52 protein-coding genes and 1 pseudogene (2 of these 53 cut by a window edge) are annotated in these 57,671 nt (G+C 68.0%); 29 read left to right on the forward strand and 24 right to left on the reverse strand.

Annotation, left to right across the window (positions count from 1 at the left end; all coding sequences use genetic code 11):
- Window positions 1-890, reverse strand: partial view of an alpha/beta hydrolase gene (locus DP939_RS09240; RefSeq protein ID WP_113980694.1) — the 5' portion only. 667 nt of this gene lie to the left of the window's left edge; 890 of the gene's 1,557 nt are visible here — the first part of the coding sequence; its start codon is at window positions 888-890; the stop codon falls past the left edge of the window.
- A 189-nt stretch (window positions 891-1,079) separates the two neighbouring features.
- Between DP939_RS09240 and DP939_RS09245 the strand changes: the two genes are divergently transcribed.
- Window positions 1,080-2,255, forward strand: coding sequence for a sensor histidine kinase (locus DP939_RS09245; RefSeq protein ID WP_113980214.1), 1,176 nt, complete (start codon window positions 1,080-1,082; stop codon window positions 2,253-2,255).
- Complete coding sequence (locus DP939_RS09250) at window positions 2,252-2,923, forward strand: response regulator (protein ID WP_113980215.1); 672 nt, start codon at window positions 2,252-2,254, stop codon at window positions 2,921-2,923. Before DP939_RS09245 ends, DP939_RS09250 begins: the two co-directional genes overlap by 4 nt.
- 110 nt (window positions 2,924-3,033) lie before the next feature.
- On the opposite strand, the gene DP939_RS09255 is transcribed toward DP939_RS09250, so the two are convergent.
- The 3 genes from DP939_RS09255 to DP939_RS09265 form a co-directional block, all read right to left on the reverse strand.
- Window positions 3,034-3,405, reverse strand: a complete 372-nt coding sequence (locus DP939_RS09255) for a hypothetical protein (protein WP_113980216.1) — start codon at window positions 3,403-3,405, stop codon at window positions 3,034-3,036.
- Between the two features lie 30 nt (window positions 3,406-3,435).
- Window positions 3,436-6,879 carry a CHAT domain-containing protein gene (locus tag DP939_RS09260; protein ID WP_113980217.1) on the reverse strand — a complete coding sequence of 1,148 codons (3,444 nt, stop codon included), beginning with the start codon at window positions 6,877-6,879 and terminating at the stop codon, window positions 3,436-3,438.
- Between the two features lie 282 nt (window positions 6,880-7,161).
- The gene (locus tag DP939_RS09265; protein ID WP_113980218.1) at window positions 7,162-7,704 is read right to left on the reverse strand and encodes an AAA family ATPase; all 543 of its coding nucleotides are present in this window, start codon (window positions 7,702-7,704) and stop codon (window positions 7,162-7,164) included.
- 259 nt (window positions 7,705-7,963) lie between these two features.
- Here DP939_RS09265 and DP939_RS09270 point away from each other — a divergent pair, with 259 nt between their 5' ends.
- Entirely contained in the window at window positions 7,964-9,019 is a 1,056-nt protein-coding gene (locus tag DP939_RS09270) for an amidohydrolase family protein (RefSeq protein WP_199565058.1), read from the forward strand.
- Between the two features lie 18 nt (window positions 9,020-9,037).
- Here the strand turns inward: DP939_RS09270 and DP939_RS09275 are convergent, their stop codons facing one another.
- A complete protein-coding gene (locus DP939_RS09275; RefSeq protein ID WP_113980219.1) occupies window positions 9,038-9,970 on the reverse strand; it encodes a GlxA family transcriptional regulator in 933 nt (310 codons plus the stop codon).
- A 53-nt stretch (window positions 9,971-10,023) separates the two neighbouring features.
- Between DP939_RS09275 and DP939_RS09280 the strand changes: the two genes are divergently transcribed.
- The 3 genes from DP939_RS09280 to DP939_RS09290 all read left to right on the forward strand — a co-directional run bounded on the left by DP939_RS09280 (window position 10,024) and on the right by DP939_RS09290 (window position 13,762).
- Window positions 10,024-11,241, forward strand: a complete 1,218-nt coding sequence (locus tag DP939_RS09280; protein ID WP_225878125.1) for an MFS transporter — start codon at window positions 10,024-10,026, stop codon at window positions 11,239-11,241.
- Complete coding sequence (locus DP939_RS09285) at window positions 11,238-12,821, forward strand: amidase (RefSeq protein WP_113980220.1); 1,584 nt, start codon at window positions 11,238-11,240, stop codon at window positions 12,819-12,821. Before DP939_RS09280 ends, DP939_RS09285 begins: the two co-directional genes overlap by 4 nt.
- Window positions 12,822-12,931: 110 nt before the next feature.
- Window positions 12,932-13,762 (forward strand): metallophosphoesterase family protein, encoded by an 831-nt coding sequence (locus tag DP939_RS09290; protein ID WP_113980221.1) that lies wholly within the window; start codon window positions 12,932-12,934, stop codon window positions 13,760-13,762.
- Window positions 13,763-13,957: 195 nt separating this feature from the next.
- Here the strand turns inward: DP939_RS09290 and DP939_RS45370 are convergent, their stop codons facing one another.
- On the reverse strand, window positions 13,958-14,677 hold the full coding sequence (locus DP939_RS45370) for a hypothetical protein (protein ID WP_147267932.1): 720 nt from the start codon (window positions 14,675-14,677) through the stop codon (window positions 13,958-13,960).
- Between the two features lie 107 nt (window positions 14,678-14,784).
- Between DP939_RS45370 and DP939_RS09295 the strand changes: the two genes are divergently transcribed.
- Entirely contained in the window at window positions 14,785-20,289 is a 5,505-nt protein-coding gene (locus DP939_RS09295; protein WP_113980222.1) for an RHS repeat-associated core domain-containing protein, read from the forward strand.
- Window positions 20,283-20,855, forward strand: coding sequence for a hypothetical protein (locus DP939_RS09300; protein WP_147267933.1), 573 nt, complete (start codon window positions 20,283-20,285; stop codon window positions 20,853-20,855). The genes DP939_RS09295 and DP939_RS09300 overlap by 7 nt, the downstream gene beginning before the upstream one ends.
- A 150-nt stretch (window positions 20,856-21,005) precedes the next feature.
- Here DP939_RS09300 and DP939_RS09305 read toward each other — a convergent pair whose 3' ends face one another.
- Window positions 21,006-21,701: a hypothetical protein gene (locus DP939_RS09305; RefSeq protein ID WP_113980224.1), complete on the reverse strand. Its 696-nt coding sequence runs from the start codon at window positions 21,699-21,701 to the stop codon at window positions 21,006-21,008.
- Between the two features lie 105 nt (window positions 21,702-21,806).
- Here DP939_RS09305 and DP939_RS09310 point away from each other — a divergent pair, with 105 nt between their 5' ends.
- The 20 genes from DP939_RS09310 to DP939_RS09400 all read left to right on the forward strand — a co-directional run bounded on the left by DP939_RS09310 (window position 21,807) and on the right by DP939_RS09400 (window position 37,155).
- On the forward strand, window positions 21,807-22,379 hold the full coding sequence (locus DP939_RS09310) for a polymorphic toxin-type HINT domain-containing protein (RefSeq protein ID WP_199565059.1): 573 nt from the start codon (window positions 21,807-21,809) through the stop codon (window positions 22,377-22,379).
- Window positions 22,380-23,287: 908 nt separating this feature from the next.
- Complete coding sequence (locus DP939_RS49270; RefSeq protein WP_113980226.1) at window positions 23,288-23,614, forward strand: AHH domain-containing protein; 327 nt, start codon at window positions 23,288-23,290, stop codon at window positions 23,612-23,614.
- Between the two features lie 80 nt (window positions 23,615-23,694).
- The gene (locus DP939_RS09320; protein ID WP_113980227.1) at window positions 23,695-24,156 is read left to right on the forward strand and encodes a hypothetical protein; all 462 of its coding nucleotides are present in this window, start codon (window positions 23,695-23,697) and stop codon (window positions 24,154-24,156) included.
- A gap of 487 nt (window positions 24,157-24,643) precedes the next feature.
- Window positions 24,644-25,204 (forward strand): hypothetical protein, encoded by a 561-nt coding sequence (locus DP939_RS09325; RefSeq protein ID WP_113980228.1) that lies wholly within the window; start codon window positions 24,644-24,646, stop codon window positions 25,202-25,204.
- A 534-nt stretch (window positions 25,205-25,738) separates the two neighbouring features.
- Complete coding sequence (locus DP939_RS09330) at window positions 25,739-26,356, forward strand: Hint domain-containing protein (RefSeq protein ID WP_147267934.1); 618 nt, start codon at window positions 25,739-25,741, stop codon at window positions 26,354-26,356.
- Between the two features lie 150 nt (window positions 26,357-26,506).
- Complete coding sequence (locus DP939_RS49275) at window positions 26,507-26,851, forward strand: DddA-like double-stranded DNA deaminase toxin (protein ID WP_404828582.1); 345 nt, start codon at window positions 26,507-26,509, stop codon at window positions 26,849-26,851.
- Window positions 26,852-26,951: 100 nt separating this feature from the next.
- Window positions 26,952-27,428, forward strand: coding sequence for an Imm1 family immunity protein (locus tag DP939_RS49280; RefSeq protein WP_158578520.1), 477 nt, complete (start codon window positions 26,952-26,954; stop codon window positions 27,426-27,428).
- A gap of 562 nt (window positions 27,429-27,990) precedes the next feature.
- Window positions 27,991-28,419 carry a hypothetical protein gene (locus DP939_RS09350; protein ID WP_113980233.1) on the forward strand — a complete coding sequence of 143 codons (429 nt, stop codon included), beginning with the start codon at window positions 27,991-27,993 and terminating at the stop codon, window positions 28,417-28,419.
- 89 nt (window positions 28,420-28,508) lie between these two features.
- Window positions 28,509-28,769 (forward strand): hypothetical protein, encoded by a 261-nt coding sequence (locus DP939_RS09355; RefSeq protein WP_113980234.1) that lies wholly within the window; start codon window positions 28,509-28,511, stop codon window positions 28,767-28,769.
- A 584-nt stretch (window positions 28,770-29,353) separates the two neighbouring features.
- Window positions 29,354-30,208, forward strand: a complete 855-nt coding sequence (locus DP939_RS09360; RefSeq protein ID WP_113980235.1) for a transposase family protein — start codon at window positions 29,354-29,356, stop codon at window positions 30,206-30,208.
- A 30-nt stretch (window positions 30,209-30,238) separates the two neighbouring features.
- Window positions 30,239-30,715: an SUKH-4 family immunity protein gene (locus DP939_RS09365; RefSeq protein WP_113980236.1), complete on the forward strand. Its 477-nt coding sequence runs from the start codon at window positions 30,239-30,241 to the stop codon at window positions 30,713-30,715.
- Window positions 30,716-31,391: 676 nt separating this feature from the next.
- Window positions 31,392-31,643, forward strand: coding sequence for a hypothetical protein (locus DP939_RS09370; RefSeq protein WP_199565060.1), 252 nt, complete (start codon window positions 31,392-31,394; stop codon window positions 31,641-31,643).
- Between the two features lie 153 nt (window positions 31,644-31,796).
- Window positions 31,797-32,081: a hypothetical protein gene (locus DP939_RS09375; RefSeq protein WP_113980238.1), complete on the forward strand. Its 285-nt coding sequence runs from the start codon at window positions 31,797-31,799 to the stop codon at window positions 32,079-32,081.
- A 500-nt stretch (window positions 32,082-32,581) separates the two neighbouring features.
- Entirely contained in the window at window positions 32,582-32,803 is a 222-nt protein-coding gene (locus DP939_RS09380; protein WP_113980239.1) for a hypothetical protein, read from the forward strand.
- 531 nt (window positions 32,804-33,334) lie between these two features.
- On the forward strand, window positions 33,335-33,742 hold the full coding sequence (locus tag DP939_RS09385; RefSeq protein ID WP_199565061.1) for a hypothetical protein: 408 nt from the start codon (window positions 33,335-33,337) through the stop codon (window positions 33,740-33,742).
- 864 nt (window positions 33,743-34,606) lie between these two features.
- Window positions 34,607-34,849 (forward strand): hypothetical protein, encoded by a 243-nt coding sequence (locus DP939_RS45375; RefSeq protein ID WP_147267935.1) that lies wholly within the window; start codon window positions 34,607-34,609, stop codon window positions 34,847-34,849.
- A 166-nt stretch (window positions 34,850-35,015) separates the two neighbouring features.
- Entirely contained in the window at window positions 35,016-35,588 is a 573-nt protein-coding gene (locus DP939_RS09390) for a suppressor of fused domain protein (RefSeq protein ID WP_113980240.1), read from the forward strand.
- A 69-nt stretch (window positions 35,589-35,657) separates the two neighbouring features.
- Window positions 35,658-35,927, forward strand: a complete 270-nt coding sequence (locus DP939_RS45380) for a hypothetical protein (protein WP_147267936.1) — start codon at window positions 35,658-35,660, stop codon at window positions 35,925-35,927.
- A gap of 6 nt (window positions 35,928-35,933) precedes the next feature.
- Window positions 35,934-36,692, forward strand: a complete 759-nt coding sequence (locus tag DP939_RS09395) for a hypothetical protein (RefSeq protein ID WP_113980241.1) — start codon at window positions 35,934-35,936, stop codon at window positions 36,690-36,692.
- The gene (locus tag DP939_RS09400; RefSeq protein WP_147267937.1) at window positions 36,673-37,155 is read left to right on the forward strand and encodes a hypothetical protein; all 483 of its coding nucleotides are present in this window, start codon (window positions 36,673-36,675) and stop codon (window positions 37,153-37,155) included. The genes DP939_RS09395 and DP939_RS09400 overlap by 20 nt, the downstream gene beginning before the upstream one ends.
- Before the next feature lie 18 nt (window positions 37,156-37,173).
- Here DP939_RS09400 and DP939_RS09405 read toward each other — a convergent pair whose 3' ends face one another.
- The 6 genes from DP939_RS09405 to DP939_RS46895 all read right to left on the reverse strand — a co-directional run bounded on the left by DP939_RS09405 (window position 37,174) and on the right by DP939_RS46895 (window position 40,030).
- Window positions 37,174-37,509: a helix-turn-helix domain-containing protein gene (locus DP939_RS09405; protein ID WP_113980243.1), complete on the reverse strand. Its 336-nt coding sequence runs from the start codon at window positions 37,507-37,509 to the stop codon at window positions 37,174-37,176.
- A gap of 205 nt (window positions 37,510-37,714) precedes the next feature.
- The gene (locus DP939_RS09410) at window positions 37,715-38,278 is read right to left on the reverse strand and encodes an EF-hand domain-containing protein (protein WP_113980244.1); all 564 of its coding nucleotides are present in this window, start codon (window positions 38,276-38,278) and stop codon (window positions 37,715-37,717) included.
- A 142-nt stretch (window positions 38,279-38,420) separates the two neighbouring features.
- The gene (locus DP939_RS09415; protein WP_113980245.1) at window positions 38,421-38,639 is read right to left on the reverse strand and encodes a DUF397 domain-containing protein; all 219 of its coding nucleotides are present in this window, start codon (window positions 38,637-38,639) and stop codon (window positions 38,421-38,423) included.
- 27 nt (window positions 38,640-38,666) lie between these two features.
- Window positions 38,667-38,885 (reverse strand): DUF397 domain-containing protein, encoded by a 219-nt coding sequence (locus tag DP939_RS09420; RefSeq protein WP_225878126.1) that lies wholly within the window; start codon window positions 38,883-38,885, stop codon window positions 38,667-38,669.
- On the reverse strand, window positions 38,876-39,697 hold the full coding sequence (locus DP939_RS09425) for a helix-turn-helix domain-containing protein (RefSeq protein WP_113980246.1): 822 nt from the start codon (window positions 39,695-39,697) through the stop codon (window positions 38,876-38,878). Before DP939_RS09425 ends, DP939_RS09420 begins: the two co-directional genes overlap by 10 nt.
- A gap of 120 nt (window positions 39,698-39,817) precedes the next feature.
- Entirely contained in the window at window positions 39,818-40,030 is a 213-nt protein-coding gene (locus DP939_RS46895) for a hypothetical protein (protein WP_199565110.1), read from the reverse strand.
- On the opposite strand from DP939_RS46895, the pseudogene DP939_RS49285 reads away from it, so the two are divergent.
- Window positions 40,022-40,186: pseudogene (locus DP939_RS49285) on the forward strand (hypothetical protein); the annotation flags it as partial. The gene DP939_RS46895 and the pseudogene DP939_RS49285 overlap by 9 nt on opposite strands.
- Window positions 40,187-40,318: 132 nt before the next feature.
- On the opposite strand, the gene DP939_RS09435 reads toward DP939_RS49285, so the two are convergent.
- The 11 genes from DP939_RS09435 to DP939_RS09485 all read right to left on the reverse strand — a co-directional run.
- Window positions 40,319-41,551 (reverse strand): TIGR02679 family protein, encoded by a 1,233-nt coding sequence (locus tag DP939_RS09435; RefSeq protein ID WP_113980248.1) that lies wholly within the window; start codon window positions 41,549-41,551, stop codon window positions 40,319-40,321.
- Window positions 41,552-41,798: 247 nt separating this feature from the next.
- A complete protein-coding gene (locus tag DP939_RS09440) occupies window positions 41,799-45,884 on the reverse strand; it encodes a TIGR02680 family protein (protein ID WP_113980249.1) in 4,086 nt (1,361 codons plus the stop codon).
- Window positions 45,884-47,035: a TIGR02678 family protein gene (locus tag DP939_RS09445; RefSeq protein WP_113980250.1), complete on the reverse strand. Its 1,152-nt coding sequence runs from the start codon at window positions 47,033-47,035 to the stop codon at window positions 45,884-45,886. Before DP939_RS09445 ends, DP939_RS09440 begins: the two co-directional genes overlap by 1 nt.
- Window positions 47,032-48,564: a TIGR02677 family protein gene (locus DP939_RS09450; RefSeq protein ID WP_113980251.1), complete on the reverse strand. Its 1,533-nt coding sequence runs from the start codon at window positions 48,562-48,564 to the stop codon at window positions 47,032-47,034. The genes DP939_RS09445 and DP939_RS09450 overlap by 4 nt, the downstream gene beginning before the upstream one ends.
- Window positions 48,565-48,648: 84 nt before the next feature.
- Window positions 48,649-49,485, reverse strand: a complete 837-nt coding sequence (locus tag DP939_RS09455; protein WP_199565062.1) for an NAD-dependent epimerase/dehydratase family protein — start codon at window positions 49,483-49,485, stop codon at window positions 48,649-48,651.
- Between the two features lie 5 nt (window positions 49,486-49,490).
- Window positions 49,491-51,710, reverse strand: a complete 2,220-nt coding sequence (locus DP939_RS09460) for an FAD-dependent oxidoreductase (protein WP_113980252.1) — start codon at window positions 51,708-51,710, stop codon at window positions 49,491-49,493.
- Window positions 51,707-53,947, reverse strand: coding sequence for a hypothetical protein (locus DP939_RS09465; RefSeq protein ID WP_113980253.1), 2,241 nt, complete (start codon window positions 53,945-53,947; stop codon window positions 51,707-51,709). Before DP939_RS09465 ends, DP939_RS09460 begins: the two co-directional genes overlap by 4 nt.
- A gap of 31 nt (window positions 53,948-53,978) precedes the next feature.
- Window positions 53,979-54,830 (reverse strand): carbohydrate ABC transporter permease, encoded by an 852-nt coding sequence (locus DP939_RS09470; RefSeq protein WP_199565063.1) that lies wholly within the window; start codon window positions 54,828-54,830, stop codon window positions 53,979-53,981.
- Window positions 54,827-55,759 (reverse strand): carbohydrate ABC transporter permease, encoded by a 933-nt coding sequence (locus DP939_RS09475; RefSeq protein WP_113980254.1) that lies wholly within the window; start codon window positions 55,757-55,759, stop codon window positions 54,827-54,829. The genes DP939_RS09470 and DP939_RS09475 overlap by 4 nt, the downstream gene beginning before the upstream one ends.
- Window positions 55,756-57,117, reverse strand: a complete 1,362-nt coding sequence (locus DP939_RS09480) for an ABC transporter substrate-binding protein (protein ID WP_113980255.1) — start codon at window positions 57,115-57,117, stop codon at window positions 55,756-55,758. Before DP939_RS09480 ends, DP939_RS09475 begins: the two co-directional genes overlap by 4 nt.
- Window positions 57,118-57,206: 89 nt before the next feature.
- A protein-coding gene (locus tag DP939_RS09485; RefSeq protein ID WP_113980256.1) for a LacI family DNA-binding transcriptional regulator crosses the window boundary here: on the reverse strand, window positions 57,207-57,671 show its end. It continues 507 nt past the right edge of the window; the window shows 465 of its 972 coding nt (coding positions 508-972); its start codon lies off the right edge, out of view; it ends in the stop codon at window positions 57,207-57,209.

The raw sequence follows: 57,671 nt of genomic DNA on the forward strand, positions 1-57,671 counted from the left end.
AGCGCGACGAAGGCGTCGGTGACCTCGCCGGCGGTGTCGCCCAGCCCGAGTTCGGCATGGTTCGCCGCGGCCACGCGGGCGGCGTCCGGGAACCGGTCCTTCATGCCCTGGTTCCAGGTGTTCAGCATCTTCGCCCACACCTTGGCCGGGTCGACGTTGCCTTCCAGCACCATCCGGTCGGTGTTGCGGGGGAACAGCGAGGCGTAGACCGCGCCGAGGTAGGTGCCGAAGGACTGGCCCCAGTAGGAGATCTTCGGTGCCCCGAGCGCCTGGCGGATGCGATCCATGTCGCGCGCCGTGTTCGCGCTGTTGAAGAAGCGGAGCCTGTCACCGATCTTGGCGCACTGCCGGGCGACGGCGCGCGCGTTGGAGACGTTGCCCTTGATCGAGCCGCCGCTGCCGGGGTAGGGGAAGATGGCGAGAAGGCCGTTACCGGACAGACCGCAGCTCATCGGGGTGCTGTGGCCGACGCCGCGCGCGTCGAACCCGATCAGGTCGTAGGAGTCCAGCACCCCCTTCGGGAGCGTGCGTGCCATCTGGCCGGGCATGTCCAGGCCCTGCAGGCCCGGCCCCCCCGGGTTGAACAGCAGGACGCCGCGCTTCCTGCCGTGCTTGGCGGTGGCGATCCTGGAGACCGCGACGGTGATGGTCTCTCCGTTGGGGCGGCGGTAGTCCAGAGGCACCTTGACCGTGCCGCAGGCTTGCCTGGGGTCCCGTTGGGCGCCCGGCGCGAGTTCCGGGCACTTGTCCCACTTGATCGAAGTCTGGACGTGACCGGCGCTCGCCACGGCCCTGGCGTCGGCCGGCTGCCCGCCGATCACCGCCCCCGCCGCCGCGACCGCGGTCAGGGCGACGGCGACGACGACGCGTGCGCGGATGGTGCTTCCCATGGTGCTGTCCTCCGAATAGACGATGTGCCGCGATCCGGCTTCGCGGTTGACCGTGGTCGTCGACCGCTGATGAGAAAGGTAGAAGTGGAGGGCCCTGTCCCGAATCACTGCGTTGCGGACATTCCGTGTAGCTCATGTGAGGGACAAGCGCGGCAACATCGGGCATCAGGGATCGCTAGGCTCTCAGCCATGTCGGGGACCTGGGCCAGCGATCGCTTGCGGGGGTTGTGGGAGGTGGGGCGCGTCCACGACGCCACGGTGTGGGACCGGTGGCTGGCCGTCGTGACCACCGGCCTGGCGTTCGTGTCGGCGCTGTCGATCATGAGCGTCCAGTTCGGCGAACTTTCAGGACGCCCGGCCGACGCGTTTCAGATCGTCCTGATCCTGGCCCAGACGCTGCCTCTGGCCGTGCGTACCCGATGGCCCGCCGCGTGTCTGGCGATCAACGGCACGGCTTTCGTGATCTACGAGACGCTCGGCTACCCGATGCAGTTCGGCACCGTGACGGTGTACATCGCGCTGTACTCGGTGGGCGCGCACCAGGAGCGGTTCCGGCGCGTCATCGCCGTCGTGGCATCGGCCGCGTACGTCGTGCTGTGCGTGGCCATGATCCTGCTCGGCTCATCGGTTCTGCAGAGCGAGTTCCTGGTGTTCTACATGCTTTTCGCCGCGTGCTGGCTGTGCGGCGCCTTCGTACGCGGGCAGCGGCTCCAGGAGGCCGAGCGACGGCGGCTCGCCACCGAGGCCGCGGCCGCCGCGGAGCGGGCGCGCATCGCGCGAGAACTGCACGACGTGGTGACCCACCACGTCACCGCCATCGTCGTGCAGGCCGACGCCACGCAGTTCGTGGCCACGTCGCCGGAGCGCGTGGTCACGGCACTGTCCACGATCGGCGGCTCCGGCCGCCGGGCCCTGGCCGAACTGCGGTATCTGCTGGACGTGCTGGAGGCGACCGGAGAGTCGGCCACGCCCGTCGTGGGCAGCGTGCGAGACCTGGTCGAACAGACCCGAAGCGGCGGCCAGCCGATCGAACTGCTGGAGGACGGCGACCGGCCCTCGCTCCCGGCCGGCGTGGGGCTGGCCGTGTACCGGGTGGTCCAGGAGGGCCTGACGAACGCCGTCAAGTACGCCGAGGGCCGCCCCACCACCGTTCGCATCGGCTACCGGGACGACCGCGTCGAGGTCGAGGTGACGAACGCCGCCGCCGCGGTCCCCGTCGGCGCGAGAAGCGGCCTCTCCGGCGGCCGAGGCCTGGCCGGACTGCGCGACCGGATAGGCGCGCTGGGCGGCGAGCTGGCCGCGGGCGAGCGGCCGGACGGCGGGTTCCGAGTCTCCGCGTCGATCCCCGTAGGCGGTGCCGAATGACCATCCGTGTCGTGATCTGCGAGGACCAGGAGATCGTCCGTACCGGCTACATGACGGCGTTCGACGCGCAGCCGGACATGGAGGTGGTCGGCGTGGCCGCCGACGGCCCGGCCGCGGTCGAGGCGGTCACCGGCCTGAAGCCCGACGTGGTGGTCATGGACATCCACATGCCGCTGATGGACGGCATCGAGGTGACGAGGCGCATCGCCGGCCCCGGCGTCGTGGCGCCGCCGAAGGTGCTGGTGGTGACCACGTTCAACGTGGACAAGTACGTCTACGAAGCGCTGCGTGCCGGAGCCAGCGGCTTCCTTCTGAAGGACGCCCCTCTGCTGGAGCTGGTGAACGGCATCCGCACCGTCGCCCGCGGAGAGTCCCTGCTGTCCCCAAGCGTGACCCGTACCCTGATAGGTCGCTTCGCCGACCGCCTCCGCCCGGCCGACCCCACCCCCGGCGAGGATCCGCTGGCCGTCCTGGCTCCCCGCGAACGCGAGGTACTGCGGCTGATCGCCCGTGGCCTCTCCAACGCCGAGATAGCCGCCGAACTGGTGATCAGCTTCGAGACCGTCCGGACCTACGTCTCCCGCATCCTCACCAAACTGGACCTACGCGACCGCGTCCAAGCCGTGGTCTTCGCCTACCGCACAGGCTTCGCCGACGACGACCGCTGAACCCGGCAACCGCCCTTCCGAGCCACGGATCGGGCACCTGACGGGCACGAAAGCTCAGCGTCTTCGCACGGCTCACCGGGAGCGATCTTTGCACAGTCCCCACAGTGTGGTCAGGGGGCCGGGAAGGTGATGCGGATGGTGTGGGTGTCGGGGGGTGTGGTGGCGGCCAGGGTATGGGCGGCTTCGGTGCCGTCGGTGTGGAAGTGGATGATCATGGCCTGGGTGGTGGTGGGGGTTTCGAGTTCCACGTGGACCGTGGCGGACTCCGCGTCGCGGAGGGATTGCCGGCGGCGGTGGCGCCAGGCGAGCCAGAGGGTGGTGGCGGCGGCGGAGATGGCGCCGCTGGCCAGGTTGGCGGAGATGCCGACCAGGAGGTCGATCGTGGGGCCCCGCTCTCCGGTCGGACGCTGGGAGTGGGTGAAGTCGCCCAAGGACGCCAGGTCCTCGGGGGTCAGGCCGCTGTTCTCGATTTCCAGGCGCAAGGGAGCTCCGAGGGGAGAGGTGAAAGACCGTCAGGCGTGCATGATCCAGGGGGCGGAGGGTTCGGTGGCGGGGGTGGCGGCGTTCAGGGCCCGGACCAGGGTGGAGGGGGTGGGGTCGGTGTTCAGGGTACGGGTCAGGGCGTCCACGATCAGGGGGGACCAGGTCCTGTCGTGGATCGGACGGAGCGGGGAGATCACGAGGTCGGCTCCGGCGCGGAGGAAGGCGGTGGCGGTCGGGGGCTCGCTGACCCGGCCCAGGGGAACGGCCCGGCCGCCCGCGCAGATCGTCAGCATCACGACCAGGCCCGGGTTGACGTCCAGGGCGGCCAGTTCTGAGGGCAGCACCCAGCGGTCGTGGAGGCGCAGGGCGGCCGCTTCGCCGAGCTCGGGGACGGGTTTGCAGTGGGTCGACAGCCACAGGAGGTCGGCGGTGCGGGCGCTGTAGCGCAGACGTTCCCAGGTGACCTGCTCCTGGACCACCGGGACCGTGCCGAACAGGGCCGCGACGGCCCGGGCCTCCGCCAGGGCTCCGGGGAGGCTGAGCGGGCCCTCCGGGCCCATCGGGTCGCCGAGCACCTCGACCCGGCCGGAAAAGGGCAGCGTCGCCAACCCGAAGCGGGGACGCCGGCCGTGCCGCCGTACCACCACATGGTCCTGCGCCAGCGAACGTCCGGTGGCGTCGGGAAGGTTCTCGACCGGCACCTGCTCCCACGGCTCGCGCAGCCGCAGCGACACCTCCTCCGCCGCGCCCACCGTCTCCCGGAGGGCCGTGGCCAGGCGTTCCGCCGCCTCCGGAACCGCCGGAACCACCCGGAGCGCGCCGGCCGCGCCCTGCGCCTCGGCCCGTCGGATCGCGATGTCCGCCACCGTGACGTCCCGTGCGGACTCGGACCGGCAGACGATCACGTGCGCCGCCGTCGTGCCCTGGACCAGGTCGAGCGCGGCCGGTCCGGGGCGGGCGAACCAGCCGCCGATCTCCTCGCGCAGCCGGTCGGTGTGCGCGGGCAGTACGTCCTCGGCCCTGGCCCGCAACGCGAACACCTCCCGGACGGCCCGGGCGTCCTCGGGCGCGAGACGTTCCAGCGAGGCGGTCTCGATCGAGCGGAAATCGCGCACCGGACCTGCCTCGGCCGCCGTCTGCCGCAGCTCCCCGATCTTGACGATGGCCTCCTGGAGCCGCACCGGCAGCCTGCCGAACGCGTTCCAGTATCGGCTTTGGCGTTCGTCGACTCGCGCCCCCGCCCCGTCGGGGTCGTCGACGTTCCGGATCCGGAACGCGAGCCCGCCCCCATGGGCCGCGACGAACTCCGCCGCCCAACGGCGTTCAGCGGCGGCGGCATGGTCGTCCCCGAACGCCTCGGCCGCCGGACCGGGCAGGAAGGTGAGTGCCAGCAACCGGTCGACGTGCGCGGCTATCCCCAGGCGTTCGGCCTCGGTGACCTGCGGACCCGCCTCGGCGACCAGAGCCGAGGCCCGTTCCTTCGCCGGCGCGGTCACCATGAGGTCGAGCCCCACGTCGCGTCGTGCCTCGGAAGAACCGCCGCCCGCCAGCGCCCAGGCCGCACCGGCCCATCGCGGGACGCTCCAATACCGGTCGAGCAGCGCCAGCAGCCCTTCGGTGTGGAGAATCTTGAACACCTGGCTCTTGACGTTGTCGATGGGCGTGTTGCCGAAGATGTTCGGCCCGTCGTCTCCTCCGGGCAGCCGCTGAAACGACTCCAACAGGGCCTGGAGGTCGGGCGACCACCGCGTGACCGGCCCTTTGGAGTACAGGAGAAGATCGACCCAGGTCCCGAGCCCTTCGGCCGGAACCGAGAGGAGTTCGGCCGCCGCGTGCCAGCGCGCCGCCCCCGTCTCCCCGGTGGGCGACAGGCGCCGGCGCGGCCCGTCGCCCTCGGAGAGGGGCAGGCCGAGCAGCGTCTCGACCATGACCTTCTGCGCCTGGACGAGCCCGTCACCGGGAACGGACGCCAGGGATGTCGCGAATCTGTCCCTGGCGGCCTCAAGGGTGCCGTTGCGCAGCAGTACGTACCCGATGTCGGCCTGGATCCCGGCCGTGTAGAGCGGGACGTGGTCGGCGCCCCTCGCCCAGCCGGCCAGCGTGAAGGCCGACAGGTGATCGTCCAGCGAGGCCAGCCGGGTGGCCTGGCGCGACAGTCTGCCGCCCAGTTCGCGGTGGTTGCCGCTGAGCACGGTGGCGCACAGGCAGAGGAAGCCGTGCCAGCGGATCACCCGGGCCGACGCCCCGATCGTGTGGGCCAGCTCGGCGACCTCGTGGTGCGCCGTGGCGAGCAGGTCGTGGTCGGCCGGGGCGGCCACGTCGACCAGGTGGGCCAGCGCTTCGTACGCGGTGATCGGATCGTTGCCGTGCCTGGCGTTCTGGGCGAGCGTCAGCAACTGCCAGGGCTGACGTCTCCACCGGTCGGGATCGTTGAAGATCGATCCTGGGAGGAAGGGGTTCGGGTCGTACTCCGAACCCTGGCCGGGGTGCCCTTCGGGGCGGCCGGAGTGGTGGGACATGCGGTGGCTCTGGTGCGCGACGTCGGCGAGGACGGTGGCCCTCGTCTCCGGATCGAGCCTTTCCGCCTCCCGCTCGGCCTGGGCGTACCAGTCGGCCGCCTCGTCGAGACGGCGCAGGTCGCGCAGGGTGTTCGCGCCGTGCAGGCGGTACGTCACGACCTGCTCGGGAAGGATCTTCGGAAGGTCGGGTTCGAGGGTCAGCAGGAGGTCGAGCGAGTCCTGGATGCGGCCGCTCTCCCTGGTGATGGACGCCGCGCAGCCCACGGCGTGCGCTCGCGCGACCGGATCCTCGAACAGCGCGCAGAGGATCGGATAGGACGTCAGGGGCTGCGGCGCGAGGTGCCAGATCTTGTTCTCGACCACGAAGTGGAGGAGGGAGATGAACGCCGTGAGTCCATTGTCGCGTTCCTCCGGGGAGAGCGCGTCGACCTCGGTGGCCCGCTCGCAGAGGGAGGCCGCGCGCAGGGCCGTGTGGCCGAGCCCGCGCAGGTGAAGCTCCTGCTCCGGGACGGGCGTGTCGGTGATGTCCTGCTCGGGAGCCTCCTCGATGAGGGAGCGGAGATCGGAATAGCGTCCCGTCCGGTTCTCGGCCTCGTCGTGGAGCGCTCCACCGACCGCCGAGGCCACGCCCCGGGTCTCGCGGAGGAAGGCATCCCGGAACTCCGGCCCTCGTTCCCCCAGCCAGGACCGGACCCGAGCCTCGGCGGCGTCGCTGATCTCCCGTGTGCCGAGGCGGCCGAGAACCTGCGAGACCATGAGCCACACCATCGCCGCGAGGTGTGGCTCCGAGCTGCGCACGACCAGCTCGGCGTACCCCTCCAAGGGGCGCGGCGCGAGCCCGTGGGCCTCGTTCTCCAGCAGATAGGCCAGCAGAAACGCGAAAAGAACCAGATCCCGCCCTCTCTCGGTCTCATCGAGAGGGTCGAGCGACGCCGGGTCCCCGCATAGTTCCACAGCCCTGAGAACGGCCGCTCCGGCCTCCTGCGCCTTTGCGTCGGCCTCCGCTTCGTCCGCCTCGGAAGAGGCGCACTCATCAATGAGGTCCGAAAGGCCGATATCCCGCCTCCGCCCGCTCTCGACCTCCCTGACCAGAGCGGTTCCTACCCGGGCGGCGAAAGCGTTTCCCTCCCCAGTGCCCATGCCGTCGACCTTACGTCAAAGACGGGTCTGTGCACCGAAAAGTGATATCCCTACCACTGCCGGGTGAGGATTTCCGGCCACTACGTCGTCGCGGGTCTAATTCGTTTCGAGGTGCTTCCTGATCGCTGCGGTCCGGTCGGGCAGTGCGCCCGGGGTGATGGGCACGCATTCGTAGCCGAAGGACGCGTACGCCTCCCGATGGATCCGCTCGAAACGCAGCGATTCCTCGAAAGTGATCCGCCGCGCGGCGGTCGGGGTGACGGACCCGAGGTTCTGGATGAAGAAGACCTGCTCCTCATAGATCCGCTGGGCCTGGATCCGTTCCAGTTCGCGGGACAGAGCATCGGGGACCGGATGATCGAGATAGACGGCCAGGGCGTACGTGCAGACGGGGGAACGGTCGTAGAACTGCACGTCGCCGGGGAGGGCCGCGGCGCGCTCCTGCCTCCGGCGCTGCAGGGCGGTGATCGCCTCCGTGAAGGACGGGTTCGTCCACGGCTCAGGCTCGCCCTGGGCCTGCCGCAGGGCGATGACGTCCGTCGCCGCCTCCTCGATGACGGTGTGGCCGTCGCACTCCAGCCGGCGCAGGATCGCGGTCTTCCCCGATCCGGGCGTGCCGGTCAGAACGTAGCGCTTCATCAGTTGTCCCCATACGTCGTGCGGGTGGATGCCACCGCTCAGTGGGATGCCGCCGCCGTCCAGGGCGTGCGACCGTACGCCGCGCCGGGCTGGGAAGGGCCTGATCCGCTGTCAAAGGCGTCGCCCGGCGGGTACCGCACGCCACCGTACCACCGTGCTCGCCGCCCCCTCGGCACGGTGCGGAAGACGCTCCGCCCTCTTGACACAGCAATTCGGAATGCCATTCTGTATGATGGAATATTGCCTTCGGGATCAAGGGATGAGCATGCCGTACGATCCGCCGCTTTCCGCCTATCGCCCGATATCGCAGCTCAAGGTCCCCGCCCATGAGGTCGAGCGGGCCGCCCTGCCCGCCGTGGACGCCCACATCCACCTCGGCCGCTGGCTCACCGAGGACGGCGGCTGGATGGTCAAGGACGTCCCCGCCCTGATCGGCATGATGGACGAACTGAACCTGCGCGGCATGGTCAACCTCGACGGCCGCTGGGGCCGGGAACTGGCCGAGAACATCGAGCGCTACGACGCCGCCCACCCCGGCAGGTTCGCCACGTTCTGCCACGTGGACTGGTCGCTGGCCGCCGAGCCCGGCTTCGGCGAGAGGCTGGCCGCCCAGCTTCGGCGTTCGGTGGCCGAGGGCGCGGCCGGGTTGAAGGTCTGGAAGGACGTCGGCCTGCGGGTGCGCGACGACCGCGGCGAGCTGCTGATGCTGGACGACCCGCGGCTGGACCCGCTGTGGGCCGCGGTGGGGGAGTGCGGCGTGCCCATCGCGCTGCACACCGCCGACCCGGTGGCGTTCTTCGAGCCCGCCGACGAGCGCAACGAACGGCTCGAACAGCTCACCGCCCGCCCCGACTGGAACTTCTCCGGCCCCGAGTTCCCGCCCTTCCAGCGGCTGATGGACGCGATGGAGGCGATGATCGCCAAGCACCCGGCGACCACCGTGATCGGCGTCCACGCGGGCTGCTGGCCCGAGAACCTGGCCTTCGCCGGCCGCCTGCTGGACGCCTACCCCAACTTCCACATCGACATCGCCGCCCGGATCGCCGAGCTGGGCCGCCAGCCGCGCACGGCCCGCGCGCTGATGCTGCGCCATCCGGACCGCGTGCTGTTCGGCACCGACGAGATCCCGCCCCACCGCGCGGTCTACCGCGTCCACTTCCGGTTCATGGAGACCGACGACGAGGCGTTCGCCCACTCGCTGGACGACCCGCCGCAGATGGGCCGCTGGACGATCTCCGGCCTGCACCTGCCCGCCGAGGTCCTGCGGCAGGTCTACGCCGGCAACGCCCTGCGGCTCGTACCGAGGCTCGCCTGACCCGCCCCGCCGTACGGCTCAGCGGAACGAGCGCCGGTAGGACGCGGGCGTGGTGTGCAGCGCGGTGCGGAAACGACGGCGGAGGTTGACCGCGGAGGACAGTCCGACCCGCCGGGCGATGGTCTCCACCGGCAGGTCGGACTCCTCCAGCAGGGCGCGGGTGGCGGCCAGGCGGCGTTCGAGCAGCCAGCGGGCCGGCGGGACGCCGAGCTGTTCGGCGAACTGCCGGGTCAGCGTACGCACGGACATGCCGCTCCTGGCGGCCATGTCCTCCACGGTGATGGGCGCGGAGAGGTTGGCGAGCAGCCATTCCAGCAGCGGGGCCAGCGAGGCGGGCATGGGGCCGGTGGTGGGCAGCGGCGGGTACTGCCGCTGGCAGCCCTCCCGGTGCGGCCCGGCGGCGAGCTGGCGGCCGATCCGCATGGCGTGCGCGGCCCCGAACTCCCGCAGCACCTGGTGCAGGCACAGGTCGATGGTCGCGGCGGAGGCGCCCGCGGTGGCGACGTCGCCGTGGTCGATGTAGATGACCGTGTCGTCCAGGTGGATGCCCGGGAAGCCGGCGGCGACCTCGGCCGACAGCTCCCAGTGCACGGAGGCGCGGCGGCCGTCGAGCAGCCCCAGGGTGGCGGGCACGAAGATGCCCGCGCACACCGCGACGATGCGCCCGCCCCGGGCGTGGACATCGCGCACGGCGTCCAGTACGGCCGGCGTCGGCTTGACCGACCAGCTCGCGATGATCGCGGTGTCGGCGTCGGCGAGGGCCGCGAGCCCGTGTTCCACCTGCATGGGAACGCCCAGCGTGGTGGTGAGGGTGCCGGGGTGCTCCGTGCAGAGCCGGAAGTCGTAGTGCTGCGGGATGTCCGGGCCGTGGTAGCCGAAGACCGCGGCGGCGGAGGTGACCGGGTACAGCTCCTGGTTCGGCCCGACGAGTGCCACTACGCGGTGGGTCATGGCGCGAATGTACCTGATGATGTCATCTGGGACACCTGTCACCATCGACGGAGATGTCCAAGATTGAGCGCGTGACATCGCTGTGGACCAGGAACTTCACCTTCTACTTCGGCGCACGGGCGATCTCGCTTCTCGGTGACGCCCTCATGCCGGTCGCCTCCGCCCTCGCCGTCGGGCACCTCTACGGCATAGCCGGAGTCGGCTATGTCCTGGCCGCCCTGACCACCCCGTTCGTCCTGTTCATTCTGTTCGGCGGGGTTTTCGCCGACCGCATCGGGGCCCGCACCATGATGATCGGCGCGGACGTCGTCCGCGTCATCACCCAGGGCGTCGTGGCCGTCGCCTTCTTCACCGGCGACCCGCCGCTGCCCCTGCTGCTGGCCATGTCCTTCCTCGCGGGCGCCGCCGCGGCCATGTTCCAGCCCGGCGTGAACGGCATGGTTCCCCAGGTCGCCAAGGACCCGCAGCGGGCCAACGCGACGCTCAAGTTCGCCGACGCGGTGACCCAGCTCGCCGGGCCCGCGCTGGCCGGGGTGCTCATGGCGGTCACCGGACCGGGCTTCGTCTACACCCTGGACGCGGCGACGTTCCTGGTCAGCGGCGTGTGCCTGGCGCTGGTCCGGCTGCCCGCAATGCCCCGCGCGACGAGCAGCAGGGTGCTGTCGGACCTGCGGCGCGGCTGGGAGGAGTTTCGCGCACGCACCTGGATGTGGTCGGTGATCCTGGTCTGGGTCTTCTGGGGCGTGCTCGTCGTCGGGCCGTACGTGCCGCTGTCGTCGCAGATCATCGGCGCGGACTACGGGTGGGTGATGGCGGCGCTGGGCCTCGGTACGGTGCTCGGCGGGACGCTCGCGCTCAGGTTCCGCCCGGTCAGGCCGCTCGCGGCGGGCGCGATGGCCCTGGCCGGGTACGCGCCCATGCCGCTGATGGTGGCGCTCGGCGCGCCGCTGCCGGTGCTGATGCTGGCACACGTCGGCGGCGGGTGCGCCTGGGCGTTCTGGTCGGTGATGTGGTCCACCAGCGTGCAGACGCAGGTCGCGCCGGACGTGCTCAACCGCGTCACGGCCTACGAGGTGGCGGGCTCGGTGGCCGGCATGGCGGTCGGGCAGGCCCTCGCCGGGCCGGTCACCACGCTGATCGAGCCCCGCGACTTCATGACGGGTTCGGCGGTCGTGGCGATCGGCGTGGTGTCCGCGCTGCTCCTGATCGCCCCGGTACGACGACTGCGCCGTGCCGGCCTGAACGACGCCGAACTACGCTCGACATCATGAATCTCACGAACCACGTGCGGTTACTCGCGGTGCTCGCGCTGGCCACCGGGTTATCGGTGGCCGCGCCGGCGCAGGCCCAGACCCCGGGCCCCCGCCCCACCGACACCCGCCTGCGCGGTCTGGACCTCGACCGCGCCACCGTCCTGGACATGGGGCGGGCCATGGACAAGGGCCGCTTCGACTCCGTCGCGCTCACCCGGTTCTACCTGGACCGCATCCGCGCGGTGGACCCCCTGCTGAACGCCGTCGTGCAGACCAACCCCGACGCGCTGAAGGAGGCCGAGCGGAGCGACCGGGCCCGGCGCGGCGGTGCGCGCGGAGCCCTGCTCGGCATCCCGGTCCTGCTGAAGGACAACATCGACACCGCCGGCCGGCTCCGTACCACCGCCGGTTCGCTGGCGCTGGCCGGTTCCCGCCCGGCCCGGGACGCCGTGCTGGTCCAGAAGCTGCGCGCGGCCGGCGCGGTGATCCTCGGCAAGGCCAACCTGTCGGAGTGGGCCAACTTCCGCGCGAGCCCGTCCTCCAGCGGGTGGAGCGCCGTCGGCGGCCAGACCGCCAACCCGCACGTCCTGGACCGCAATCCGTGCGGCTCCAGCAGCGGCTCGGCGGTGGCCGTCGCCGCGAGCCTGGCCGCGGTCACCATCGGCACCGAGACCGATGGCTCGGTCGTCTGCCCCGCGGGCATCAACGGCGTGGTCGGCATCAAGCCCACGGTCGGCCTGGTCAGCGGCGCGGGTGTGGTACCGATCTCCGCGCAGCAGGACACCGCGGGGCCGATCACCAGGAACGTGACCGACGCCGCCGCCGTGCTCTCGGTCATCCAGAACGGCGGCCGCGACCACCTCGCCGCCCTGGACCGCGACGCGCTGGCGGGCAAGCGCATCGGCGTCTGGCGTTCGGCCGCCGGGGACGAGCCCGAGGTACTGGCCACCCTGGACGCCGCCGTCGCCGCCCTGCGGGCCCGCGGCGCCACCGTGATCGACGACATCGAGCCGCCGCACCTGGACCAGGTGGCCGAGGCGGAGTTCCCGGCCCTGCTGACCGAGTTCAAGCACGACCTGAACGCCTACCTGGCCGCGACGCCCGGCAGGCACCCCCGCGACCTGGGCGAGCTGATCGAGTTCAACAAGCGGCACGCCGACACCGAGCTGCGGTACTTCGGGCAGGAACTGTTCGAGCAGGCGCAGGCGACCACCGGCGACCTGAACGACCCCGAGTACCGCGCGTTCCGCGACAAGGCGACCACCCTGGCCCGGCAGGCGATCGACTCCGTGGTGAGCGAACACCGGCTCGACGCCGTGCTCGCCCCCACCAACAACGCCGCCTGGGTCACCGACCTGAAGCGCGGCGACGACTTCACCGGCTTCGTGGCCACCTCGCTGCCGTCGGCGGTGTCCGGCTACCCGGCGATCACCGTGCCCGGCGGATACGCCAGGGACGTCCTGCCGCTCGGCGTGACGTTCTTCGCGGGACGGCTCTCCGAGTCCGCGCTGATCTCCCTCGGGTACGCCTTCGAGCAGGCCACCAAGGTCCGCAAACCGCCCTCCTACCTGCGCACCCTGCCCCCGAAGGCGCGGTAGCGACCTGCCCGGCGGCCTCTCCGGTGGCCGCCGGGCCCCCTTACTGATCGCCGGGGTCGTAAGATGGGGCCTGGACGTGCCGGGGGTCTCGACGTTGGTGAGGACGGCCATTGCCGAACGGGTCTTTAGTCGCCATCAGCGACCTGCACGTGGGCTACGAGCGCAACAAGGCCGTCGTCGAGGGCATCCGCCCCGCCTCGCCGGACGACTGGCTGCTCCTCGCCGGTGACGTCGCCGAGCTGCTCGACGACTTCACCTGGGCGCTCACCCTGCTCCGCGACCGCTTCGCCAAGGTCGTGTGGGCCCCGGGCAACCACGAGCTGTGGACACACCCTGCCGACCGCTCGCCGCTGCGCGGCGTGGCGCGCTACGAGCACCTGGTGGAGATCTGCCGCTCGCTCGACGTGGTGACGCCGGAGGACCCCTACCCGATCTGGGACGGCGCGGGCGGCCCGGCCGTGATCGCGCCGCTGTTCGTGCTGTACGACTACACCTTCCGCCCCGAAGGCGCCGACACCACGGAGGCGGCCCTGGAAAGGGCCTACGAGGCCGGCGTGGTGTGCAGCGACGAGATGCTGCTGCACCCCGACCCGTATCCGTCGCGCGCGGCGTGGTGCGCCGCCCGGCTGAAGGAGACCGAACGGCGGCTGGAAGAGCGCCCGGACGGCCTGCCGACCGTGCTGGTCAACCACTATCCGCTGGTACGCGAGCCGACGCGCATTCTGCGTTATCCGGAGTTCGCGCTGTGGTGCGGCACGACCGGCACCGCCGATTGGCACCTGCGTTTCCAGGCGGCCACCGTCGTTTATGGCCACCTGCACATTCCGCGCACCACCTGGCACGACGGCGTGCGTTTCGAAGAGGTCTCCCTCGGTTATCCCCGTGAATGGGCCCCGCGCCCCACCGTCCCCGGTACCTTGCGGACCATCCTGCCGAATTGATCCGGCGACGGCTATTTCGTATGAACCCCCTGTGTTCCCTGGCCGGCGGCACCGCTGACCGGGACCGCCTGCCGAGCATACGTTAGAGCCGCACGCGACGCCATTATTTCTCCGCACCTTCCCATGCGCGCATAAGGGGTGACGGAGGGTCGCTTGGCAGATTACGGGTTGCCACATAGGGCGACGGCTGATTCCCTACACGTTTGTACGCGACTGGACGTCAATCACCATTCCACCCTCCCTGGAGGTTTGACCATTGGTCGCCGGACGTCGTATCAAACGTGCCCGAATTTCGATTCCCTTATGTGTGTTGACGCTGCTGACGCCGTTCTTCGCGCCCGCGGACGCCGCCCTCGCGCGGGCCGCGCCGCCCGTGCCCCAGGTACGGCAGGGCGGCGCTCCAGCGGCCCGTCCGATGCCGGCGGAGGTCCGGCCGGACACCGCCGTTGACCCCGCCAAGCGTCCCCCGGTCGTGCCCTCGGGGGCCAAGGCCGGCGGCGAGCCCGTCGAGCTGGGCGAACGGAAGTTCGCCGCCCTGGCCGAGCGCGCGGACGCCGCCACCGCCAAGGCCGCCGCCGCCGCGTCCGCGCGGCTCAAGGGCCGCCCCGCGACGACCGGCCCGCCCGCCGCCAGAGTGGAGGACGGCTTCACCGGTCTGTCGCTGCGCCCCGGGTTCGTGCTGGGTGACACCTCGCTGGTGCTGTACTTCGGCTCCGGCCGGCTCGATCCGGCCTGGACGGGCGCGCGGATGCGGCTGTACGAGTCCGGCTCGCAGACCGAGCAGGCGTCCACGCTGGTCACCCGCGAGGACCTGACCGCCACCACGCTGTCCTGCGGCGGGGCCGGGGAGTTCTGCCGGTCGTTCGGATCCGCCGACGGGTGGACGCTGACGACCGGTAAGGAGTACTTCGTCACGGTCGCGGCGGTCTACGACGACGGCCGGGAGGTCGTCTCGCCGCCGTCCGACATCTCCGTCCCCCCGCCAGACGATCGACCCGCCGCCGGTCCCCAACGAGCAGGCCATGGGCTGCGGCTGCGGCAACGCTCTGGCGCTCACCTCGGCCGGGCAGGCGTCCCGGGGGCTCGGGGTGAACACCGGCACCGGCGCGTACGTGCGCACCGAGACCGACTTCGCGATGGCGTCGTTCGGGCCGCAGTTCGCCACCTCCCGGACGTACAGCTCGATGAACCGGGGGGCGAGCCTGTACGGACTGGGCTGGGCCTGGTCCTACGACATGCGGGTCACCGAGGGCGAGGGCGGCGTGGCCGTCGTACGGGCCGAGGACGGCGCGCAGGCCCGGTACACGCCGCTGGCCGACGGGAAGTACAAGCGCCCCGCCGGCGTGCGGTCCAACCTGCGCAAGACCGGCGACGGGTGGACGCTCACCACGCCGCGCCAGGTCCGGTACGGCTTCGACGCCGCAGGCCGGCTGACCTCGGTGCGCAACGCCCGCGACGTCGGGGTGACGCTGGCCTATGCGGGCCTGGGCGTGATCATCACTGACGCCTCCGGGCGGAAGGTGGAGGTGCGCGTCGAGGGCGGGCTGATCCGGGAGATCCGGCTGCCCGACGGCCGCAACGTCAACTACTTCTACACCGGCAACCTGCTCACCTCGGTGCTGGACGCCCGCGGCTTCACCTGGAAGTACACCTACCATGCCAACGGGCTGCTGCATCAGGTGATCGACCCGCACCGGGTCGCCATCGTCACCAACGCCTACAGCGAGGACGGCCGGATCACCGAGCAGCGCGACGGCCTGGGCAAGGCCACCACCTTCACGTGGGACGCGGCCAAGCACGAGGCCAAGACCACCGACGCCGACGGCGTGGTGGTCTGGGACGGGTACCGGGGCAACACGCTGGTCTACTCCCAGCGCGGCACCGGCGACTCCGACAACCACCGCTATGACAGGGACCTGAACCGGGACCTGGTGGTCAACGGCAAGCAGCATCAGCACGAAGCGATCTTCGACGCCAACGGCAACCGGATCCAGACCAACGCGCCCCGGCCGCTGGGCTACTCCGAGAAGACCACGTTCGACGAGCGCAACAACCCGACTCAGCACACCGACGCCAACGGCAAGGTGTGGAAGGACACCTACAACGAGTACAACGAGCTGGTCCGCAGCGTGGACCCCGAGGGCCACGACATCACGCACGAGTACGACTCGCGCGGCCTGCGGACCTCCACCACCGACCAGCGCGGCAAGGTCACCCGCTTCGAGTACCTGCCGCAGGGCGGCCCGAACGCGGGCCTGATCAACGCCTCCGTCTCCCCGGAGGGGCGGCGCGCGGAGGTCGCGTACGACCTCACCGGACGGCGCGTCGCGTCGATCGACCCGCGCGGCACGGTGCCCGGCGGTGACCGCGCGGCGTACACCACCCGGTACGCCTACGACGCCCAGGACCGGCTGACCGGCACACAGCAGCCCGGCAAGAACAACGCCTGGCGCAGCGGTTTCGACGAGACCGGCCGCCTGGTGCGCAGCCAGACCCCGCTGGGCCAGACCACGAACTACACCTATTACGCCAATGGCCTGCTTTCCAAGGTCGATGACGAGCGGCGGACGTCGGTCCACACCTACACCGACGCCGGCCGGGACGCCACATCCCAGGTGTTGCTGCGCACCCGCGCGCCGATCGTCACCTCCTACACCTACAACGCCAAGGGCCTGCTGAAGACGGTCACCTCGCCACGCGGCAACGAGCCGGGCGCGGACAAGGCCGACTTCACCACGACCTACTTCTACGACGCCAACGACAACCCGATCCGGACCCGCCACCCCTACCCCGGCGGCGGGTTCACCGACCGGGACATCAAGGCCGACCCGCTGGACCGCACGTCCAGCAAGATAGACGAGCTGAACAAGGAATCGACGTTCGGCCGGGACAACAACGGCCAGGTCACCAACACCACCGACAACCTCGGCCGCACCACCCGGATGGCGTACGACGACGCCGGGCGGCAGACCGAGGTCACCGACGCGGCCGGCAAGACCACCAAGACCGTGTACGACCCGGCGGGCAACCCGATCAAGGAGGCCAACGCGGTCGGGGGCGTCACCACCTGGAAGTACGACGACGACGGGCTGCTGGTCGCGGTGACCGAGCCCCGCGGCAACGTCGAGGGCGCCGACCCGGGCAAGTACACCACCCGGTACGAGTACGACCGGGCCGGTCAGCAGACCAAGGTCATCGACCCGCTGGGCAACATCACGACGGCGACGTACGACGCGTCCGGCCGGGTGGTCGCGATCACCGACCCGAAGAACCACACCACGCACCAGACGTTCAGCGAGGACGACCAGCTCCGCACGGTGCACACCCCGGAGACGCCGTACAGCCCGTACGACCCGGAGGCGCGGTCCACCGTCTACACCTACAGCATTGACGGCCTGCTGGAATCGGTCCGCGACCCGCTGGGCCGCTACACCCGGATGACGTACGACGACGCCGGGCGGCTGATCACCAAGGCCGATCCGCTGTCGCGGCGGGTCGAGGTCACCTACGACGCCGAGAGCAACCCGCTCACCGCGATCACCATCAACGGCCCGGAGTGGCTGCCGCCGGAGGAGCGCGCCAGGCGTACGGTCACCAGCACCTATGACATCCTGAGCCGCCGCACCAAGACCACCCTCGGCTCGCAGGGCCCGGTCCACACCTTCGGTTATGACGCCAAGGACCGCGTCACCGCCTACGGCGACCCGACCGGCGTACGTGAGGTCGGGTACGACGATGAAGACCAGATCAAGACCGTCACTCGCAAGACCGCCGGGCTGGCGGACCAGACCTTCCGCTACGCCTGCGACGAGCGCGGCAACATCACCTCGCGTACATACCCGGACGGCACGAAGATCTCCGCCGAGTACGACGCCGACAGCCGGCTCACCGCGCAGAGCGTCGCGGGCGGGGTCGCCGGAGGCACGTCCGAGTGGACGTTCGGGTACGACGTGTCGGGCCGCCGTACCTCCACCACGCTGCCCACCGGCGGCCTGACCGAAAAACGCGCCTACGACGAGTCCGGCCGCCTGACCTCCATCGCCACCGCCAACGGCGACGCCGACCCGGTCTCGGCCTTCGACCTGACCCTCGACCAGGTCGGCAACCCCACCAAGGTCGTCACCCGGCGCGGCGACCGTACCGAGAACGTGTCCTACGCCTACGACAGCGTGGACCGGGTCACCTCGGCCTGCTACTCGGCCACCTCATGCGCCACCGGCTCGCAGATGGCCGGGCGGATCGACTACACGTACGACCTGATGGGCAACCGCCTGTCACAGAAGCGCACCGGGACGGCCGGAAACGACACCACCACCTACACCTACGACGTCGCCGACCAGCTCTTACGCGAGAGCGTCGCCAAGCCCGGCAGCACGATCTCCAAGAACTACACCTACGACGTCAACGGCAACCAGATCATGGCGGGCTCGGACAGGTTCACCTACAACCTGGACAACACCCTGGCCACCGCCAAGGTCGGCAACAACACCACCAGCTTCACCTACGACGCCACCGGCCTGCGCCTGTCCGCCGCCACCACCGTGGCCACCACGACGGGGGCGGGGACCCAGACCAGCGTCGCGGCGGCCGGTACCCAGCGCTGGGCCTGGGACGTCAACGGAACCCTGCCGCAGATCGCGCTGGACACCACCACCAACGCCTCCGGCGCGGTCGTGGAGAGCCGTGGCTTCACCTACGGCCCGGATGACGAGCCGCTGGCGTTGCTGACCGGCGGGGGCGCGCACGCCTACACCCACGACTGGCTGGGCGGCGTCGCCAACATGCTCTCTCCGACCGGCGAGGTCGAGGCCGGTTACGACTACGACCCCTTCGGCAACCCCCGCACCGGCACCACCCTCACCCCGGCCACAGCCGGCAAACCCGGAGCCCCCGAAACCACCAAGTCAGCGGAGGCGGCACCGGACAACCCCCTCAAGTACACCGGCGCCTACCAGGACGACACCACCGGCAACGGCAATTACTACTTACGCGATCGCAACTACAACCCGGGCACCGGCCGCTTCACCAGCGTCGACCCGATGCCCACCGGCAACAGTGCCACCTCGTCCTACACCTACGCCTCCAACAACCCGCTGGTGTTCACCGACCCCACCGGCATGCGCGACGACAACGGCCCCACCACCAACGGCGACACCGCCCCCGGCCAGGAGGCCGACCCCGGCCCCAGCCCGGAGGACGTGGCCAAGGCCCAGCAGCTCCAGAACAAGAGCCTGCTGGACGTGGTCCTTGAGGCGGGCGGCCAGATCCTGATGGAGATCCTGGGGGTCAACGACGTCCTGAGCTGCCTCAAGGGCGACCTCGGCGCGTGCGTATCGATGATCGTCGGCGCGCTGCCCTGGGGCAAGATCTTCAAGGCCCCGAAGATCATCGAGGCCATCTGGAAGGCCGGCAAGGCCGTCATCACCTACTTCCAGCAGATCAAGTGGGCGAGGGCCATCCTCCGAGGAGCCCAGAAGGCAGCCGAGGCCGCCAAGGCCGCCGCCGCCAAAGCCGCCCGCGAGGCCGCCACCAAACGCGCCGCCGCCAAGGCCGCCGCCGACGCCCTCGCCAAGAAACTCGTCGCCGAAGCCGCCGCGAAAGCCAAGGCCATGGCCGCCAAGGCCAAGGCCAAGACCAAACCCAAGGCCCCCGACCCCAAGTCCCGCGGCACCAAGGCCGACACCTGCCCCAACAGCTTCGCCACCGGCACCCTCGTCCTCCTCGCCAACGGCACGGCCAAGCCCATCGAAGACGTCACCCTCGGCGAACAGGTCCTCGCCACCGACCCCGAAACCGGCGAAACATCGGCCAAACCGGTCGTCCGCCTGATCGAGGGCGAGGGCAAGAAGAACCTGGTCCGCATCACGGTGGACACCGACGGCGAGCAGGGCACCGCCACCAGCGACCTGATCGCCACCGACGGCCACCCCATCTGGGTCCAGAGCGAACACAAGTGGCTCAAGGCCGACCAGCTCAAACCCGGCATGTGGCTCCGCACCAGCGCCGGCACGTACGTCCAGATCACCGCGATCAAGACCTCGACCGCCAAACAACGCGTCCACAACTTCACCATCGCCGACACCCACACCTACTACGCCCTCGCAGGCACCACCCCGCTCCTCGTCCACAACTGCGATCTCTCCGATCGGGCCGCCGAAATCCACGCGGCCGAGCCGGATCAGTACATTCGCGACAGAGTAAGTACAATATCTGTAGTCAGGGCGGATACTCCATATGGCCCGGTCGACGTCGTAGCCGGCAACGGATCGGGTCTGACGCCTGCTCAAATGTCCGCCGTCGGTAGGCACGAGGTCGTCGCAGACAACATCCTAGACACTCATGCAGAACAGAACGCCCTTCTCTTCATCAACAAGATGGGTTGGACACCCATTGCGGGAGGCTCATCGCGCAATGTGTGTCGGCGTGTATGCGCGCCGCTCATCCGGGGGACCGGCGGTAAGATGATGGGCCCCATATATCCCGGGAGCGGTGTGTCCACAACCCGGCAGAGGAGTTTTGAGTGGTAGTGAGTGAAAAGGTTGCACTGGCCATTCGCGGACAGTCGCGGCCCCAGGTTTCAACCTTCGTGGCCGGCTGTGCAGAGAGGATGGTGCAGATCTTCACCGGCCTGCGCGAGGGCGACCCTGCGCGGAACGACGACCTCGATCTCGTCGTCCAGCTCATGACGGATCTTTGGGATTCGCAGATTCCTGCGAGAGCGTTTCGGAAACATGCGGCATCTCTGGAGGGCTTTCAGGAGCTTGAGCCGTCAGAGGAGCCGGCCACCAAAACCGCGGAGATCTTCTCCTTCTACTCGGTGCTTGTGCTGCGTTACGCGGCTCTCTACCGAGCGGGTGCGGGCGCCGAGGAAGCACTCCGATGCGCACACTCATGTCTGACCGCGATGGGACAGTTGGACCAGAATCTGCCGACGGCTGACTTCTTTTCCCAGGAGGCCGACTCACAGGTGCGTTCTGCTCCATGGCCTGCTCTAGACGAATCCGGCTCGCAGGCTCTCTCGCAGCTCAGAGAAACGGACAGAGTTGCTGGTCGAGAGCGCCTTGCTGCCGTCCGCAGAGTAATACTACGCTGATATATGAGCTGATCCAGGAGTGCGGGAGAACTCGCTCTGGATATCCGCCAAGGTACGGGCACCTCCTGGAAGCCAAGGCTGCGGGGTTTCAGGCGGCTGGACGGCACTGTATTCCGGTCCGACCCCTATATCGGTAACGCAAACTGATAATCACGAAGCAGTCGGGCCTGCGTCCTGCGGGCCCGACTTGCCGATCAGTCGAAGCATCATCTCGTTTTTATGTGTTCGCCAATGGGCTTCGGATATTTCTGTCAGGCGGGATAGGGTTTCAACTTGTGATGCGGCTACGGCCACAAACCAGCCTGATCCGGAGTCAGGCCTCGCGATCTCCGCGAGCATGGCGCCATCTGTGAAGGTCCGGTAGCCTGGCTCCGGCCAGTTCCAGGCACCGAACGCGATCTCTTCCATTGGGGAGAGGATTTCACTCAATATTTCGCTGGAAATATCGAAGGCCCACATTCTGGGCGAGGTGCCGTGGAGGGCTTCTCTTACGGTATTGTGGATCAGAAATACCGTGAGCTGCTCCGGATTTCTCTTCAAGGGGTCGTACTGCTCGGCATCGAAAACGGCGTCCGGGTCATTTGGGTCGATGCACCAGCACCAGTCGGCCGTTGTATCCATCATAAAGACGGCCTTGCCGTCATCACCGATGCGAATGTCCTCTGGCCAGACCATCCATGTTGTGTGCGTGAGCTCCCTATCCCATTGCTTGGATAGGATATGCCAATCTTTGAGCGGCTCTGGGAGCCAATCGCAGGAGGCCGGAAGAGGCGCCGCGCTTATGCTGGGGGCGCCGTGCCAGGTAACCAGGAAGTCGGTCAGCTCAATGCTCTGGGGCTCGATCACCCGGTCATTCTCTCAGGAAGGCTTGGAGCTGGGGGCGGCTCTATGAAGTAGGTGCCGTACTGTTCGGCGGCACCGGCTCGATCACCGCATGCTGTGGCGCCGCGAGTGCAAGTTCAGGTGACCGCTCGATGGCAACGAGCTGTTCTGCTGCCTCGCGCTCCTGTACGCAAGTCGCTCGTCGATGCTCCCACTTTCGAAGCTCGAGCACTGCATGCGGAGAGTACGCGATGTCGGCAGGAACCTCGTCCGATCACGGTCGACATCGACGGGGAGAAGGGCACCGCCACCAGCGACCTGGTCGCCACCGATGGTCACCCCACCTGGGTGCAGAGCGAACACAAGTGGCTCAAGGCCGACCAGCTCAAGCCCGGCATGTGGCTGCGCACCAGCGTCGGCACCTACGTCCAGATCACCACGATCAGGGCGTCGACCGCCAAACAACGCGTCCACAACTTCACCATCGCCGACACTCATACGTACTACGTGTTGGCAGGGGCCACTCCAGTCCTCGTCCACAACTGTGGCGGGACGGCAGTCACGAACGGCAAGACGCACTCGACGAAATGCACCTGCGCGGATGGCGGTAACCCGCGCATTCCACCGAATCCTCATGGGCGTAATGGGGGACCGCGCCATCAGGCGGTCATTGCTCAGGTAGAGCAAGATCTGCGGGATTAGGGTTTTAAACCGAGCAGGAGGCGTCGTTCCCCACTCCCGGCGGGTTCAAATCCATACGCGCAGCCGACGTTGCCGCATATGATGATGACGGTAGACTCGTTTCCATCCACCAGGTTGGGCTGCAGACACGGGGCGGGATACCAGTAATGCGTGAGACGGAGGCCATGTCGGACATCTGGAGTGTGCTCTCGGACGGGGTCGCCATCGTGTTTCACCCGTACGGAACCAGGTAATCTGATGCGAGGTAGGCAGCGCAAGATATATCTTCATCCGGATGACCTTCCGGCAGTATACGCATACGTGCAGGACGAATTGGCTGCACTCGTACTGCAGGACCGGGCGGGCGATCCAAATGGATTTCAGGTGGCGGACGTGAAAGAGGGCGGATCGCATAGAGTGATCTGCCTTCGCTCGCAGGCCGGCGACCTTCGGCCGATCTGCATCGCAGCACGCGGCGAGTGGATTCTGACCGCCCATGCGAATCCAGTCGTCGAGTGGTGGATTCCGAAAATAGATAGTGGCTTCCTCCATCCCGGCCGGTTCTATTATCTGCCCGCTACGTCACTCCCGGAATCCGGCGACTCTAGATGGTCGAATGAATTCATCGTAATGGTGAACCGGCTATTCGGATGGGTCCGCTCGTGGGCAGTCGGTTATGAAGTCGAATGGGGTATCGAGAGGGTCGGCCCTGTGATGGCAGAGTCACTGCGTAGCGGCGAGATCTCTCTTCGGAGAGGCCCGCCTGGGTCAAGACTATAAAGCTGCGTTTCACAGTATGGGCATGCGCCAGATGTAAAGGCCGGGCGCGCTCTCGATGCGTGTGAAACGCCGCTGATGGCCCTTACTGGGGGCCCCTGTGGAAAGCAGGGCAGCCTCGCTGGGTAATATGCGGCGAGGCTGCCGCAATTATGGGCAGGCTCAATGCTGGCTCGCCAGAGCCGAGCACGCCTCACAGTCCGCACCACATCATGGTTGGGAACTTGCTGAAGGCGGTCTCTATAAAGACCGTACTGGGCAAGTTCGGCACTGGCGTCAATGATGCGGAGAATGGTGGGTGGCTGCCCCTTAGTAGCAGATCACCCAATCCGACAGGTGCCTCGGTACACTCAAGAATCCACACAAATGACTACTACGACTATGTAAACGATCTTATGGGTGAGGCACGTACCCAGCAAGAGGCTTTTGACATAATAGGTCACGTCAGGAAGCAGCTACAGGGCGGATACTGGCCCTAAGTCGAACAGCGCCCGCCTGCCAGGCTTGAGGGCTTGGCGGGCGGGGACCTTCCTGGCTCAGGGTATAGCGAAAGGTGCCCATGTCCCACAAGTGGCCGGTTGAGTCGGCTCTGGACCTCGCCACGGCGCTCCTCGGCGAGGCCCCCCTGGCCGACTTTCATCCTTCCGGGCTGATCGCCCTGGTGCGCCGCTTTTCAGAGATCGAGTTCGATGTGCCGAATCTACCTGATGTGGACGGTTATCTCCTTCAGTATGGAAAGGTAGGCTGGTTCTCCGAGCCGACCTTTGTGCTGAGCTTGGCTCGCCAGCTCGAGCTTGTCGGCCCTGCTGGGGAACATGACGCCTATATTCAAGTGCAATTTGAGCTTAGGCTCCCGCTGGTTGACGATCTAAAGGCCGTCGGCAGCTACTCTGAGTGGTGGTTTCCAGGGGATGAAAAGCTCTTTGATGTATGGCTAGAGTCGATAGGTCGAGCGCCGATTATGGGCATTCTTGCCGATAAGGTTCCGCGTGAGCTTGAGATTTGGCAGGACCAGGTTTGACGGCTCTCGGAAGTTAAGCGGGAATGGCACGGTTTCGGCTCCCTCGTGTGGTTGCGCAGCGTGACCGGAGGCGTTGGTTAGCCGGGTTGCGGAAGCTGTAGGCGCAGCGGGCTTCGAGCTTGACGACCCGGTTGGTGCCCTCGCTCTTGGACAGCTTCCGCGCAGAGAAGGCGGACGACGGCTGTCGTATCAGCAGTTGACGACGATGGAAAACTGGTGAACTCGTATCTGCCGGCGGTCGAGGGCTGAGTCGGCAGCAGAAGGATATGGTAGAGGCAGCGGGTGACCATATCGCTCCCTCGCTGGGGTTCCGTTTTCACGCCGAGTTGAACGCACTGGCCTTCATACAGGCTCGGGGATGGACTCCCATAGCCGGAGGGGCTTCTCGAAACGTATGCTTCCGCTGTGGTAGTGGTCTGGGGAGTTCAGGAGCGACGCTGTTCGGAGGAACATTCCCAGGCCGCGGGACTGGAATGAGGTTGTTCAGGTGGTGACCTTCAGCCGCGCGGGTTTGGCGGATCGACTAGCCGATCTCGACGCAGGGGCGCTGATCGTCTTCGCGGCATCATGTGTCCAGAGGAGGGTGTCGGCTGCTCAGGCACTTGCCACTCACGGGCGCTCCGAAGACCTGGAAGCGTTAGAGACGCTGCTGAGCGACCTCTGGAGCGCGCCTTTCACACGCTGGGCCTCCCCTGGCCGGTGGGAGCAGGCGAACGACTTCGAGGAAATACATGCGGATGAGGAGGCGGAGGGAGCCCTCGCCTTCTCAGAAGACGCCGTTGTGGCGCTGTGGTACGCGATTCAGTACGTCTCCAGCGGCGATTGCGCATCCATCCTAGAGTGCGCGGCCCGCTGCTACGACTGTGCGGGATTCGTGGACGACGCGTGCGGTGATACGTATGCGTTCGCCGCCGCGGAGGCGCGAATGCAACTCGAGGATCTTTCTCTTCTCGCATCGCACCCCGTCGATCCGGAACTGGTTTCCACGCTCAAGGAGCGCTCGGTGCAGGAAAGTGAACGGATCGGTGCGCAGCTCCAACAGGTGTGAAGGCACACGCTCGTCAATACGAAGCCGAGCAGATACGACCTTCGCTGCTCGCGGACAGACAAGCTCGTGAGCGCAGCGGGCCTCGACCAATCCGCTCGGCATACCGCGCAACGCTCAACTAGGTGAATGGAGCATCACGTAACCACGTCAAGCCCTTCCAGATGTGTTGCTGAAAGGCGACCCTCGGGGAGGGCAACCGCACACCCGCCCCCGTCGGCGAGCGTTCTGCCCGCCATGTACGGCTGGGGACCGGTCACGCGGGTGTAGCCGAATACTGTGCGTGCGGCTCCAGGTCGTCCCAGAAGGGATAGACGGCGTAGGTTGGGCTCAGCGGCTCCAGCAGGGGTTGTCGAACACCACACGGCCGTCTACGAGGCGAAGCCCACAGTGGTCACCCACATCCGATACCTGGACTCCGTAGAGTCGCACTGGGAACGGCAGCGCCACCTCCTGCCCACCACGGGCGTGACGGCGAGCGGGTCGGTCATCTACGTGGCCTAGTAACCGATCGCATCACGTACCGCCGGCTCGGCCATGCGAATTTCGCATCCCATGGCCCCAACGGCTCCCGAGGCCGCCACGGCAGCCGCCAAAGCCGCCCGCGAGGCCGCCACCAAACGCGCCGCCGCCAAGGCCGCCGCCGACGCCCTGGCCAAAAAACTCGTCGCCGAAGCCGCCGCGAAAGCCAAGGCCATGGCCGCCAAGGCCAAGGCCAAGACCAAACCCAAGGCCCCCGACCCCAAATCCCGCGGCACGAACGGTGGCGACCGCGCGAAGCGCAGCAGTTGCGCGAACAGCTTCGCCGTCGGCACGCCGATACTTCTGGCGAATGGTACCGCCAAGCCGATCGAAAAGGTCGATCTTGGGGAAAGGGTGATGGTCACCGACCCCGAAACCGGCCAGACCGCAACCAAGCCCGTCGTCCGCCAGATCGCCGGCGAGGGCGAAAAGAACCTCATCACTCTCACCATCGACACCGACGGGGACAGGGGCACCGCCACCGGCGAACTGGTCGCCACCGACGGCCACCCCATCTGGGTGCAGGGCGAACGCGCATGGCTTAACGCCGACCAGCTCAAAACCGGAATGTGGCTGCGCACCAGCGCTGGCACCTACGTCCAGATCACCGAAATCGGGACATCGACCACCTAGCAACGCGTCCACAACTTCACCATCGCCGACACCCACACCTACCACGTCCTGGCAGGCACCACCCCAGTCCTCGTCCACAACTGCGATATTGAGGGTATCGCCGATGGGCTTCCGGCGCGCGGGGCGCATGACCCTACAGTCGGACAAGTCGTGAATGTCACCGATGCGGGAGCTAGCAGAGTTGGAGCGCCGTTCAGGAGCGGCTCCGCCTCATTTTCGGATGACAATAGATTCGCGAGACATAGCGAATCCGCGGAGTGGGCCGCATCCATCGATCACCCATGTGGAGACCAAGCTTGCTTGGCGTATGCGGCAGCTCGGCCTGACGTCAGCGGACGTTGTGATCAACCATTCGGCCCATGCAGAGGAAGGCACTCGTGCTCAATGGCCGTTGGGGCTATCCTTCCCCAAGGTTCGAGCATGACAGTCTGGTTCAAAGGTACGGCAGGTATCACACAGAGCGTCACGCTCCATGGCAGGGCGGGGCCTGGGTGATCAAAGGTAGTGGGATTCCATGTTTCTGAGCGTACTTTTCCAAGGTGAGTGGCACTACGGTGAGAGTCCGGGCGAAACGTCACGGCTTATCGCCGCAGCCATGGCGAGCCTGCGAGGGGAGGAAGAGGGGGTGGGCTCCTACTTTCCAGGAGATGACGCATGGTTCTATCTCGCTGACCGGCGGATCACTGACGCAGAGCCGGCGGTGGCGAGTAACCTTCACGTGGCGCTGAATCGGCGCTATGGCTACGGGGCTCTGATCTGGTTCGTCGACGAGCAGTTCCCTAAAGCGGGAGGTGTATATGATTCCGTCTGGGTGTCCGACAACCCCGAGCCGGTCGATTTCGACCCGCGCATTGTGTCGGATCCCGGATATCCGCTCTTTCATGACCCCGCTAGCGCCATACCGGCTTCCCAAGTTCAGGAGGCAGTAGAGGGATTCTGTCGGGCGTATTCGGGAGACAGGCCTCAGTGTGTTGGCTGGGTTGCCGGTCACGTGAATGGGCAACGTCTCGACCGGCCACCTATAACGGGAGCCGTAGAGGATCCGGACATCGACTGGGGCAGCCTCCTTTAGGTTGTTTCCCGCCATGTATCGGAGAGGTCACAACCTACGCGGGGCAGCCATGTTGATCTGAGGCTGCAAAAAGGTACTGCAAAGGCTAGTAGAAGCCCATGTCAAAGCCTATTTGACAAGGGCTTCCCCAATTTGAGTATGGATATAGAAGCCTTGTGTTGTTCTATGCTTCGGGGACGAGGTCCAGAGGGTAGCCAGCCATTCCAATCTTTCGAAAGTGCTGGTGTGACTAAGATAGGCCGTCAGTCGTCGATCCATTACCGCTCGCATTGCAGACGAAATCGGCAGAAGAGTTGGTATAAATTCGGTTCGGGGGCGACGTCCTTCCTAACAAAGATCTAGCTACTTGAATGCTTTCAGGGAAGAAAAAGGTAACGTGCTCTGGCGAATTCTCGCACGACCGACGATGAGGCCTGGACGTCCCATACGCAGTCGCCCCGGCCCTCATCCACAATTACGATGAGGCTGGGCTCGGGGCTGCCGAGCGAGTGATCACTTTTAGCGCCCTGGCGAAGTCGCCGGTGTCCCAACTGCGGAGGAGGGCGGATGGCTTCTCGATGACATGCGGCTGCGCACCAGCGTCGGCACACACGTCCAGCTCGCCGCGATCAGGGTGTCGACCGCCAAACAACGCGTCCACAACTTCACCATCGCCGACACCCACACCTACCACGTCATTGCAGACACCGCCCCGCTCCTCGTCCACAACTGCGACGGCGACATTCATTGGGTCAACGAGAACGCAAATATGAGCTCGGCGGCGCGAGCTTATGATGCAGGTGCAGGGGGTTCCAGGGGCGGCGGGGCTCCGACGCTACAGTACTATAAGGCTAGCGGGACGACTCTGTCTCAGATCAAATTCGATGGGCTTGACCAGGTCAACGGTGTGATGATCGATCGAAAACTGAGCGTCACAACCTTCAACAAGACATACCGGCAGGCTAGGAATCAATCTCTAGCGCTTGAGCAGAACGGTTACACAGGTCGGTAGGAGGTTCCAACAGCGGCCGAGGCCGCGCGGGCCAGGAAGGTTCTCGGTGACTTTCTGATCACCAATATTCAAATGAGGGTTGTACCCTGATGGACGTCAACAAGATCCTGGCGAGCGCATTCGTGAGCGTTGTCGTCTCGATCGACTTGACAGACGACGACGACATCGACCCAGATATCGCCACGGACATTCTCGAACCTGCTGCTGCTCTTTTCCGCGATCTATCGGGAGAGGGGCGGCGTGAAGTCACCTCCTTGATTCTCGGGTGTGCCGAGCTGGAAGAGAATCCGGAGCGAAGGCGAGCAATTCTGGCGCTACCCGAAGCTATCGATCTTCTCGATGTAGACTGATTTAGGGGCGCCCTGCTGGGATCATGCGAACGCCGTGTAGGTCTCCCTGTAAACAGCCTAGGGAGACCTACACATCGTTTGAAAGGCATGTTGCTACTCGAAGCAGCCTTGGTGGAATGGGGCTCAACCTTCCAAGAGGGCGAAATGAGTTTACCGTCAGATGTTCCCCTGCCGTGCGCCACATCTCGCCATCGCCGCGACGTGCGGTGGGTCTGGATTTCGGCCTGGGGATACTGGACTACCTTGGGATTCACGCGCTCGAATGGAACGACTGCTCATCTAGTAAAATCCACGATGGGCAAGCCGCACAGCCTGGCTGGCCGGTTACCCCCTTGTCTCTCAAGCGACACCGAGGACAGGCCGGCGATCTGCTGAAGAGGCGCTCAAGGAGATTTACCGGGCAGAGCAGCACCCGAAGAGTACGCTGAGCTGCCCAAGACATTGAGCTGTTGTCAGTAACTGCTCGTCGCCCTGTGTAGTACCTGGCCGCCCCCAGCATGTCGCAGCCCGATGATCGACATGCGTAAAGCCCCTGATAGAAGTGGTCTTGACTAGAGATCAACTTCATAAATCAGAGGCTTCACGTGCCCACCAGTGTCACATACTCGGCGACCCTCGACGTACGCCGGCAGACCGTGCTGTTCCTGTCCGCCCTGCTGCACGCCGAACGCCGCCGCCGGGGCACCCGGCGAGGCCGCCGCGCGCTCGGCTGCTTCACCCAGGCCGTTCTCATCCTGCGCTGGTTCTGCGACGGCACCCGCATCCGCCAACTGGCAGCCGATCACCGAATCGGCGGCACAACCGCCTACCGCTACCTGCACGAAGGCATCGACGTCCTCGCCGCGCACGCCCCGGACCTGCGCCAAGCCCTCAACGCCGCCCAGCAGGCGGGCCTGACGCACATCAACCTCGACGGCATCCTCATCGCCACCGACCGTGTCGCCACCCCCGGCCCCAACGGCGCCGACCTGTGGTGGTCCGGAAAGCACAAGCACCACGGTGGCAACATTCAGATCATCTCCGCTCCCGACGGCCGGCCCTTGTGGGTCTCTGACGTACGGCCCGGCCGCGAGCACGACATGACCTGCGCCCGCCATCACGGCATCGTCACCGCCCTGGCCGTCGTCCGCGCCGACCTGCCGACTCTGGCCGACCTGGGTTACGAAGGCGCCGCCGACGTCATCCACGTCCCGATCAAGAAGAAGGCCGGCCGGCGCAAGCTGAGCGACGATGAGCACACCTACAACAAGCTTCTGCGCGGCCTACGCGGAGTCGGTGAACGCGCCAACGCCCTGCTCACCGTCACCTTCAAGGCCCTGCGCCGGGTCAGTCTCGACCTCTGGCGGATCGGAAAGATCATCCAGGCGGCCTTGGTCCTCCTCTACCGCGAGCACGAATGGACCATGTCGCCATCACACGATGTGATCTTCAGTTACTGACAACAACTCATTGGCTCGCGAATAGGTGTCATGAAAAATCATCATTATTCGGTCGATTGTGTGGAACCCGTGCAAGACGATGTGGCTCGCGCATTCCTCGTCAAGGTCGGGCTACCGGCTCGGTCCGGCATCTTCGCGGCTACCGAGGCCGAGCGCGGGGACGTGGTCGGCGGAAGGAATGTTCTGCGGCTCGGCTACGGGACTGAGGGCGAGGGCTTCTACTACGTGGACTGCCACGATGGCGCGGTGCTCTATGTAGAGGAATATGAATCCACTGAATATCATGTGAATGCTTCGCCGCGACACTTCTCGGAGTGCCTGACGGTCTACGCGGCGAGGACATCGGACGCCACGCCAGAGACGGGTCCGGAAGAACTGGAAGTGTTGGCGGCCGCCCTCAGGACGGAGATTGAGCGGATCGACGCTTCCTCCCTGGCCGACGACCCCGGCTTCTGGCGTTCTCTGCTGTTCGATGTGGCGAACGGGGACTATCGGCATGGGACATGAGGCGCACGGTTCGCTGCTGAGCGGCTTTCACTGATGCTCACTCCCGCTTCGCCAGACAGCCACCCGCGCTCCAGGGCATGGACGGACCCCTCGGGCGTCCATCTGAGTGTTCCGCCGGCCGAGAGGGCAGGAGGTCGGACGAGTCACCCGCGAAGAGATCGCCCTCGTTTTCGATGCATGCTATCGATCGCGACGCTGCATCGCACTCCATCGATCCGGTACTGGTTTCCGCGTCCAACGACCGCAGGCCTTGACCAATTCGCGCAGGCGACCACTTCCATGTCCTCGTACATGGGCCTGTCCGAGGCCGCGCGGACGGCTAGGGTGTAGAGCGAACACAAGTGGCTCAAGGCCTCGACTGCCATCAAAGGGGCCGAATCACCACTCACGCCCCAACGTTGCCACGAAGATTACGTCTGCGAATGGAGAACATGACCGCTTCACCTATGCGGAAGATACGCGTAGCGGAGCAATGACCTCGCAGACGGCCAGGGTCCTAGCAGACTCAATGCACCATGGCGGATGAGGGGAACTTGGCTGTGCCACTAGGTCGAGAATGCGGGCATCCCGCTGGAGGTGGCGGTAGAGAGAACTCGTTTCCAATGGAAAATCATGGCGAGCTGATCGCGCCATGCCCTGCCTGCCAACGGTCCTTGCGCCTGACCGGTGGACGTGGGTGAATCTCGTGCCCGTTTCTCCAGAGTTGCGCGCCGCGCTGGAAAGCTTGAGAAAAGTGCGGTCCGAAAAGCCCGGCGGTGAGCGCGACACCGAATCCTTTGCCGCATGGCGAGAAAGTATCGCGGAAGCACTGGATGCACTGGCCGGCGTTCTTGGCTATCCGGAAGATCGTCAGAGGGCTACCGCCGAGGCGGCCGCTGCTCGTGCTGAATCAGAAAGAATCCGTGCTGCACTGGATCAGCGGGGTTGATCGGGAACCCCGCACTGATCTATCTGCTCCGGCAGCATCTACTGCATCCTGGTGGTGTCGGCGGCTACGCAGAGTGGGCTATTCCGAACGGCGCCCCGTACAATAGGAGGTGAGTCGGCGATCTCGATCACGTTCACCCATCGAGACGGGGGTATGGAAGACGGCACCGAAGCCGCTATTCTGTCGCTCGTCGCCGAGCTCGATGGGCCCATTGATGATGAGCACCCGGATGTGGCGGTCACGGACGATGGATCCTCCTGGAGCATCTCAGCCTTCCAGGACGGGGCCTTGGTGCTTGAGAAGCTCGATGACAGCGACATCGCGCCTCGTCACATGAGGAACATTTCACGCGCAGAGATGGTTCGCGCAATGGCCATGCTAGCGCAGGGTAACGTGGCCGATCTGCAGCAATTGGATTGGCTTCCTGGTTATCAGTGACCAGCACAGGAGGCCCCAGTCGGCACCTTTATGCCGACTGGGGCTTCAGCGGATCTCGGTGAAGTCCAGACGAAACAAACCTTCCCCTGCCAGGGGTACAACGCGGCGGTCACGGAGGCCGGGGGACGGAGTTGGGGCTGAACCTTTCGCTGGCTGGACGGTCAAGGTGTTGGAAGGCCGCGTCGGAGTGGCCGGGTCGATGCTCAGGGCGTCGATGATGGGCATCACGATTTGCTGGAATTGGTGGGGATGGAGATGTGGGATCGCATGGCGGTGATGAACTGGGGGGCGGCCCGCTGCTATAGACGACTGGCTTTACGCAGGACTTCAGGGGCGCGGACTGAACTGACCGCCGCCGGTCACATCAGAACTCAAGTAACAGACCAAGTCGGCAAAAGGGTCGAGCATATATTCGACGCTACGGCGATGCCTTCTCTCAAGTTGATCTACCGTCATACCTGGTGATCGGCTGATGATCCGCCCGAAACGGAGTACGTCAAATGCCGAGCCTCGATTGGTATGAAGCGGTCATGCCGGAAATCCGCGCGCGCGTGGAAAAGCTCCTCAAGGTTATTGAACTCGTCCGGGCGACGCACCAGGGGCGACCGATCGAGGACGTGCGCAGAGCCATTGCGGAAGCTCTCGACGCTGAAGGGATCATAGTGCCGGATGGGGTTACCGAAGATGTCGCCCGTCGCATTTCGGAGGAGGAAAAGCAGTGAGGTTCGACGCTTGACGGCCAGTGTGGCGACTGGCCGCACCCGGCACAACTGATTACCTCATCAACACGGCGCTACTGGTTATAGGCCAGCGAGGCAGGCTGGAGCCCTCGCCCTGGAGTTTCATGGCGAGGGCTTTGCTTCTGCCGCGAACTTGGCTTGCGCTCGCCCGGAGAAGAATCTGTATTGGCCGGGCCAGAGCCCCGTCTTGGTTCACAACTGTGACTTTGCATCAGGCGTCGCTGGTGAGTACAACAAGCACGTTCTTGGGCATGATGATCAAGGTAAACCCACCCGTCAGCCAGATATGCCAGGATACGATACGGATGATGGGTTTGAAAGGTACGTCGCGGACGCACGAAACCTAATGTGCCTTGCCACGTGCCCGGCGGGTGCCCGTGAAGCCATCCGAAGCAACGGCGACATTATTCGACTGGATTCCTAGGGGAGGTTGGGCATGCGGCGTGGGAATGTCATCACGACCTACTTCAGGCCAGACAACCCTCTCGAATACTTCACAGGCGAGCTGGATCGATGATCCAACCTGGCGGCTCTTTTCGTGAAGAGTTTTCGAGGCTCGTCAAGGCGATGGGCCGGTGGCGTGACACCGAGCCTGATGCGCTTCTGGCCCTTTGGGCGGCGTTCGTTGAGCAATGTGAGCAGGGCTATTCGGGTGAAGCCGAAGACTACTTCAATGATCTGACCGCAAGGGCTGATCTGGAGAAGGCCATGACCGATGCGAGACTGCAGAAGTTCCCTGAGCTGGCCCAGCTCCGTGCGGTCGTGGCGACGCTGGACGAAAGGTTTCGCGCCCTTCTTCTCCCAGACGCGTTCCCGCGTACGCAGCACTGGTGGGCGCGCGGTGTGGTGAGATCCGCAAAAAGGCGCCTAGTGGAGGAACTACGCCGCGATTTTCATATCGAGGGGATGGAAGTAAGGTAGGCCGCTCTGATCATATCTGTGCGTGGAAGGCGCAGCCCGGAACAGCGTCGTGATCGATGTATGCTGTCGATCATGACGCTGCGTCCGCCGAATAACTCGTCCGCTCAGGTCATACGGGTGGCACCGAGGTGACGGAGGTCTCCGAGGGAGAGTCCAGTCGGCTGTGGGCTCGCCCCGCGACGCCACCTCCTGGGCCGCTGGCCGTGTTCCATGTGGAAGTCGGGCGATGGGAAGATGTGCCGGTCTTCGCCCGGCGTGTACGCGAGCTCATCGCCGCCGGGGTGGAAGTCTCCGGGTACGGCAACTTCGAGTCGGAGCGACTTTCAGAGGGTGACGTTCCGACATGGGCCAGAGGTGACGACCACGCAGAGGCACATAGGGACGCTCGTCGTCGGTATTTCCTGCACCGTGGAGAAGAGGAGTGGACCACCCAAGATCTTCTGTTCTCATTCGAGCCGAGGCAGAGATGTGGGGTGTGACCCTGCTTCATGGGAACCTGGATTCTCTATCTCAGTGGTGCTCATGCCGTTGTCGGCCCCCTGCTAGCGTCGCCGGGTTCTTGGCATCGGCAACGGTCAGTCGGAATCGGGGGCGTAGCCGCGGGAACAGATTGACTCGGTTCGGCCCCCTTCGACGCGCGTCCACAGATTTATCCAGAACCATGCCGCTATTGCCAGTCGGAATGGTAAGCCTGCGAAGCCCGGCTCGATGCAAGACTTGAAAACTCTGATTCAGCTTCCTGATCGCGAAGAAGGGAGTAGAGGGCCGTCCCTCGTGAAACCATGCTCGCACTGTTGAGTGGGTGGGCGACCGCGTCGATTACTCGGCTGGCGGCCCGGGGCCGTGTCGCGGCTCGTGCTACGGATGAAGCTCGAAAGGGAGCGGTTCATGTCACGTGCTGACGACTACGAAGCGGTCATGCCGCAGGTTCAAGCTTACCTGGAAAGGTACGGTAGAGCTTTCGAAGCCGTCAGGGTGCCCTTTCGGGGATGGCCCAGAGAAGTGGTCCGCGAGGTTCTTGTGGAGGCGTTCAAGACCGAAGGAATCGAGGTGTGGAGAGAAGTCATTGAAGACGCCGCTCGCCTGATATCTGAAGGGGAAGGGTAAAGCGGTCCATATTCCGGTACTTCTTGCCGGGATCAATGGCTGTACCATATGCGCGGCAGGCATCATATCGGCGCGCCCCAGCTGAGGCGATGTGAGGCGGAGCGGCGCCACATGTGCGGTGTGCCAGCATGCCGCAGGGCGTGGAAATGGCAGGAGTGCGGCGGGAATGATCGAAGAAGGTGGGCGGCTGGCCGCTCTTGAGCATCATATTCGAGGCTTCTGGGATGGGCACATCGTGGAGCCTGCCACGTGGGAGCGCGGGCCGATCTTGGAGCGGGTGCCGCGCTTCGCCACCTATCGCGTGCGTCCTCTGCGGGTGGGTGCAGCGTGGGTTTACGTTACCGTGGGGTGCTCGCTTGTCGGTGCCTCCAGAGAAGGGATGGAGTTCTTCATTATGTGCCCCTTCGCTGACGAGGTACATTCAGAGACCCTGGCGATGGTAGGCCACCTTCACTCCTTCGAGGCCCATCGACTCGATGTCGGGACGGTCATCGCCATCGGCCGCCCCTGGATGGGTGAATCACGCATGGATCACCTGCTCGTCAGCCTGCCCTATCCATACGGGCCGGATCTCGAATGGGCCTCCCGCGAGGCTGGGTGGGCGCGGTTCTTGTGGGTTCTCCCGATCCATCGGAGTGAGGCGGAGTTCATCAAGCGCAGGACGCTGGATGATTTCGAATCTCTGATGGACGACGCGGGCGCGAACGTTATAGACGTCGATCGAGACCCGCTGGTCTGAGATCACGCTCTGGTGTAACCGCCTTGCGGTGTGAGCCGGACTTGGTGCAGAGCGCCTGAGAGGGGATCTATGGATGAGGGGGAGCTTGAGCGGCTGGCCCGCCTGGCGGTCGAATATCGGAGATCCGGATGCGACATCGCCGAGATCATTGAGCTGTTCATCGATAATCATCCGAGCCTGCAGTCGAAGCCCCTCAGTCTGGCCCGAGTTCTTCGATCGGCCTTCGGCCTTTCGGTCCATGACCTGCACTACGTCACTGCATGGCTGCAAGGTGATATCTCGCTGGAAGCTTTGGCGGGGCATCTGCAAGTGGGCGGCTCTGGACCGTGGGGTCGCTGAGGTGTTATGAGCATCCGACTGTTCAGGGCTCAGGAAATGGCGGTGGCAATGGGTCCTGCGGCGTACCCTGAGCCTGGTGTGCTTCTCGCTCGGCTCGCGCGTTTGGTGGGTGAGTCGGTTCCTGCGGAGGGGGCTTCCGGTGACGCGTTTCTGCAGCGGCTGGCGGGGCGGCTTGGGTTGCAGACCTATGATCTGTTCCTCGTTGCGGACGCGCCTATCCCTGATCACGCGCTGCTCTTCGATGAGAGTGCGCGCCTCCATATCGTTCGGCTGATTGAGCGTGCGCTTCGGCTGTCCGCCTCTGGCAGGGGGCGGCTTCGGGAGCATGTTCGTTCCTTGCCCAGGCACACGGATGCTCTTGCGCCCAGGAAGGAACGGTCCTGGGAGTCCTATCCTCCTGGGTACGGTTCTCTTCTCATGCGTATGCTCGAACTGCGTAACATGAATTGGACCTTGGCGGTGAAGGCCAGGTACCTCACCTACGGTGGCATGGTCCTGTCGGCTTCGACCATTGGTGCGGTGGCCCGTTGTGTCCGGCCGCTCGACATCGACACGATCAACGGGTTCGCCGCGATACTCGGTGTTCCGGCGTCCGTTATCGCCTGCCTCATGGGCATGCCTGACACGGTGGCGACCTACCGGCCGCCAGAGGAGATTGTGGAGACGGCTCGGCTGCTCTGGGACGTACGGCAGTTGACCGAGCGGCAGATGGGACAGGTTTCCGCACTCGCACAGGAGCTGTGTCATGAAGGTGACGGGGGTTAGGGTGCGAAGAATCCCGCGTACATCGGCCGCAGGCTATTCGGTCGGTGAGCGACTGAGGATCTGGTGCGACCCCTGCGATGCCCGGATTCGATCGGCCGATGCGGATCGGGTGTACGTGGAGTGGCCATGGCGGCAGGTCGATCCCGCCTCGCCCGCCTGGGAAGGGACGATGGGGTTTCGGCGGGATGGTGAGCACTGGGAGTGGTCGAGCACTCCGTGGCGGATCGAGCCGGATCCTGAGGGGTTGGGTGGCGGAGATCTGTGCATGGTGGGGATTCCTGCCACCGAGGTGAAGGTGGTGGCCATCGAGGAGTACGACCCGCCGGGTGAGTTCGGCTGGGTGCCCAAGCCGACTTTGGGGATCGGTGTCTGCCCGGTCGCCGATCTCGATGATGAGGAGGCCGGGTATGTCCTCTATCTGCCCTGTGGCGACCCGATCGAGATCGAGCACCTTGGGATATGAGCAGGGCGGTTGTCCGAGTCATGCGGCGTCGGTGTCGGTGCCGCCCAGAATGTACTGGTCATCGCCGAACACCGCGGAGACCTGGAGCCGCCCGCCGAGGGCCTGCACATAGCGGGCGATGGCCTCCACGGTGGAGACGTCACCGTGTTCGATCTGGGAGATCCGGCCCTTGGTCACTCCCATCAGGTCGGCGACCTCCGTTTGCGACAACCCCAGGCTCCTGCGCCGTTCGGCCAGCCGGCGGCCGTCGATGTAGGTCTGATTGCGCCGCCGGGCCTCGGCCACGGCCTCCTCGCCGCCGGAGGCCGCCACGATGTCGGCGCGGACGTCGCTCCACTTGGGAAAGTTCGTCATTGGTCCCTTCTTCGGCAGGGGATGGCTCGCCGGTACCAGCCCGACCAGTCTCCGAACTTATCCCCGCCGATCAGCAAGACAGCCGACTACCGGGCAATGTTCGGGCATGTGGCAAGGGAAAGGCGCCATGCTCCACAAGCGCCCTGTGGAGGCGGCTTTGGGCCATGCCCAGAGGGCTTCTAGGTGAGGTGCCCCTGGAGGACGTTCAGCCCTGGGGGCTGCTTGGCGTGGGTGGGCCGAGGAGCCAGTTGCCGGGGGCGTTGGTGTCGGTGCTGAGGTAGAACTCCTCGATGGCGGTGCGGAATTCGTCGTGGGTGATGGTGCCGCTGCCATTGCGGTCGAGGCGGACGAAGGCGGCGCCGGAGGTGGACGGGTCGATGCCGAGGGCCTCGTACATGCGGACGTATTCGTCGGCGGTGAGGGCGCCGGTGTTGTCGGTGTCGAGGGCGCGCATGAGGGCGTCGATGATGGGCATCACGATGTGCCCGAAGTTGGCGGGGATGGAGATGTGGGAGCGCATGGCGGCGATGAACTCCGGCAGGCCCACCTCTTGGCGGGCGTCCGGGGCACCCGCTTCGACGAGGGCGTCCCACCAGCGGGTGAAGGCGTTGCGGAGGGCGTTCTTGTTGTCCTCGTCGCCCTCGGGGGCGACCGCGGCGAACACCTCGCCTATCTGGTCGAAATCACCGCGGGTGAGCCGGCCGTCGTGGCCCTGGTCGAACCAGTTGAACAGGATGGTGAACTTCTGCTCGGTGCTGTCGTAGGCCACGGGGTCTCCTTGCCGCTGAGAGGCCGTTGAGGCAATGGGTTATTGCTTCCTCAATCAGCAGGTACGCCGTTCCGATGGTAACTCTTCATATGGAGATTGCAACTGTGTGTGACGGCCCCGGATGCCGGCCGGGGCCGTGTGGTCAGTCGAAGATGCCGTTCTTGGCGCCGGTGATGAACTTGTTCCAGACGGTGCGGCGGATGATCCAGGGGTGGGTGTTGGGTTGTTCGGTGTCGCGGAGGGCGACGCGGCCGTCGGAGAGGTGTTTTGCCTCCAGGCAGTCACCGCCGAGGTGGCTGGATGCGGTGATCCATCCGGTCGGCTCGGTGATCTCTTGTGCGATTTTCTCGGTCTGTTCCACGCCGCCTACCTCCTTCGGATGTCGGGGTCAGTCGAAGATGCCGTTCTTGGCGCCGGTGATGAACTTGTCCCAGGCGGCGCGGCGGATGATCCAGGGGTGGGTGTTGGGTTGTTCGGTGTCGCGGAGGGCGACGCGGCCGTCGGAGAGGTGTTTTGCCTCCAGGCACTCGCCGCCGAGGTGGCTGGATGCGGTGATCCATCCGGCCGGGTCTGCGATCTCTCGTGTGATTTCGTCGCTCAGGTCCACGCTGCCACCCTCTCCTTGATGCGCTGCATTGACAGATACCCAGGGAGCGCCGCACTGCGAACGTATTCGATCCGCGCCGCCAGCAGCTTGATCTGCATGGGATTGTCGATGACGCGCCCGTACAGAGCTGATTCGATGTACGCGGCGATCGGTGCTCCGTTCTCCTGCGCCAAGACGACCGGGCCTGCCAGCAGTACCGTGCACATGGCCTCGTACGGCAAGAGCTGGAGGGTGAACCAGCTGTTCTCGGCCATGGTGATCAGGTGCTCCAGCTGGCGGAGGGTTATGGAACCATCCCCAATTGGACGATACAGGATGGATTCGTCGATGACAGCAAGGTATTGAGGGGGCGCGGGCCGGGAGAAGATGGTTTGTCGTTCGAGGCGGGCTCGGACGGCTTCTTCCACTTCTGGTGGCGTGGCCTGCGGGTTTCCAGCGAAGATGGCGCGCGCATACTCCTCGGTCTGCACCAGTCCTGGCACGATCAAGGGTGCGACGCTGATGATCTGATCCGCCACCCGCTCGATCGGTGGCCATTGCCGGTACCACTCCGGCGTTCCGTTGTAGCTGATCGCGGGCCAGTGGGCGAGCAGTTCGCCGTCGAGGCCGAGGGCCTTTTCGCACAGCTCGATCAACTGCCGGGTCGGATTCTCATCACCCCTCTCCACATTGCCGATGCGGCTTTTGCTGTACCCCGTCATATCCGCGAGCTGGACTTGGGTAAGCTGCGCCTCGACTCGATACTTACGTAATGCCGCGCCGAAGCGGGCCGCCGGGCCGACGGTGGGGTCGAGCTTTTTGGGTGCTGGCATCGGTGCCTCCCGTTCCAGCTCTCCTGGCTGCGTGCCAGCAGAACTCTGGGATTCGCTCTGCGTTGTTCGCGCAACCAAGGTAGCCCGGCCCCGGCAGTGTTCGGGGTGGTTATCGGATACCTAGCGAGCACGTAGGTGGTGAAGATGGCAGCGCACAAAATGCGATTGGTCGGCGAGATGCGCTTTCCCGGGCGTACCGACATCATAAGCGATGTCCGTATTTATACCGCTCGATGGCTCACTATCGAACATCCCGAATCCGCCGAAGACGACGATCTCATCTACAACCTCCGCCTCCTCACCACCGAAATCGCCGCGAATGCCATCAAGCACACCATTTCCGGCCGATGGAAGAGGGGAGCTTTCAAGATCCGGATGTGGCTCGGTGCCCGCAGCGTCCGGGTGGAGGTGTTCGACCAGGGCTCGTGGTCCAGGCCGCGGCTGCGTGATGACCCCACCGAGACCGGTGGGCGCGGACTGCGCATCGTGGCGGCGACCGCCATGCGGTGGGGGGTGGCCAGGAGGGGGTTCGGGCGGGTGGTGTGGTTCGAGCTTCCGGTCGGCCCGGTCGGCCCGCAGGCCGCCATCGTGACGATCCCCCGGCAGCGGGCCCGGCCAGGGTCAGCCGGCCAGGTCGGCGATCAACTCGGCGAGGACCAGTTCCTCCTCCACCCGGACGCCGCGCGCGGCCATCGCCGCGGACAGGTCCGGATCCCATGGCGTCGGGGAGGGGCGGCCGGTCAGCCGGGCCGGTGACGAAACCGCCTGGTAGGCGGCGGTGTCGAAACGCCAGGGGCGGAAGCCGAGCCGTTCGTGGAGCGCGGCGGCGATGGCGACCCCGCCCCAGTCGAAGTCGCCGTGGTAGGCGAACGTCGCACCCCCTGCCGCCAGGAGGTCGAGCAGCCGCCAGGCGGCGGCCGACGGACGGCCGCCGCCGCACACCAGGGGCGGGCAGGACGCGCCGAGTTCGTCGGCCGCCGCCGCGACGACCACGGGATTCTCACAGACCCGTACCAGGTCCGCCGCGAACGGCGTCTCGTGGCGGCGGAGCTGGCGCAAGGTGAGCACGCACGGCTCGCCCGCCGCCCGCGCGGCGTGCAGCATGCGTCCGGTCGGCGTGCGCTCGTCGCCGGGCAGCCCGAGGCACAGCACGAGGGAGGAAAGGTCGTCGAGATGCACCCCGACGGCGGCCCAGGCCGCGCGGCGGGCGTCGGCGCCGCCTTCGCCCGCGTACGGCTGGCCGCCGAGCGCCCGCGCCGCCGACAGAGCCAGGGTGGCGAGCGGCCTTCCCTCGTCCAGGGCGTGCGCGTCGCCACAGGTCTCGGCGGCCAGTCGGCCCAGCGGCAGCCCGGGGGAGGGCAGCCGGGCGAGTATCGCAGCCAGCGCGCCGAGCAACGGGCGGGCCTCCGTCGCTGTTCCCGCGAGCCTTCTGACCAGCCCAGTGGACTCCAGCCACGCCCGCCAGCCGGTGAGTTCGGGCCGCCCGGCGACCAGCGCGTCGAGCCGGGCGAAGGCGTCGTTCCAGGCCGCGGTGAGTGCGGCGGTCTCGCCCGCCAGGTCACGGACCGGGCCGCCCAGCCGTACGACGGCCTCGGGCAGGCCGCCCTCGGCGACGCCACCCGCGCGCAGGACCTGGTCCACGTCCTCCAGCGACACCGACAGCGAGGCCCCCGCGCCCGCCCGGCGGCCGAGCAGGGCCTCGATCGCGCGGCGCTGGGCCGGGGTGGCGGCGGGGAGCGTGACCGTGCCGGTCAGGGGCCTGCCCTGTTCCATCCGGCGGCGGGCCCGGCCGAGTAGCCAGGCGGTGTCGTCCCCGCCGAGGAGCCGTCGCAGTCTTTCGTCCGGGCCGTTCATGCGTGTGGGGTCTTGGTGGGGGAGGGTGTCATCGGGTTGGTCCGTTGGGGTCGGTGGTGGGCGTGGTCGGGGGGCTGGGCGGTGTTGTCTCCGCCGGGGAGCCGCCGGAGGCTTTGGTCGGGGTTGTTCATGGGGGTGGGGTTTTGGTGGGGGAGGGTGTCATCGGGTTGGTCCGTGACGGGTGTGGTGGGGTGGCCGGGTGGCGTCCTGGCCTCCGGGAGGTCGCTGGGGGCGGGCATTGGGGTGCTCATCCGAACAGGTCGTCCTGCTGCGCGGCGGGCCGGGGGGAGGGCGGCGCCGGGAGGGTGATGGCGGGAGGTTCGGCGCGTCGGCGTTCGTGGCCGTCCCAGCGCCATGGGGTGACGAGGACGGCGTCGATGCCGTCGCGCCGGGAGAGCTGGCAGATGGCCAGGCCCGGCACCTGCGGGTAGCAGCCCCATTCGCGCTCACTGGTCATCACCACGTCCATGTCGAACGTGGCCAGCAGCCCCAGGCACTTAGCCCGCGAGTCGTCGTCCACGCCCGCGAAAGCCTCGTCCAGGGCGACGAGCCGGGGCGCGTGCGGGTTGCCCGCCGACTTGTAGTGCGCCGAGGCCGCGGCGAACAGAGGCACCGACGCCGCCAGCACCCGTTCACCGCCGGAGGCCGGGCCGGTCGCGGCCCGCCACTGCCCGTCCTGGAGCCGCTGGATGGCGAACTCATGCCAGGCGCGGTAGTCCAAAGCCCTGGTCAGCGCCTCGATCCAGCCCGCCGCCGGATTGTCGGCGTGCTCGCGGGCGATCCGCTCCTGAAGGAACGCCCCGACCGCGCCGCGGTCGGCGACCGACCAGGCGTCCACGGTCTGCCGCAGCTTGTCGCGTACCCGGTCCAGCCCTTCGGGCGCGTTCTTGGCCGTCCGCCACAGCAGCCGCAGCCGCATGCCGGTGGAGGTCGGGCGGGACTCCAGCTCGGCGTTCATCTCCCGCACCTCGGCCTCGGCCGCGGTGATCAGCTCGTGCAGCGTGCCGGCGACCTCGTTGAGCAGGTGGTTCTCCAGGATCTCGCGCTCCTTGGCCGACAGCAGCCGGGCCCGCTGCGCCGTCTCCTGCTCCAGCGCCGCGGCGAGTTCGGGGACGTCCCTGGTCCGGCCGTGGAACAGTACGTCCACCACCATGACCCCATCGCGCAGGGTCAGCCCGACGCTGTGCCCGTGCCTCGCCATGGCGTCCGACAGGAGCTTGTGCTCCTCGGCGACCTTCTTCTGTATCCGGTCCCAGGGCGCGTCACCGTCGTCCACGGCCTCCAGTTCGGTGTTGACCGTTCTGGCCAGGAGCACGGCGGGCGTGGCCGCCCATTCGCCGCCCGGGTCGGGGATCTCCAGCTCGGGCAGCGCGACGCGCAGCAGGCCGGTCGCCGCGAACGCCTGGAACTCCAGCACGGCCGCATCACGCGTCTCAGCGGCCTGGGTGATCTGGCCCCGCAGGGTGCCGCGTTCGCCCTCGGCCTTGCCCCGCGCCTGCAGGGCGTCCTGTTCATGACGGCGGGACGCGTGCTCGGCGGTCGTGCGTTCGCGCAGCTCACGTTCCACCTCGTTGAGCCGCCGGTACAGTTCGTCCACGGCCGCCCCCGCCGTCTCGGCCAGCGCGCGGTACGTCTCGGCGGCCCCCTCCGCCTCGCCACGGGCGGTCGCGGCCAGCTCGGCGGCGTCCTGGAGCCGGTCCCTGGACCGCGCGAGATCGTCCTCGGCCGCCACGGCCGCCTCCTGGGCGCTCCGCCACGCCTGGCCGGTGTGCCACAGCCCCGCCAGCGCCACCCGGTAGCCGGAGATCGCGGCCTTGACCTCGCCGAGCGCGGACGGGTCCACGGGCAGGCCGACGTCACCGGCGAACTCGGCGGCCCGCTCTTCGGCGGATCGCAGCTCCTCCTGCCGACCCGCGAGCACCTGGGTCGCGGCGGTGTGCCCGGCGTCCAGTTCGCGCCGCCGCTCGTCGGCGGCGGCCCGCTTGATGTGGGCCTCCCGCAGCGGGGCGTCAGGTGGCAGCGCACGGTGCTCGGCGGCGAGCGTCGCCCGCCGAACCTGGAGGGCGTCCAGCTCGGCGCGTACGTCGCCGATCGCCAGCTCGGCCCGGCCCAGCTCTTCGCGAAGCGCCGCCAGCCTGGTACGCCGGGCCGCCTCCCTGGCCCCGTCGCCGATGTGGTGGGCCGCGTCCTTGTGCCAGGCGCCGGCGAGCACGCCGTTGGCCCAGCGCCCGTCCACGGCGACCCACGTCCCACCGCCTTCGCCGAGCCCGATGCCCTCCAGCACGGCCCGCACCGCGGTGTCGGACAGCGCCGCCGCCTGCGGATCGGCGCGGTCCACGGCCGGGTTCAGCACGGCGGCGCAGGACGGCCCCGGCGGCGGCCCGCCCGCCACGATGACCGTGTCGTCGGCCGCGAGCAGGCTCCCCTCGGGCGTCACCCACGCGTCCAGTACGCCCGCCGCCTCCAGCGCCGCCTCCAGTCCGGCCCGATGCGCGGCCGGTACGTCGCCGGCGAAGTCGACCACCTTCCACAGCGGCGCCCCGGGGCGTCCGGCGCGTACGGCCGGGTCGCGGGTGTGCGGGACCGGCGGGAGGTCGTGCCCGCCCGCCTCCAGCCGGGCGATCTCCTCTGATAGGGCGGCGGCGGCCCGCCGGGCGTCGCGCAGCCGGGCGTCCAGTTCCGCGCCCGACCGGCCCAGCGCGTCGGTGGCCGCCCGGGCCGCGTCGTCCACGGCGGTCTCGGCGGGGTTGGGGCCCTCGGCGGAGACCGCCCAGTTCTCCAGGGCGGCGATCGTCTCGTCCGGATCGTCGAGCCGTAGTTCGGTGAGACCGGCGAGGTAGAGGGTGTAGTCCTGGACCAGGGCGGCACTCGCCGCGTCCACCACCCGCTCGGCGATGGCGATGCGCTCCGCGGCGGCGTGCAGTTCCCCGGTCAGCCGATCGACCTCGGCGCGCGCAGACCTCAGCCGGGCCTCGGCCTGCCGTATGTTCTCGATCAGCCGCTCCAGCTCGCCCGCCGCCTGCTCCTGGCGCGCGGCCAGCGCCTCGGCCTCGCGGCGGGCCGCGGCGGGTTCGGTACCGGCCCGCTCGAAGAGGGCGAGGTGATCGCGCTCGCAGCGGGCCGACCGGGCGGCGGCGCGGGCCTGGTCCTTGGCCTCGGCCAGTTCACCGGCCGCGGTGGTGGCCGTGCGCCTGGCCGTCTCGGCGCGCTGTCCGCGCTGCCGGGCCTCGCCTTCGAGGCGGGCCCGCTCCCGTTCGGAGCGGTTCGCGTGGGCGGCCAGCCGGTCGGCCTCGTCGCTCATCCGCTTGAGGTTTTCGGCGTCGCGCATCTCCGGGCTGCTCCGCAACGCCTCCCTGCGAGCTTCGAGGAGGCCGCGCCGGGTCTCCAGTTCCTCCAGCGCGGCGCGGGCCTTGGCCAGCTCGACCTCGGCGGCGGCGTGCCGGTTCTCCGCCTCGCCGAGTTCGCGGCCCAAGTGCTCGTAGCGGCTCTGCGCCTGGCGCGGCCCGGCGGCCTTGCGTTTCGCGGCGATCGAGGCGTACCTGCGGTAGTGCAGGAGGAAGCCGGCCGCGGCCCGGCCCGCCTCCTCCAGGCCGCGCAGCGCGTCGCGTTCCTCGTCCAGGCCGCGGAACGCCTCCGCGACCGTGGTGATCAGCGCGGGGCTGAGCGGCTGGAGTGCTTCGGTGAGCGCCCGGGACAGCAGCCTCTCGTCGGGCTTTTTGGAGAGTTGCGGCTGGCGAAGCTGGATGAGCAGGTTCACCAGCGCCTCATAGCGGTGTTCGCCGAGCCCGAACAGCGCATCGTCCACCGCCCTGCGGTAGTCGGCGGCCTTGTCGTAGACCAGACCCTGCCCTTCGACGGACTCGCGCAGCTTCTCCCTGGTGAGCACCACCCGGCCCGGGGAGAGCAGGTGCAGGTCGGTCCCGACGCGCTGCGGGGTGAGAAAGAACCAGTGCCGGACGATCCCGCGATCCTTGACGGCCTTCAGCCCGCAGCCGATCGTGCGGAACTCCTCCGCGCCGTCCGGGGAGCGGCGGCCGAACTCCAGCCAGGTATAGCCCAGCCGCTCGGGGTGCGGATGCCTGCCGCCGAGCAGCAGGTTCCAGTCCATCCGCTTCTGGCGGTCACCATCGGGCTCGACCCGGTGCGGGGCGAGGTCCCCGTCCAGCAGGAACGGCAGCGTCAGCGCCAGGACCTTGGACTTTCCGGTGCCGTTGTTGCCACGCAGCAGCAGGCGGCCATCGTGGAAGTGGAACTCCTCCACGTCGTAATAGAACAGGTCCACGAGCCCGGCCCGCAACGGCTTCCAGCGCTCTGAGGTAGGGGAGGGCGGCATCACGTTCCTTTGATGACGGGGTCATTGACGGCATAACGGGCGATGGCGGGAAGCCCCACGGCGGACTCCGCCTCGACGCGGACCAGCCGCAGCGCCGTGAGTTTGGCCAGCGCCGTGGCCAGCAGCCCGTCTTCGGCACCCGGGTCGGTCACGCCCTTGCGCCAGAAGGCGGTGTGCTCGCGGGCGGCCCGGCGGACGAACTCCTTCAGCTCCTCGATGGTCGCCTCGCCCCGGGTGGCCAGCCGCTCGGCGACCAGCAGCGTCACATGCCCGTCGGTGCGCTGCTCCGGCATGCGTACGTCGGTCAGCTCGTCGTCCGGGTCCACCATCGCGATGCCCTCCGCACGAATCTCGGCCACCAGCCCGGTGGCCTCCTCCACCCGCCGGACGAGGGCGTGCCGCTGGGAGGCCAGGTAGGCGCGCTCGGCCTCGTCCAGATCGGCGAAGTAGATCACCGGGTCCTCCAGCAACCTGCGCGTCAGCCCGCGGCGAAGCGCCTGGTTGCGCAGGTCGTCGGTGTCGGCGATGGGCTCGGCGGTGAGCTCGGTGAGGCGTTCCTCTAACGATTCGGCGCTGATCGTGGAGGGGCCGCGGGCGCCGGTGAGCAGCGCCGCGAGCACCGGCCTGCGGACGTCGTAGAGCACGTCGCCGGTCGCGCTCAGGTACGCCTCCTCATCGCCCGCGACCCGGCGCAGCACCCCCCAGTCGAGCAGCATGCGGACCACGGCCACGAGGTCGGCGCGTTCGGCCCGGCTGTCGAGGGTGAAGGTGAAGTCGAGCTCCGGCTCGGCGGCGGCCGACAGCACCTCCTCGGCCAGGCGGCCGAGGGTGGTCTGGGCGTCGGCCCGTTCCAGCATCGCCAGCGCCAGGCAGAGCAGGACGTACCGGCGTCTGCCGTACGGCTCGCCCGCCCGGCCGCGTGCGGGGTGGGTCGCATCACGCGTGTCGGAAACGCTCTTGAACAGCCGCGCGGCACCGGAGTCCACCGTCAGCCGCCAGCCGGTCTCGCGGGTGAGCCACTCGCGCAGCGCGGTCAGATGGCGGCGGACCAGGACCAGCGCCTCGGCGTCGCGTTCGGCTGTCAGCAGCGGCCTGGCCAGCAGCGCCCGCAGCGCGGCCCGGCGCTGGGCCAGTTCCTCTTCCGGGGTCATGGGGCCGTCATGAGATCGCTGATCTCTATCTCGTGCTCGGGGCCGGCGAACACACCGTTCTCGGTGTGGATCTCGACCTCGCCGCCGCCGGGGACCATCGTCAGCCGTACCTCCATCGAGCCGTCGCCGGTCACGGTCTTCACCTCCGTCTCGCCGGGCCGCCGGGCGGCGAGAGCGTCGCCCAGCAGTCCGAGGAACAGCCGGAACGCCCGCGGATCGAGCACGCCCAGCTCCGACAGCATGATCGGGCCGCCGGTGTGGAGCGCGGCGCGGGCCGCGGCGGTCTCGGCCGCCTCCCGCTCGGCCTGCTCTCGCAGCAGGCTGCGCGCCTGGGCGCGGTCGGTCACGGTGTTCGGCCTGCCACGGCGCTCGTAGGAGCCCGTCCGCCGAAGCTGGGGTGAGATCCTGATCGGCGGGGCGTCCCGCCAGGGGATCCCGGGCGCGGTCTCGCGCCATTCGTCCAGCGTCGCGGGCGTGACCGTCAGATGCCGTGCGGGTGTCAGGCCGAACGCCGCCCGCCACAGCCGGTGCGCCGCCTCCTCATCCGGTGCCTCGGCGAACCACCGGGCCAGGGCGCGGAAGTCCGCCGACCGGTCGGAGCGGCCGGAGCGTCGTTCGTTGAGCAGCCCGACCGCGTCCACGAGCTGCTTGATCGCCGTGATCGCCGCCTGGCGCAGCAGCCGCGCCTGCGACGGGCGGCCCGCGCCCGAGGTGACGAACCAGTCCTGGAGGCCACGCCAGCGGTTGAGCCAGGAGGCCAGCGCGTCCTGCTCGGCCCTGACGTACGCGGCGGCGGTGTCCTCCCCGTCCGGCACCGCGTCGGCGGCCTCCCGGCGCGCGGCCAGCCGCAGCAGCTCCATGTGCCCGGACGATTCCAGCCCGGACAGCAAGGCCGCGATCCGCGCGCCGGAGTTGGCCAGGTCGGCGATGAAGCGGTCGATGTACTCGATCAGCCGCTCCTTGTAGGCGATGAAACCCGCCTCGTCACCGTCGGAGAAGTCGATCGCGCGGCGCAGTGAGGACATGAACGCTTGCGCGTTGTCGGCCAGCGAGGAGAACCGCTCGGCCAGGGAGAGCAGCAGCAGATGGACCCGGGCCGGGTCGGGCTCGGGCTCCTGGGCCAGCACGGCCAGCGACCGCAGCCGCTCGGCGATGTCGCTCAACGCCACGGACTGGAGTGTCCCGCGCCGCCCGATCGCCTCCTCATAGAACGCGATCGCCTGTTCGGCCGCCTGACCGGCCTGGGTGAGCTGGAACAGGTATCGCTTGCGGTGGAAGTCCTCCACCGAGGTGACCCTGCCGGTGTCGGCGTCTGCCCGCAGATTGCCCCATTCGCACAACTTGCCGAGCGCCTGGCCGAGCGCGTCGTCGTCCTCCCGCCGCAGTTCGGCGGCCACGTCCTCGGGGCGCAGATGCACGATGAAGCGTTCCTTCGCCCGCGCGAAGGCGCGCAGGATCGCGCGGTAGAGGGCCGCGTTGGGCGCGCTCAGGTGAGCGAAGGGCTGATGCTCCTGGGTAGGCGAGGCCATACCGACAGTCTCCCCGCTCGACGGAGTGCCGTGTCCATCGTTCGCTGAAGATCGCCGGTACTGATCGAGATCATGCGCTTCGGGCTAAAGGACGAAGCGGGCGGTGAAGCCCAGCAGTTCGGTGGCCCTGGTGAGGTCGATGGGCACGGTACGGCCGGGGAGTGGGGCGCGGAGTTCGGTGGTCGGGTGGTAACGGCGCATCAGGTCCTCGGTCGGGTGGGGGACCAGGGTGGTGGGGGCCGCGACCAGTACGGGAACCGCGCCGGGGCCTGGGACGTCGAGGGCGAGCAGGCAGGCGCGGGCGGCGTCGCCGGTCTCCAGGTACGCCCACAGCCCCCGCGCGTGCAGGCCCGGGTCCGCCGCGCACGCGGTGGCGAAGTCGCGCAGCCGCTCGTCCATGCCGCCCACGTACGGCAGGCGCAGCGAGACCACGCTCATCCCGTGCCTGCGCGCCATCATCCGCGCCGTCAGGTCGTCGGCCAGCTTCGACAGCGCGTAAGGGTCCTCGGCCTGGGAGGGCAGGTCGTGGTCGATGGGCGCGTAGGCGGGGTGCAGTTCCCGGGCGGCGAAAGGCAGCCCCGAGGCCGCCTGGGAACCGGCCACGCACGCCCGCCGTACCCCCGCCAGCCCCGCCTGTTCCAGCACGGTGAAGGTGGACTGGGTGTTGACCGCGAACACCTTCTCGGCGGGCTCCCACTCGGGGGTCGGGATGGCGGCCAGGTGGACGACGGCGCCGGCCCCGTCCAGCGCGGCGCGTACCGTCGCCGGATCGGTCGCGTCACCCACGATGACCAGGTCGGCGGGCAGGTCGCCGGGGTCGTCCAGGACGAGCGCGGTGGCCGGGACGCCCCGGTCGGCCAGCAGGTCGAGCACGGCCCGCCCGATGCGGCCGGCCGCGCCCGTCACCAGTACCCGCCGCATGTCGCTCACCTTCCGTCCAGGGGAGCGTACGCGCGGACCGCGACCACGTGCGCCGAAGGCGCGCCGTTCGTGGCCTCGGCCACCACGCGCAGCGCGTCCGCCGTGACCGGCGCGGACAGAACGTGCACGTTGCGCCGCCGCCGGTTGCCGCGCGTCTCGGCGACCGGGTGCCAGGCACCGTCCCGCCGTACCTCCACCCGGTAGTCGCGCAGCAGCGTCGGCAGCACCTCGAACGGCGTGCGGTGGTGGTGCAGGTTGATCAGATCCTCGTTGACGTCGTCGTCGGCGATCACCTCGACCCGCCCGATCGTCACCGGCTCCGCCCACGCCAGCTCCAGCGCGGCGGGCACCGTGGCCGAGACCCACATGTGCGGCCCGGCGTACGGCCGCTGGTAGCCGTCCAGCGCCTTGCCCGGCGCGAACGCCTCTGTGTCGCCCGTCTCCAGGCAGAACGTCCGGCGCAGCAGCCCGGCGTCCGTCCACTCGCGCAGCGGCTGGGGGCGCTCGTCCTGCGGGCGCAGCGGCACCCGGGTGAAGCACAGCACTCCGGGCGCGGGCCGGTCGGCGACGTGCAGCCGGACCAGCGGGTTGGCCTTGATGACGAGGAACGCGTTGCGCGGCGTGTCCGGCCGCCAGTCCAGGCCCAGGTCCACCCACTGCTTGTCGCCCGCAGGGAGCGGGATCGCGCGGGTGGTGACGAGTTCGCGCGGTACGTAGTTCTGCCCGAGCACGGGGTCGTGCAGCTCCACCGTCAGGGTGGTGTCGCCACCGGCGTCCAGCAGCAGCCGTACCCCGTCCAGGGCCGGATCGGCGGGCAGTACCAACCCCGCGTCCGCGTCGAGCGGCCACAGGTCCGCCGGTTCGTCCACGACCAGGCGGGCCAGCGTGCCGGACGCCGACGCCGTGGCCGCGCCCGCCAGGTCGGCCGGGTCGTCGAGCCGCAGCCCGACGATGGAGGCGTCCTCGCGCAGCAGGGTCCGTTGCAGGTCGGCGGCCGGCAGGTCGCGCGGCCGGGCACCGTGCTCGGCGCACAGCGCGGCGGCGGTGCCCGCGGCCTGGCCGATCGTGGCGCAGGTGGCCATCACCCTGGTCGAGCCGAAGGCCACGTGCGAGGCGGAGATGTTGCGCCCGGCCATCAGCAGGTTGGGCACGTTGACCGAGTACAGCGAGCGGTAGGGGACGTGGTAGACGCCGTCGGCGTAGCGCTGCCTGGCCCCGGCCTCGGTGGCGTACATGCCCTGCGGCGGGTGCAGGTCGATCGACCAGCCGCCGAACGCCACCCGGTCCTCGAACGGCGTCTGGCCGAGCACGTCGTGCTGGGTGAGCACGTAGTCGCCGAGCAGGCGGCGGTACTCCCGCTTGCCCGGCAGCGCGCCCACCCACTCCAGCGTCATCGTGTCGGCGTCGAACTTCCCGGAGTTCTTGATGTGGTCCCAGATGCCGTAGACGACCGACCACAGTTCGTCCCTGATGCGGTCGTTGTCGTGAACGGTGTCCAGTTCGCCGCCGAACTCGATCCACCAGTACGCGCAGCCGTTGTCACCGGCCTTGATGATGCGCCGTTCGGGGATCGAGGTGGTGGTGATGTCCTTGGCGAAGCCCGGCGGGACGTAGCGGACCGGCTCGCCCGCGTCCTTGGTGTAGAACAGCAGCGTGCTGCCGAGGGTGATGTCGTCGGGCTCGTCCGGGGCCCACGGCTCGCCGTACTCGGCCCGGCCCTCGCGGCCGATGCGGTACCGGGCCCCGGCGAGGTGGCCGATGAGGCCGTCGCCGGTGCAGTCCAGGAACATCGCCGACTCGAACGTGATCAGCCGCTCCGACCCCATCATCCAGCCGGTGACGGACGTGATCCCGTCCTCGCCGGGAAGCCCGGTGTCCACATGGCGGACGTCGGTGTTGAGGTAGAGCGAGATGCCGGGCTCGGCGCGGACCGCGTCCAGGACCGTGGTGTCCCAGAAGTAGGGGTTTCCCAGGGGGTTGCGGTATTGGTTCTCGACGAGTAGTTCGCCCATGATTCCGCCCTCGCGGGCGTGGTGGTTCTTGCCGTGGCCGGTCGCGCCGCACACCCAGACGCGCACCTCGCTGCTGGAGTTGCCGCCCAGCACCGGACGGTTGCCGACCAGCGCCACGGTACGGCCGAGCCGGGCGGCGGCGATGGCCGCGCACACTCCGGCAAGGCCGCCGCCTACAACGGTGATGTCATGACGTACGGTTTCTTGTCTCATTCGCTCAATCCGTAGTAGATGCGCGGCGCACCGTCCAGGACCACCCGTACCCTCCCATTGCGGACGGGCAGGATGCGCTCGCGGCCGATGCAGTCCACCTCGCGGACCGTCGCACCCGTGGCGGGCAGCAGCAGCGGGGTCTTGGTCGGCCAGTGGTCGGCCCACGCCTCCTTGTGCGGATACCACTGGTCGGAGCCGTGGTCGGCGTTCAGCAGGTAGCCGTCCTTACGGCTCCACAGGATCGAGAACCCGTCGAACACCAGGCCCTTCAAGTCCGGGTCGGGGAAGGCCGACCAGCGCAGGAACCGCGCCCCCTCCAGGGTCCGCGTCGCCGTCGCGTACGCCAGCAGCGCCGCCTTGGCGCTGGTGTCGCGGTTCAGCAGCCCGAAGTGGTATTCGGGGTTGGCCGGGTCGGCCTCCTGCGGGTGGTGGATCGTGCTGTCGTGCGGCTGGTACCAGTTCACCCCGTCAACGCCCTCCGAGAGCGCCAGCGCCAGGGTGAGCAGCACGTTCTCCGCCGCCTGCCGGTGATCGTCGTTCCACCACCGGTTCGGGCGGGTGCAGGCGTACGCCTCGGTCAGCCACAGCTCCTTGCCGCCGCCCTGCGCGTCGATGGTCCTGCGGGCCTCCCTCAGCGAGCCGAGGAAGTTCCAGTACGTACCGTTCTCGCCCTGCTCCCACTCCTCCGGCGGCGGCGCGTAGTCGGGGGTGAAGTTGCCGCGCCCTGGGTGGAAGGCGAACGCGTCGATCAGGTCCCAGCCGCCCGCCTCGATGAACTTCGCGGTCCACACCGTGTCCATGCCGCCGAGGCCGCAGTTCATCAGCTTGATGCCGGAGTCCTTGAGCCGGTCGTGGATCGGGCGCAGCCCGTCGCGGATGTACTCCGGCACCCGCTTGCCCTGCATCCACGGGTTGTTCAGCTCGTTGGCGACCTCGAAGTACCGGGCCCCGGAGGCGCGGGCGACGGCCGCGCGGTCGTCGGCCCAGGCCGCGACCTGCTCCGGGGTGCCGTCGAAGACGACGCCGCCGAGCTGCACGTTGTGCGCGATGCCGAGCGCGTCCAGCTCGGCGGGGGAGTGGCCGGGGGCGCCGTCGTAGGCGATGCGCACGGACTTCACGCCGATCTTGCGCATCAGCTCGCCGACCGACGCCTTGTCCGGTTGCAGCATCCAGAAGTAGTTCGCGACGCCGAACCGGCCCTCCGCCTGGTACTCGTAGGGCTTGAGCGTGGCCAGGTTCGTCCTCGCGAACGCCTCGTCCTCGCCGGAGGCGGCCTTGACCTCGGCGAACAGGATGCCCTGCGGGGAGCCCGCGACCGTGAAGGTCTCGTCCCAGACCGCGCCGGGCGCGAGCCTCCTGGACAGCGCGCCGCGCCCGGCCGTCCTGCCGTCGAAGTCGCGTACGGTCCAGGTCAGCCGCACTCTGCGCGCGGTGGGCGAGCCGTTGACGACCTGGGCCCGCAGGCGCATCCGCGCGTTCGGCTCGTGTACGCCGAACGCCTGGTCGCACCAGGCGTCCACGCTCAGCGGGGACCCGGTGGCGATCCCGTTGGCGGCCTGCGGGCGCATCGCGCCGAGCACCAGGTCGGCCTCCGTCACGTTGCCGGTGGTGGCCGGGGCGTGGATCCAGGTGGCGTTCGTGAAGCCGGGGGTGGTCTTGTCCAGGCGGAAGTACGCGCCGGTGCCGGGCCAGGTCTCCTGGTACAGCGCGCCCGCGTTGACCTCGTACGGCACGCCGCCGCGCGTGTCGCGGGTCCACCGGGTGACGGGGACGTAGCGCTCGGGCGCGGACGGGGCGAGCACGGTCCTGGCGAACATGAAGCCGGAGGGCGTCAGGGTGGCGCTGCCGCTCACCTCCCAGCGCAGCCGCGCCCGGCGGGCCGAGACGGTGAACAGGCCGCGTACCTTGACCTGCCGGGCCGACGCCGACATCGTGTAGTCGATCTGGATGGCGGGCCTGCCGTCCACGGTGACCAGCGAGGGCGTGCCGCCGAAGGTGCGCTGCTGGCCGAGCACGGTGTCCTTGATCATGAAGTGGCTGAGCCGGATCCGGTCGGCGTCGTCGCGTACCAGGATCGAGCCGCCCTCCTCGGCGATCAGCGTGATGCCGTCGGCCTGGATGGAGATCGGGGCGGCGGCATCCGCGGTGGTCGCGGCTTCGGCGGCCTTTGCCTGCGAAGCGACGAGGGCGGCGGCGGAGAGTGCCTGGATGGCGGCACGGCGCGAGATTTCAGCCATGGGGGGTGCCTTTCCTGTCTTTCATGAAATGTCAGCCCTTGAGGCCGGTGAAGCCGAGCCCGGCCACGATGTGCTTCTGGAACACCAGGAACACCACCACGGGAGGCGCGAGCGCCATCGCCATCGCGGCGATCAGCTCGTCCTGCGGGGCCTGCTCGGCCAGATTGGCCAGGGCCACGCTGATCGGCTGCTTTTCGGGGTCGGTGATGGCCACCAGCGGCCAGATGAAGTCCTTCCAGCTGTGCATGACGGCCAGCAGGCTGATCACGGCCAGGATCGGCCGGCTCATCGGCAGCACGATCCTGGTCAGCAACTGCCAGGTGTTCGCCCCGTCCACCCGGGCCGCGGCGAACAGCTCGGCGGGCAGCGCGTCGAAGAACCGCTTGGCCAGCAGCACGTTGAACGCGTACGCCCCGGACGGCAGCCAGACCGCCCAGTACGAGTCCACCAGCCCCAGGTCGATGACGGTCAGGAACAGGCTGGTCATCGAGACCGTGTAGGGCACGAACATGGTGGCCAGGATCGCGCCGTAGACGTACTTGCCGAACCACGGCCGCAGCACCGACAGCGCGAACCCCGCCGTGATCGCCACGACGAGCTGCACCGCCCACGAACCGCCCACCACCTGCACGGTGTTGAGCAGGTAGTGGCCGATGCCGAGGTCGTCCCAGGCGGTGGCGAAGTTCTCCGGCCGCGGGTCGGCGGGCCACAGGGCGAGCGGCTTCGCGATCAGGTCGGCGCTCGGCGACATGGCGCCCTTGATCGTCATGAAGATCGGGCCGAGCCCGATCACCACCAGGAAGGCCAGCGTGAGCGCCTGGACGCTGCGCAGCCCGGCCCGTACGGCCGGGCGGCGCTCCTCGACGCGGGAGATCAGGCTCATGACGCGCTCCAGCTCCTGGTGGCCCGCAGGTACACCGCCGACAGCAGGCCCAGCGCCACCGCCAGCAGGAACGACAGCGCCGCCGCCTGGCCGTAGGCGCCGTCCTGGAAGGCGTACCTGAAGATCAGCAACAGCACGGTGAGCGTGGCGTTCTCCGGGCCGCCGCCGGTGAAGACGTACGGTTCGGTGAAGACCTGCATGGTGTTGATGAGCTGCATGAGCAGCAGCAGGCCGACCACCGGGCGGAGCTGGGGCAGGGTGATGTGCCACACGCGCGTCCAGATCGAGGCCCCGTCCATCTGGGCGGCCTCGTACAGCTCGGACGGCACGCCCACGATCGCGGCCAGGTAGATCAGCACCGCGCCGCCCATGCCCGCCCAGGTGGACTGCAGGACCAGGCTGACCATCGCGGTGTCCGGCGAGTCCAGCCACGGGTACGGGCCCAGCCCGGCCAGGCCGAGCAGCCCGTTGAACAGGCCGTGCCCCGGGTCGTAGAACCACTTCCAGAGCAGGATCGCCACCACCGGCGGCACCACCACGGGCAGGTACACCAGGAAGCGGAACAGGCCCGCGCCACGGCGCACGGTGGACAGCACCACGGCCAGCACCAGCGGCGCGGGGAAGCCGATCAGCAGCGCCAGCCCGACGAACACCAGCGTGTTGACCACGGCCTTGCCCAGCAGCGGATCGGCGAACAGCGCGCCGAAGTTGGCGAGGCCCACCCAGGTGGCCGGATCGACCAGATTCGTCTCCTGGAAGCCGATCAGCAGTCCCCTGACGATCGGCCACCAGGAGAACACCCCGAACACCACCAGCGCGGGGATCAGGAACACCAGCGCGGTCAGCGTGTGACGGCCCTTCCCGGCCGTGCGCTTCGAGTGGTCCAGGGGCTTCGCGGCGATGGCGGGGCCGGCGGGGACGGCACTCACTTGCGGGCCGCCGCGAGCTTGGCGTTGACGTCGGTCTCCGCCTTGGCCAGCAGCTCGTCCACCGAGGCGTCCTTGTTGGTGAGCACCGCCTGGACCACGGTGTCGAGCACCGAGTACACCTGCTGGGCCAGTACGGCGGGCTCGGGGCGCAGGGTCAGCGCGGGGGTGCCCTCAAGCCAGGGGCGGAAGTGTTCGAGCTTGACGTTCACGTACGGCTTGATCGCCTCGTCGATCTTGGTCTGCTGCGCGGCGTCGAACATCGGCAGCGTGGGCACCCCCACCGCCGACTCGGGGTCGGCGGCCAGCTCCTTGGCCCGCTGGGCGGCGGCGGCCGGGTCGTACTGCGGCTCGGCGTAGGCGAACAGCAGCCACTTCACCGCCGCGGCGGCCTTCTCCGCGGTCGCCGACTTGGGCACCAGGTAGACGTCACCGCCGGTCAGCGTGGCGTTGCCGCCGGCCTGGGGGAGCGGGCCGATGCCGAACGCGTCGGTGTTCTCCATCCCGTACGTCATCTTGGCCAGCCGGTAGGTGCCCGGCGTGCCCATGTACATCCCGATCTCGCCCGCGGCGAACCGCTTGATCACGTCGTTCTGGTCGTTGAGCTGGGAGTCGCCCATGGAGTCGTCCGTCCAGCGCATCTCCTTGAGCAGGGTGAGCGCCTGCTTCACCGGGGCGGTGTTGAAGGCGGCGACGTGCTTGCCGCCCTCCTCGCGCTGGACCTCGCCGCCGTGCGTGTAGGCGAGCATGGTGAGCTGCCAGCCGCCCTGGTTGCTCTTCGACTCGTGCACGAAGCCCGCCTTGCCGGTCTCGGCGGCGATGGCCTTGGCCGCGGTACGAACCTCGGCCCAGGTCGTGGGCGGCTTGTCGGGGTCGAGCCCGGCCTTGGTGAACAGGTCGCGGTTGTAGACCAGGCCCTGTGCGAAGGGGGCCTGCGGGACGCCGTACACCTCACCGGACGCGTCGCTGAGCGGGCGCAGCACCTGCGGATTGAACTCCTTGTAGTGCGTCCACGCCGACAACTCCTTGGTCAGCGGCCTGACCTGCTTTCTGGCGATGAGGCCCTGCGGCTCGGTCAGCGGGACCTTGATCACCTCTTCGACCTTGCCGCCCGCCAGCTTGGCCGAGAACGTCAGCGGGTCGAACACCGTGGTCGAGCCCTGCACCTTGATCCCGGGATTTTGCCGCTCGAAGTCCGCCACCATCTTCTTGAACTGCTCCAGGCCCGGTTTGTCCGTGGCGGGCGGCATGCCCTGGACCCGGATCACGACGGTTTCGGGCCCGCCGGAGGAGGGGGAACCGCATCCGGCCAGCGCCGCGGTGAGTACGGCGCAGCCGAGGAGGCCGGCGGTCAGCTTCATGATGACTCCTGTGGTGGAGGTGGCGCAGGTCGAGATGGCGGCAGGGCGCGACGGCCGTACCGGGGTTTCGTGGAGGGGGAGAAGGGGGCTCAGCCTGGGGCGGGGCCCGTGGAGGCTCGGGGGATCAGGCGCGAGCCGATCTCGGCGGACCGCGCCTCCCCCCTGCCGGTGATGGTATCGATGAGCAGGTCGGCGGCCCGGGTGGCGACCTCGTCGGCGGAGATCCTGATCGTGGTGAGCGACGGGGTGGAGGTGGCGGCGAGCAGCGTGTCGTCTATGCCGATCACGCTCACCTGGCCGGGCACCGCCACGCCGAGCTTGGCGAACTGGTGCAGTACGCCGACCGCCACCAGGTCGTTGTGCGCGAGCACCGCCGTCGCGTCGCCGGCCGCGACGAGCGTGGCCGCGTGCACGCCGGTCTCGAAGCCGGGGTCGTAGGGCCCCAGCTCGGTCAGCGTCAGGTCGTGGGCCTCGAAGACCTGCCTGATGGACTTGCCGCGGCCGTGCTCGCCGTGTTCGGCGTTGACGAAGACGCACCGGGTGTGCCCGTACGC

Origin of the sequence: Spongiactinospora rosea (assembly GCF_003315795.1) — a bacterium.
Taxonomy (GTDB): Bacteria; Actinomycetota; Actinomycetes; order Streptosporangiales; family Streptosporangiaceae; genus Spongiactinospora; species Spongiactinospora rosea.

Excerpts from the sequence above, each read along its gene's own strand:
- DP939_RS09470 (WP_199565063.1), bottom strand. The coding sequence starts at position 54,830 with ATGAGCCTGATCTCCCGCGTCGAGGAGCGCCGCCCGGCCGTACGGGCC.
- DP939_RS09350 (WP_113980233.1), top strand. The coding sequence starts at position 27,991 with ATGCGGCTGCGCACCAGCGTCGGCACACACGTCCAGCTCGCCGCGATC.
- DP939_RS09355 (WP_113980234.1), top strand. The coding sequence starts at position 28,509 with ATGGACGTCAACAAGATCCTGGCGAGCGCATTCGTGAGCGTTGTCGTC.
- DP939_RS09275 (WP_113980219.1), bottom strand. The coding sequence starts at position 9,970 with ATGACCCACCGCGTAGTGGCACTCGTCGGGCCGAACCAGGAGCTGTAC.
- DP939_RS09245 (WP_113980214.1), top strand. The coding sequence starts at position 1,080 with ATGTCGGGGACCTGGGCCAGCGATCGCTTGCGGGGGTTGTGGGAGGTG.
- DP939_RS09250 (WP_113980215.1), top strand. The coding sequence starts at position 2,252 with ATGACCATCCGTGTCGTGATCTGCGAGGACCAGGAGATCGTCCGTACC.
- DP939_RS09295 (WP_113980222.1), top strand. The coding sequence starts at position 14,785 with ATGGGCTGCGGCTGCGGCAACGCTCTGGCGCTCACCTCGGCCGGGCAG.
- DP939_RS09445 (WP_113980250.1), bottom strand. The coding sequence starts at position 47,035 with ATGACCCCGGAAGAGGAACTGGCCCAGCGCCGGGCCGCGCTGCGGGCG.
- DP939_RS45375 (WP_147267935.1), top strand. The coding sequence starts at position 34,607 with ATGAAGCTCGAAAGGGAGCGGTTCATGTCACGTGCTGACGACTACGAA.
- DP939_RS09455 (WP_199565062.1), bottom strand. The coding sequence starts at position 49,485 with ATGCGGCGGGTACTGGTGACGGGCGCGGCCGGCCGCATCGGGCGGGCC.
- DP939_RS09330 (WP_147267934.1), top strand. The coding sequence starts at position 25,739 with ATGCGAATTTCGCATCCCATGGCCCCAACGGCTCCCGAGGCCGCCACG.
- DP939_RS09375 (WP_113980238.1), top strand. The coding sequence starts at position 31,797 with ATGGAAGACGGCACCGAAGCCGCTATTCTGTCGCTCGTCGCCGAGCTC.
- DP939_RS45380 (WP_147267936.1), top strand. The coding sequence starts at position 35,658 with ATGGATGAGGGGGAGCTTGAGCGGCTGGCCCGCCTGGCGGTCGAATAT.
- DP939_RS09405 (WP_113980243.1), bottom strand. The coding sequence starts at position 37,509 with ATGACGAACTTTCCCAAGTGGAGCGACGTCCGCGCCGACATCGTGGCG.
- DP939_RS09365 (WP_113980236.1), top strand. The coding sequence starts at position 30,239 with ATGAAAAATCATCATTATTCGGTCGATTGTGTGGAACCCGTGCAAGAC.
- DP939_RS49270 (WP_113980226.1), top strand. The coding sequence starts at position 23,288 with ATGGGCAGGCTCAATGCTGGCTCGCCAGAGCCGAGCACGCCTCACAGT.
- DP939_RS09465 (WP_113980253.1), bottom strand. The coding sequence starts at position 53,947 with ATGGCTGAAATCTCGCGCCGTGCCGCCATCCAGGCACTCTCCGCCGCC.
- DP939_RS09265 (WP_113980218.1), bottom strand. The coding sequence starts at position 7,704 with ATGAAGCGCTACGTTCTGACCGGCACGCCCGGATCGGGGAAGACCGCG.
- DP939_RS09395 (WP_113980241.1), top strand. The coding sequence starts at position 35,934 with ATGAGCATCCGACTGTTCAGGGCTCAGGAAATGGCGGTGGCAATGGGT.
- DP939_RS09385 (WP_199565061.1), top strand. The coding sequence starts at position 33,335 with ATGATCCAACCTGGCGGCTCTTTTCGTGAAGAGTTTTCGAGGCTCGTC.
- DP939_RS09280 (WP_225878125.1), top strand. The coding sequence starts at position 10,024 with ATGTCCAAGATTGAGCGCGTGACATCGCTGTGGACCAGGAACTTCACC.
- DP939_RS09460 (WP_113980252.1), bottom strand. The coding sequence starts at position 51,710 with ATGAGACAAGAAACCGTACGTCATGACATCACCGTTGTAGGCGGCGGC.
- DP939_RS09400 (WP_147267937.1), top strand. The coding sequence starts at position 36,673 with ATGAAGGTGACGGGGGTTAGGGTGCGAAGAATCCCGCGTACATCGGCC.
- DP939_RS49280 (WP_158578520.1), top strand. The coding sequence starts at position 26,952 with ATGGCGAGCCTGCGAGGGGAGGAAGAGGGGGTGGGCTCCTACTTTCCA.
- DP939_RS09380 (WP_113980239.1), top strand. The coding sequence starts at position 32,582 with ATGCCGAGCCTCGATTGGTATGAAGCGGTCATGCCGGAAATCCGCGCG.
- DP939_RS09425 (WP_113980246.1), bottom strand. The coding sequence starts at position 39,697 with ATGCCAGCACCCAAAAAGCTCGACCCCACCGTCGGCCCGGCGGCCCGC.
- DP939_RS09435 (WP_113980248.1), bottom strand. The coding sequence starts at position 41,551 with ATGAACGGCCCGGACGAAAGACTGCGACGGCTCCTCGGCGGGGACGAC.
- DP939_RS09285 (WP_113980220.1), top strand. The coding sequence starts at position 11,238 with ATGAATCTCACGAACCACGTGCGGTTACTCGCGGTGCTCGCGCTGGCC.
- DP939_RS09270 (WP_199565058.1), top strand. The coding sequence starts at position 7,964 with ATGAGCATGCCGTACGATCCGCCGCTTTCCGCCTATCGCCCGATATCG.
- DP939_RS09480 (WP_113980255.1), bottom strand. The coding sequence starts at position 57,117 with ATGAAGCTGACCGCCGGCCTCCTCGGCTGCGCCGTACTCACCGCGGCG.
- DP939_RS09320 (WP_113980227.1), top strand. The coding sequence starts at position 23,695 with ATGTCCCACAAGTGGCCGGTTGAGTCGGCTCTGGACCTCGCCACGGCG.
- DP939_RS09450 (WP_113980251.1), bottom strand. The coding sequence starts at position 48,564 with ATGGCCTCGCCTACCCAGGAGCATCAGCCCTTCGCTCACCTGAGCGCG.
- DP939_RS09390 (WP_113980240.1), top strand. The coding sequence starts at position 35,016 with ATGATCGAAGAAGGTGGGCGGCTGGCCGCTCTTGAGCATCATATTCGA.
- DP939_RS09440 (WP_113980249.1), bottom strand. The coding sequence starts at position 45,884 with ATGCCGCCCTCCCCTACCTCAGAGCGCTGGAAGCCGTTGCGGGCCGGG.